This is a genomic window from Lentzea tibetensis, assembly GCF_007845675.1.
GTDB lineage: Bacteria > Actinomycetota > Actinomycetes > Mycobacteriales > Pseudonocardiaceae > Lentzea > Lentzea tibetensis.
This window is the reverse complement of record NZ_VOBR01000009.1, coordinates 222,822-280,492: the sequence shown is the minus strand read 5'-3', so window position 1 is coordinate 280,492 and position 57,671 is coordinate 222,822. Positions and strand designations below refer to the sequence as shown.

General features: G+C 70.0%; 44 protein-coding genes, 1 tRNA gene and 1 pseudogene (2 of these 46 cut by a window edge). 21 read left to right on the top strand and 25 right to left on the bottom strand.

Annotated features, from left to right (window positions below; translation table 11 throughout):
* Nucleotides 1-229, top strand: partial view of a site-specific integrase gene (locus tag FKR81_RS17110; RefSeq protein WP_146353038.1) — the end only. Its footprint begins 986 nt before the window's first position; only the last 229 of its 1,215 coding nucleotides appear in the window; its start codon lies beyond the left edge, outside the window; its stop codon occupies nucleotides 227-229.
* Nucleotide 230: 1 nt separating this feature from the next.
* Here FKR81_RS17110 and FKR81_RS17105 read toward each other — a convergent pair.
* Both FKR81_RS17105 and FKR81_RS17100 read right to left on the bottom strand, forming a co-directional pair.
* Nucleotides 231-303: transfer RNA gene (locus FKR81_RS17105), tRNA-Arg, on the bottom strand.
* A gap of 126 nt (nucleotides 304-429) precedes the next feature.
* Entirely contained in the window at nucleotides 430-1,509 is a 1,080-nt protein-coding gene (locus FKR81_RS17100; protein WP_146353037.1) for a LacI family DNA-binding transcriptional regulator, read from the bottom strand.
* Between the two features lie 65 nt (nucleotides 1,510-1,574).
* On the opposite strand from FKR81_RS17100, the gene FKR81_RS17095 reads away from it, so the two are divergent.
* Nucleotides 1,575-2,819: an MFS transporter gene (locus tag FKR81_RS17095; RefSeq protein ID WP_146353036.1), complete on the top strand. Its 1,245-nt coding sequence runs from the start codon at nucleotides 1,575-1,577 to the stop codon at nucleotides 2,817-2,819.
* On the opposite strand, the gene FKR81_RS17090 is transcribed toward FKR81_RS17095, so the two are convergent.
* On the bottom strand, nucleotides 2,705-3,250 hold the full coding sequence (locus tag FKR81_RS17090; RefSeq protein WP_146353035.1) for a DUF3558 family protein: 546 nt from the start codon (nucleotides 3,248-3,250) through the stop codon (nucleotides 2,705-2,707). The genes FKR81_RS17095 and FKR81_RS17090 overlap by 115 nt on opposite strands.
* Before the next feature lie 35 nt (nucleotides 3,251-3,285).
* On the opposite strand from FKR81_RS17090, the gene FKR81_RS17085 reads away from it, so the two are divergent.
* On the top strand, nucleotides 3,286-5,241 hold the full coding sequence (locus FKR81_RS17085) for a cytochrome c oxidase assembly protein (RefSeq protein WP_146353034.1): 1,956 nt from the start codon (nucleotides 3,286-3,288) through the stop codon (nucleotides 5,239-5,241).
* Here FKR81_RS17085 and FKR81_RS17080 read toward each other — a convergent pair.
* Genes FKR81_RS17080 through FKR81_RS17070 form a run of 3 tightly spaced genes read right to left on the bottom strand, consistent with a single transcriptional unit; the run spans nucleotide 5,216 to nucleotide 7,549 of the window.
* Nucleotides 5,216-6,007 (bottom strand): ABC transporter permease, encoded by a 792-nt coding sequence (locus FKR81_RS17080; RefSeq protein WP_235921590.1) that lies wholly within the window; start codon nucleotides 6,005-6,007, stop codon nucleotides 5,216-5,218. The genes FKR81_RS17085 and FKR81_RS17080 overlap by 26 nt on opposite strands.
* Before the next feature lie 11 nt (nucleotides 6,008-6,018).
* Nucleotides 6,019-6,942, bottom strand: a complete 924-nt coding sequence (locus FKR81_RS17075) for an ATP-binding cassette domain-containing protein (RefSeq protein WP_146353032.1) — start codon at nucleotides 6,940-6,942, stop codon at nucleotides 6,019-6,021.
* Nucleotides 6,935-7,549, bottom strand: coding sequence for a TetR/AcrR family transcriptional regulator (locus FKR81_RS17070; RefSeq protein WP_146353031.1), 615 nt, complete (start codon nucleotides 7,547-7,549; stop codon nucleotides 6,935-6,937). Before FKR81_RS17070 ends, FKR81_RS17075 begins: the two co-directional genes overlap by 8 nt.
* A gap of 210 nt (nucleotides 7,550-7,759) precedes the next feature.
* Between FKR81_RS17070 and ssb the strand changes: the two genes are divergently transcribed.
* The 6 genes from ssb (at nucleotide 7,760) to FKR81_RS17040 (ending at nucleotide 21,015) form a co-directional block, all read left to right on the top strand.
* Complete coding sequence (gene ssb, locus FKR81_RS17065) at nucleotides 7,760-8,206, top strand: single-stranded DNA-binding protein (RefSeq protein WP_146353030.1); 447 nt, start codon at nucleotides 7,760-7,762, stop codon at nucleotides 8,204-8,206.
* Between the two features lie 335 nt (nucleotides 8,207-8,541).
* Nucleotides 8,542-10,218: an energy-dependent translational throttle protein EttA gene (ettA, locus tag FKR81_RS17060; RefSeq protein ID WP_146353029.1), complete on the top strand. Its 1,677-nt coding sequence runs from the start codon at nucleotides 8,542-8,544 to the stop codon at nucleotides 10,216-10,218.
* 19 nt (nucleotides 10,219-10,237) lie between these two features.
* Nucleotides 10,238-14,749, top strand: a complete 4,512-nt coding sequence (locus tag FKR81_RS17055) for a hypothetical protein (RefSeq protein WP_146353028.1) — start codon at nucleotides 10,238-10,240, stop codon at nucleotides 14,747-14,749.
* A gap of 205 nt (nucleotides 14,750-14,954) precedes the next feature.
* Complete coding sequence (locus tag FKR81_RS17050; RefSeq protein WP_146353027.1) at nucleotides 14,955-19,880, top strand: NAD-glutamate dehydrogenase; 4,926 nt, start codon at nucleotides 14,955-14,957, stop codon at nucleotides 19,878-19,880.
* Between the two features lie 81 nt (nucleotides 19,881-19,961).
* On the top strand, nucleotides 19,962-20,393 hold the full coding sequence (locus FKR81_RS17045) for an acyl-CoA thioesterase (protein WP_146353026.1): 432 nt from the start codon (nucleotides 19,962-19,964) through the stop codon (nucleotides 20,391-20,393).
* Complete coding sequence (locus FKR81_RS17040) at nucleotides 20,386-21,015, top strand: hypothetical protein (RefSeq protein WP_146353025.1); 630 nt, start codon at nucleotides 20,386-20,388, stop codon at nucleotides 21,013-21,015. Before FKR81_RS17045 ends, FKR81_RS17040 begins: the two co-directional genes overlap by 8 nt.
* Here FKR81_RS17040 and FKR81_RS17035 read toward each other — a convergent pair.
* The gene (locus tag FKR81_RS17035) at nucleotides 20,927-21,850 is read right to left on the bottom strand and encodes a DMT family transporter (protein WP_186763009.1); all 924 of its coding nucleotides are present in this window, start codon (nucleotides 21,848-21,850) and stop codon (nucleotides 20,927-20,929) included. The genes FKR81_RS17040 and FKR81_RS17035 overlap by 89 nt on opposite strands.
* A gap of 141 nt (nucleotides 21,851-21,991) precedes the next feature.
* Between FKR81_RS17035 and FKR81_RS17030 the strand changes: the two genes are divergently transcribed.
* Nucleotides 21,992-22,702 carry a Clp protease N-terminal domain-containing protein gene (locus tag FKR81_RS17030; protein WP_146353023.1) on the top strand — a complete coding sequence of 237 codons (711 nt, stop codon included), beginning with the start codon at nucleotides 21,992-21,994 and terminating at the stop codon, nucleotides 22,700-22,702.
* Nucleotides 22,703-22,745: 43 nt separating this feature from the next.
* Here FKR81_RS17030 and FKR81_RS45820 read toward each other — a convergent pair.
* The 3 genes and pseudogenes from FKR81_RS45820 to FKR81_RS17020 all read right to left on the bottom strand — a co-directional run.
* Nucleotides 22,746-23,105, bottom strand: a pseudogene (locus FKR81_RS45820) (DUF6545 domain-containing protein); the annotation flags it as partial.
* 647 nt (nucleotides 23,106-23,752) lie between these two features.
* Nucleotides 23,753-24,181 carry a M48 family metalloprotease gene (locus tag FKR81_RS17025; RefSeq protein ID WP_146353022.1) on the bottom strand — a complete coding sequence of 143 codons (429 nt, stop codon included), beginning with the start codon at nucleotides 24,179-24,181 and terminating at the stop codon, nucleotides 23,753-23,755.
* Nucleotides 24,178-24,567, bottom strand: coding sequence for a helix-turn-helix domain-containing protein (locus FKR81_RS17020; RefSeq protein WP_186763008.1), 390 nt, complete (start codon nucleotides 24,565-24,567; stop codon nucleotides 24,178-24,180). The genes FKR81_RS17025 and FKR81_RS17020 overlap by 4 nt, the downstream gene beginning before the upstream one ends.
* A 135-nt stretch (nucleotides 24,568-24,702) precedes the next feature.
* On the opposite strand from FKR81_RS17020, the gene FKR81_RS17015 reads away from it, so the two are divergent.
* From FKR81_RS17015 to FKR81_RS16995, 5 genes are all read left to right on the top strand, one after another.
* Complete coding sequence (locus FKR81_RS17015) at nucleotides 24,703-25,857, top strand: chymotrypsin family serine protease (RefSeq protein WP_146353020.1); 1,155 nt, start codon at nucleotides 24,703-24,705, stop codon at nucleotides 25,855-25,857.
* Between the two features lie 100 nt (nucleotides 25,858-25,957).
* Entirely contained in the window at nucleotides 25,958-28,909 is a 2,952-nt protein-coding gene (locus FKR81_RS17010; RefSeq protein ID WP_146353019.1) for an AfsR/SARP family transcriptional regulator, read from the top strand.
* A gap of 50 nt (nucleotides 28,910-28,959) precedes the next feature.
* On the top strand, nucleotides 28,960-30,378 hold the full coding sequence (locus tag FKR81_RS17005; protein WP_146353018.1) for an NlpC/P60 family protein: 1,419 nt from the start codon (nucleotides 28,960-28,962) through the stop codon (nucleotides 30,376-30,378).
* Nucleotides 30,378-31,700, top strand: a complete 1,323-nt coding sequence (locus FKR81_RS17000) for an FG-GAP repeat domain-containing protein (protein WP_146353017.1) — start codon at nucleotides 30,378-30,380, stop codon at nucleotides 31,698-31,700. The genes FKR81_RS17005 and FKR81_RS17000 overlap by 1 nt, the downstream gene beginning before the upstream one ends.
* 54 nt (nucleotides 31,701-31,754) lie before the next feature.
* Nucleotides 31,755-32,870 (top strand): low temperature requirement protein A, encoded by a 1,116-nt coding sequence (locus tag FKR81_RS16995; protein WP_146353016.1) that lies wholly within the window; start codon nucleotides 31,755-31,757, stop codon nucleotides 32,868-32,870.
* 66 nt (nucleotides 32,871-32,936) lie between these two features.
* Here FKR81_RS16995 and FKR81_RS16990 read toward each other — a convergent pair whose 3' ends face one another.
* The 4 genes from FKR81_RS16990 to FKR81_RS16975 form a co-directional block, all read right to left on the bottom strand.
* The gene (locus FKR81_RS16990) at nucleotides 32,937-34,532 is read right to left on the bottom strand and encodes a glycoside hydrolase family 13 protein (protein WP_146353015.1); all 1,596 of its coding nucleotides are present in this window, start codon (nucleotides 34,530-34,532) and stop codon (nucleotides 32,937-32,939) included.
* 57 nt (nucleotides 34,533-34,589) lie between these two features.
* Entirely contained in the window at nucleotides 34,590-34,973 is a 384-nt protein-coding gene (locus FKR81_RS16985; RefSeq protein ID WP_146353014.1) for a globin, read from the bottom strand.
* 248 nt (nucleotides 34,974-35,221) lie between these two features.
* Entirely contained in the window at nucleotides 35,222-36,130 is a 909-nt protein-coding gene (locus FKR81_RS16980; RefSeq protein ID WP_407936526.1) for a mechanosensitive ion channel family protein, read from the bottom strand.
* A gap of 14 nt (nucleotides 36,131-36,144) precedes the next feature.
* Nucleotides 36,145-38,244 (bottom strand): prolyl oligopeptidase family serine peptidase, encoded by a 2,100-nt coding sequence (locus tag FKR81_RS16975; RefSeq protein WP_146353013.1) that lies wholly within the window; start codon nucleotides 38,242-38,244, stop codon nucleotides 36,145-36,147.
* Nucleotides 38,245-38,483: 239 nt separating this feature from the next.
* On the opposite strand from FKR81_RS16975, the gene FKR81_RS16970 reads away from it, so the two are divergent.
* The gene (locus tag FKR81_RS16970; protein ID WP_407936525.1) at nucleotides 38,484-39,065 is read left to right on the top strand and encodes an HNH endonuclease; all 582 of its coding nucleotides are present in this window, start codon (nucleotides 38,484-38,486) and stop codon (nucleotides 39,063-39,065) included.
* A gap of 7 nt (nucleotides 39,066-39,072) precedes the next feature.
* Here FKR81_RS16970 and FKR81_RS16965 read toward each other — a convergent pair whose 3' ends face one another.
* On the bottom strand, nucleotides 39,073-39,600 hold the full coding sequence (locus FKR81_RS16965) for a DUF2345 domain-containing protein (RefSeq protein WP_186763007.1): 528 nt from the start codon (nucleotides 39,598-39,600) through the stop codon (nucleotides 39,073-39,075).
* 445 nt (nucleotides 39,601-40,045) lie between these two features.
* On the opposite strand from FKR81_RS16965, the gene ctaJ reads away from it, so the two are divergent.
* Nucleotides 40,046-40,288: an aa3-type cytochrome oxidase subunit CtaJ gene (gene ctaJ / locus FKR81_RS16960; protein ID WP_146353010.1), complete on the top strand. Its 243-nt coding sequence runs from the start codon at nucleotides 40,046-40,048 to the stop codon at nucleotides 40,286-40,288.
* Entirely contained in the window at nucleotides 40,275-40,754 is a 480-nt protein-coding gene (locus FKR81_RS16955) for a DUF5130 family protein (RefSeq protein ID WP_146353009.1), read from the top strand. The genes ctaJ and FKR81_RS16955 overlap by 14 nt, the downstream gene beginning before the upstream one ends.
* Before the next feature lie 156 nt (nucleotides 40,755-40,910).
* Here the strand turns inward: FKR81_RS16955 and FKR81_RS16950 are convergent, their stop codons facing one another.
* From FKR81_RS16950 to FKR81_RS16925, 6 genes are all read right to left on the bottom strand, one after another.
* Nucleotides 40,911-41,594: a response regulator gene (locus FKR81_RS16950; RefSeq protein WP_146353008.1), complete on the bottom strand. Its 684-nt coding sequence runs from the start codon at nucleotides 41,592-41,594 to the stop codon at nucleotides 40,911-40,913.
* On the bottom strand, nucleotides 41,566-42,735 hold the full coding sequence (locus FKR81_RS16945; RefSeq protein WP_146353007.1) for a sensor histidine kinase: 1,170 nt from the start codon (nucleotides 42,733-42,735) through the stop codon (nucleotides 41,566-41,568). Before FKR81_RS16945 ends, FKR81_RS16950 begins: the two co-directional genes overlap by 29 nt.
* A 24-nt stretch (nucleotides 42,736-42,759) precedes the next feature.
* Nucleotides 42,760-43,296 carry a hypothetical protein gene (locus FKR81_RS16940; protein WP_146353006.1) on the bottom strand — a complete coding sequence of 179 codons (537 nt, stop codon included), beginning with the start codon at nucleotides 43,294-43,296 and terminating at the stop codon, nucleotides 42,760-42,762.
* Nucleotides 43,297-43,374: 78 nt separating this feature from the next.
* Nucleotides 43,375-44,715 carry a sensor histidine kinase gene (locus tag FKR81_RS16935; protein WP_146353005.1) on the bottom strand — a complete coding sequence of 447 codons (1,341 nt, stop codon included), beginning with the start codon at nucleotides 44,713-44,715 and terminating at the stop codon, nucleotides 43,375-43,377.
* Entirely contained in the window at nucleotides 44,705-45,394 is a 690-nt protein-coding gene (locus FKR81_RS16930; protein ID WP_146353003.1) for a response regulator transcription factor, read from the bottom strand. Before FKR81_RS16930 ends, FKR81_RS16935 begins: the two co-directional genes overlap by 11 nt.
* Nucleotides 45,391-46,782: a BTAD domain-containing putative transcriptional regulator gene (locus FKR81_RS16925; protein ID WP_186763006.1), complete on the bottom strand. Its 1,392-nt coding sequence runs from the start codon at nucleotides 46,780-46,782 to the stop codon at nucleotides 45,391-45,393. Before FKR81_RS16925 ends, FKR81_RS16930 begins: the two co-directional genes overlap by 4 nt.
* A gap of 305 nt (nucleotides 46,783-47,087) precedes the next feature.
* Here FKR81_RS16925 and FKR81_RS16920 point away from each other — a divergent pair, with 305 nt between their 5' ends.
* Genes FKR81_RS16920 through FKR81_RS16910 form a run of 3 tightly spaced genes read left to right on the top strand, consistent with a single transcriptional unit; the run spans nucleotide 47,088 to nucleotide 49,320 of the window.
* The gene (locus FKR81_RS16920) at nucleotides 47,088-48,023 is read left to right on the top strand and encodes an ABC transporter ATP-binding protein (protein ID WP_146352999.1); all 936 of its coding nucleotides are present in this window, start codon (nucleotides 47,088-47,090) and stop codon (nucleotides 48,021-48,023) included.
* Entirely contained in the window at nucleotides 48,020-48,823 is an 804-nt protein-coding gene (locus FKR81_RS16915; protein WP_146352997.1) for an ABC transporter permease, read from the top strand. Before FKR81_RS16920 ends, FKR81_RS16915 begins: the two co-directional genes overlap by 4 nt.
* Nucleotides 48,820-49,320, top strand: a complete 501-nt coding sequence (locus tag FKR81_RS16910; protein WP_146352995.1) for a hypothetical protein — start codon at nucleotides 48,820-48,822, stop codon at nucleotides 49,318-49,320. Before FKR81_RS16915 ends, FKR81_RS16910 begins: the two co-directional genes overlap by 4 nt.
* Nucleotides 49,321-49,388: 68 nt before the next feature.
* Here the strand turns inward: FKR81_RS16910 and FKR81_RS16905 are convergent, their stop codons facing one another.
* From FKR81_RS16905 to pepN, 4 genes are all read right to left on the bottom strand, one after another.
* Nucleotides 49,389-52,553: an efflux RND transporter permease subunit gene (locus FKR81_RS16905; protein WP_146352993.1), complete on the bottom strand. Its 3,165-nt coding sequence runs from the start codon at nucleotides 52,551-52,553 to the stop codon at nucleotides 49,389-49,391.
* A 6-nt stretch (nucleotides 52,554-52,559) separates the two neighbouring features.
* Entirely contained in the window at nucleotides 52,560-53,015 is a 456-nt protein-coding gene (locus FKR81_RS16900; protein WP_235921588.1) for a hypothetical protein, read from the bottom strand.
* The gene (locus tag FKR81_RS16895) at nucleotides 52,996-56,115 is read right to left on the bottom strand and encodes an efflux RND transporter permease subunit (protein WP_146352991.1); all 3,120 of its coding nucleotides are present in this window, start codon (nucleotides 56,113-56,115) and stop codon (nucleotides 52,996-52,998) included. The genes FKR81_RS16900 and FKR81_RS16895 overlap by 20 nt, the downstream gene beginning before the upstream one ends.
* Before the next feature lie 153 nt (nucleotides 56,116-56,268).
* Nucleotides 56,269-57,671, bottom strand: partial view of an aminopeptidase N gene (gene pepN, locus FKR81_RS16890; protein ID WP_146352989.1) — the 3' portion only. It continues 1,159 nt past the right edge of the window; 1,403 of the gene's 2,562 nt are visible here — the last part of the coding sequence; its start codon lies beyond the right edge, outside the window; its stop codon occupies nucleotides 56,269-56,271.

Sequence of the window (57,671 nt, the reverse complement as noted above, 5' to 3'; positions counted from 1 at the left end):
CCGGCACCTCGTCGCGACCCAGCTCGATGCGGCGGGGCTCACGGCACGGGAGATCGCCGACTACCTCGGTCACGCCCAGGTCAGCATGACCCAGGACGTGTACATGAACCGCGGAACTGTCGGCGAGACGGCCGCGCGACCGCTGGAAGGCCTGCTGACTGAAACAACTGGACAAGCACTGGGCCGATCTTGTGGAAGATCGGCCCATGACGTGCTGAACAGGCGCTGAGCGCCCCCGGCAGGATTCGAACCTGCGACCTCGGGATTAGAAGTCCCTCGCTCTCTCCACTGAGCTACGGAGGCTTGCGGAGCAGGCCGCCACCCGCCGTAGCGGTGGTGCCTCCCCAACGGACACATCGTCCGGAGTCGATCGACCGTTTCCGGCCTGCGCCCAAAAGAGTGATCAAATCGGTCTAAACGTGACGCGGATCACTTCGATGGGGCGCAGGAGGCTCTCGAAATGAGGGAAACGTCGAGCCGCGTCGCCCGTGGCGGTCTGGCGCCTGCCAGTAACTTCAGGGCCAGTTGGCCCGCCAGGCGCCCCTTCTCGGCCAGGGGTTGACGCACAGTAGTCAACGGTGGGTCGGACACCGAGGCTTCCGGCACGTCGTCGAAGCCGACCACCGACACGTCACCCGGCACGGAGAGGCCGAGGTCGCGGGCGGCTTGGAGTGCGCCGAACGCCAGTTGGTCCGAGGCGCACAGCAGCGCGCTCGGGCGAGGGGTGCGCGTCAACATCCACCGCGCCCCTTCACGACCGAGCTCGCGACCGCTGCCGCTCGCTTCCCACACCGGAACATTCTCCGCCGCGACCCCGCCATTCTCCAAAGCGTCGAGGTAACCCGTGAGGCGGTCGCGGCTCACCCGGAACGGGATCGAGGCGCGCCGCGAACACGAGACCGGGCCGCGGTAACCGTCCGGGTGCAGGGCGAATGTCAGGATGCCGAACCGGCTGTGCCCCAACGCGAGCAGATGTGAAGCGGCCAAACGGGCGCCGCCGGAATCGTCCACTTCGACACGAGCTGTGCCGGAGATTACTGGCTGGTCGATCACGACAAGCGGCAGTCCGCGGGCGGAAACGGCGGACAAGGCGGGTGCGGAGTCGGGCAGGGAGTAGGCGACGACGACGTCGGCCTGGGCGCGGGACACCGTTTCGGGGCGCGGGCCGCCGGTGTCGTTGCCCGGCATCAGCACGAGGCAGTGGTCGTGGCCGTCGACGGTGGACGCGAGGCCGTCGAGCACGATCGACAGCGACGGATCGGTGAACGCGACGGACAGGCCCTGCGGCAGCATCAGGCCGACGGCGGCGTTGCGGCGGGTCGCGAGGCTGCGGGCGACCGGGTCCGGGCCGGCGTAGCCCAGCGACCGGGCGGTCTCGAGGATGCGCGTGCGCAGCGACGCCGACAGCTGGTCGGGCCGGTTGTACGCGTTCGACACCGTCGCGCGGGACACCCCGACCGCAGAGGCGACGGTGTCCAGCGTCGGCCTGCGAGGTCGATCCGAGTCCACGCTCACACCCTAGAAGAAGCCCATACGGCTGGATCTACTGAAGCGCTTCAGTCATGCTGGAGGACATGGCCCGCCTCGCTGTGTTCGTCGTGTTCGTGCTGAACGGAGTCGTTTTCGGCACGTGGGCGGCACGCGTGCCCGCGCTGGCCACGCAGATCGGCGCGAACGAGGCGACGCTCGGGCTCGCACTGCTCGGCGCCAGCATCGGGCTCGCCGTCACGGCACCGATCGCGGCACGGCTGTGCGCGGCTTACGGTTCACGGCCGTTCATGCTCGGCAGCAGCTTCCTCAGCGTGCTCGTCCTGCCGCTGCTCGCGGTCGCGACGACACCGCTGCAGCTCGGGCTCGCGCTCGTTCTGCTCGGTTCGACGGTCGCGACGGTCGACGTGTCGATGAACGTCGGCGCGGTCGCGGTGATCCGCGCGTTGAAGCGTCCGCTGATGCCGCAGTTCCACGCCGGCTGGAGCTTCGGCGGGCTGCTCGGCTCGCTCGGTGCCGCGGCCGCCGCGCAGGCGCAGTGGAACCCGATGCGGCACTTCGTCACGGCCGGGGCGATCGGACTGGTCATGCTGCTCGCGGTCGCCAAGCACGCGCCCGGCGGCGTCGGTGAGAAGCACCGCGACGAGCCCGTCGCGCAGAAGTCCGTGCTGAAGAGCCCGGTGCTCTGGCTGCTCGCGAGCATCGCGCTCTGCTCGGCCATCGCGGAAGGCGCGTCAGCGGACTGGAGCGCGCTCTTCCTGGTGCGCGAACGCGGTCTGGGCGAAGCGGCGGCGGCGTACGCGTACGCCGGGTTCTCGATCGCGATGGCCGTCGCCCGCCTGTTCGGCGAACCCATCCAGCGCAAGGTGGGTCCGCACCGCCTGCTCGCGGCCGGCGGGGGAGTGGCGGCGACGGGTCTCGCGCTCGCCGTGCTCGTGCCGTTCCCCGCGGCCGGCTACCTCGGCTTCGGGCTCACCGGGCTCGGGCTCGCCTTCTCGTTCCCGGTCGTCATGGACCTCGCGAGCGACGTCGGCAGGCGCGCGGACGGCACCGGTGGCGAGCGCGAGCTGGGCCTGGTCACGACGATCGCCTACACCGGCTTCCTCGTCGGACCGCCGATCGTCGGCGGGCTGGCGCACGCCAGCACGCTCACCATCGCGCTCGGCTTCGTCGGCCTCGTCACCGCGTTGATCATTCCGGCGACGCTGCTCGCCCGTCAGGCGGGCAGGCGCTTCAACGCCGCGGAAGCCAGCGGGGTCAACGTGGCCGCGACCTTGTCCTCGGTCGCGCCGTGCAACGCGAGCGCGACGAGCAACGACCGCTCGGGGTGAACGGCGACGACCGCCGTGCACACCATGTCCGGACCCTGCTGCGTGCAGGTCAGCCACGTCGAGTGCTTCTCGACGAACACCTCGCGCCCGAGCCGCTGCTTCGCCTTCGCGTCCTGGTACGGCAGGTAGGCCGCCGTCACCACGGTGATCCCGGCGTCGCTGCCGTCGTTCAGCACGAACTGGCACGACTGCTGGATCCGGTCGTCCTGTCTCCTCGGCTCCCTCTTGTACGGCCCGAGCGGCTTGAGGTCGTCCTGCGTGAGGAACGTGCACGGATCGGCGCTCGCCACGGTGAACGTGGTCGGGATCTTGGGCCCTTCCGACGACGACGAAGGCAGCGCGCCGGGGGCGGGTGACCCCTGCACCGAGTAGGCGCAACCGGTCAGCACGAGTGCCATGAGCAGGAGGAGAACGGGACGAGAACGGCTCACGCCGATCAACAGTAGAGGTTGCGTACGCTCCAGACGTGGCAACCAAGCGCACCGGACTCGTCCCCCTCCTCGCCTGCGGTTTCGCCATCGCCGCGCTCGTCGCCGTCGGGCTGAGCACGCTCTCGGGCAACCAGCAGTTCGGCCTGCTCGTCGTGCGGGTGCTGACCGAGACGGGCGCGACCGTCTGCATCGGATCGCTGCTGCTCGCCGCGTTCCTGGTGCCACCGCGCGACTCCGGCACGCTCGCGCCCAGCGGGTACGCGGGGCTGCGCATGGCCGGCTGGTCCGCGCTCCTCTGGTTGCTGGGTGCCGTGCTGTCCGTGCCGTACACGACCGCGGACGCCGTCGGTCAGCCCGTCACCGAGCTGTTCGACCTCGGTGAGCTGATCACGACGGCCAGCCTGATCGAGCAGTCGAAGGCGTGGGCGATCACCGCGGTGATCGTGAGCCTCATCGCTCTCGGCTGCCGCCTGGTGCTGTCGTGGGGGTGGACGACCGCGCTGTTCTTCCTCGCGGTGTTCGCGCTCGTCCCGGTCGCGGTGACCGGCCACTCGTCCAGCGGCGGCGCGCACGACCTGGCCACGAACAGCCTGCTGTTCCACCTCGTCGCGGCCGCGTTGTGGGTGGGCGGGCTGATCGCGTTGCTGGCGCACGGCAAACGCGGGGGAGACCACCTCGCGCTCGCCACGACCCGGTTCTCCAAGGTGGCGCTGGTCTGCTGGATCGTCATGGCCGTGTCGGGCGTCGTGAACGCGTTCGTGCGCGTCTCGGTCGGCGACCTCTTCACCTCCACGTACGGCTGGCTGCTCGTCGGCAAGATCGCCTGCCTGCTGCTGCTCGGTGTCGTCGGCTACTTCCAGCGCGAGAAGAGCGTCAAGCAGGTCGTCGAAGGCTCGTCGAACGCGCTGCTGCGGCTCGCCGGCGTCGAGGTTCTGCTGATGATGCTGACGATCGGCCTCGCGACCGCGCTGAGCCGCACGCCTCCGCCCGCCGACTCCCGGCCGTTGCCGAGCTCGGTCGAGCTGAAGATCGGCTACGACCTGGCCGGGCCGCCCACGTTCGGCCGCATCCTGTTCGACTGGCGCTTCGACCTGATCTTCGGCACGGTCGCGCTCGTCCTCGGCGCGCTGTACCTGGCCGGTGTGCGCAGGCTGCGCAAGCGCGGCGACGCGTGGCCGGTCGGCCGGACGATCGCGTGGCTGGCCGGGTGCCTCGCGGTGCTGATCGGCACGTCGTCGGGCATGGGCCGGTACGCGCCCGCGATGTTCAGCGTGCACATGGAAGCGCACATGATCCTGTCCATGCTGGCGCCGATCCTGCTGGTGCTCGGCGGCCCGGTGACGCTGGCGCTGCGCGCGCTTCCCGTGGCGGGCAAGGAGAACCCGCCGGGGCCGCGCGAGTGGATCCTCGCGTTCGTGCAGTCGCCGGTGGCGAAGTTCCTGACGAACCCCATCGTCGCGCTGCTGCTGTTCGTCGGCTCGTTCTACGGCCTGTACTTCTCCGGGCTGTTCGACTCGGCGCTGCCGTACCACTGGGCGCACCTCGCGATGAACGCCCACTTCATCCTCGTCGGCTACGTCTTCTACTGGCCGGTGATCGGCATCGACCCCGCGCCGAACCGCCTGCCACCACTGGGAAGGCTCGGCCTGCTGTTCGCGTCCATCCCGTTCCACGCGTTCTTCGGCGTCGTGCTGATGAGCTCGCAGAACGTGATCGGCGAGGACTTCTACAACTCGCTGACGCTGCCGTGGGTCGCGAACCTGCTGGAGGAGCAGCGGCTCGGTGGCGGCATCGCGTGGGCGGCGGGTGAGATCCCGCTGCTGATCGTGATGGTCGCGCTGCTCGTGCAGTGGGCGCGGTCCGACGACCGCGACGCCCGCCGGATGGACCGCAAGGCCGACGCCGATGACGACGCCGACCTCGCGGCCTACAACCGCATGTTGCAGAAACTGGCTGAGCGCGAATCTAAAGCGGGCGGCGGAAACCCCTGATCGCGAACGCCGCGCCGATCACCGCGATCGTCAGGCTCGTGACGAGCGCGCCGACCACGCCGGTCACCGGCTGGGCGAGCGCGAGGCTGCGCGACGCGTCGACCGCGTAGGTGAGCGGGTTGACGTTCGCGACCGCCTGCAGCCAGCTGGGCAGCGCGGCCGTCGGCACGAACGCGCTGGACGCGAACATCAGCGGGAACATCGCCAGGAAGCCGATGCTCTGCATCAGCTCGGCGTTGCGCACCCACGCGCCGATCGCCAGGAACACCCAGCTGAGCGCCCAGCCGACCGCGAGCGCGAGTCCCATCGCCGCCAGCGTGCCGAGCACGCCGCCCGCCGGGGCGAACCCGAAGACGAGCACGCCGAACACGATCATCAGGAGCAGCTGGCCGCCCGTGCGCACGGAGTCGGACAGGTTGCGGGCCAGCAGGACCGTGCTGAGCCTGATGGGCAGCGAGCGGAAGCGTGCGATCACGCCGTCCTTCATGTCCGTCACGAGCCCGACGCCGGACTGCAGTGACGACTGCATCGCCGTGTTCACCAGGATCGCGGGCAGCAGGTAGTTCACGTACGTCATGCCCGGCGCGAAGTTCGCCGTCGACGTGATGCTGCTGAAGATCTGGCTGAACAGGGTCAGCATGATCAGCGGCTGCAGGATGCTGAAGAAGATCAGCGCGGGCGTGTTGAAGAACTTCCGCAGTGATCGGCCGGTCAGCACCATCAGCTGCGTGCCGTAGTTGGTGCCCTGCCAGGTCATCGTCGCCATTGGTTTCCCCCTCATGCCGCGGCGAGTGCCAGGTAGACGTCGTCCAGGGTCGGCTCGCCGAGCGCGATGTCGTGCACTTCCAAGCCGTTGTCGTCCAGCGCGCGGACGATCGTCGCGAGATCACGCGTCGCCGCGACGGGCGTGGTGATCGTGAGTCCTTCGGAGACCGGGTGCATGCCGATCTTCGTGAGCGCGTCGCACGCTGCGTGCACCTCGGACGCGGACTCGAGCGTCACGGTCACGGTGCGCTGGCCGACCTGCGCCTTGAGCTCGGCGCTGGTGCCGGACGCCACGACCTTGCCCTGCGAGAGCACGGTGATCGAGTCGGCCAGGCGGTCCGCCTCGTCGAGGTACTGCGTCGTCAGCAGCACGGTCGTGCCGTCGGACACGAGCTTCTCGACGATCTCCCACATGCCGAGCCTGCTCGACGGGTCGAGACCGGTGGTCGGCTCGTCCAGGAACAGCACCTCGGGCCTGCCGACGAGGCTCGCGGCCAGGTCGAGCCTGCGCCGCATGCCGCCCGAGTACGTCTTCGCCTTGCGCTTGGCGGCGTCGGTGAGGTCGAACATCTCCATCAGCTCGTCCGACCGCGCCTGCGCCTGGCGCTTGCTCGCGCCCAGGAGCCTGGCGATCAGCACCAGGTTGTCGAACCCGCTCAGCGCCTCGTCGACCGCGGCGAACTGCCCGGTCAGCCCGATGCGGCTGCGCACCTGGTGCGCCTGGTGCACGACGTCGAACCCGGCGACCTTCGCCTCGCCGTCCGTCGGCGGCAGCATCGTGGTCAGCAGGTTGACGAGCGTCGTCTTCCCCGCGCCGTTGTGGCCGAGCAGACCGAGCACGCTGCCCTTCGGCACCGTGATGCTCACGCCGTCGAGCGCGCGCACGTCGCCGAACGTCTTGCTCACGTTCGAAGCCTCGATCATGAGCTCACTCATCTTGTCCCCCTCTGGTCAGTGCTCCGTGCAGGAAGAGCTCGACGAGCACCGCCGGTTCCGCGGCCGTCTCACCCATCCCCTTGCCCTGCATGCGGTTCGTGAACACGAGTCCGAGCAGCAGCCGTGCCGCGTGCTCCGGGTCGACGCGGACCTGCTCGCCGTCGAACAGCTCCGCGACCGCCTGCGAGATGCGCCGCATCTCCAGCGGCGGGCCCTTGTGCTCGCCCGGCTTGTGGGCCGGTGGCTGGTAGCCCGTGTCGCGCAGGGCGCTCATCACGCCCCACATCCGGTCGAGGTAGCCCGTCACCGCGTCGATCGACTCGGTCAGCCGGTCGACCAGGCAGAGCTCGCGGGAGATCGCCGCGATGCGCTCGACCTCCTCGTCGGACTTCAACGCCTCGGTGATGCAGCTCGCGAGCAACTCGCTCTTGTCCTTGAAGACGCGGAACACCGTGCCCTCCGCGATCCCCGCAGCCGTGGCGATCTGGCTGGTGGTCACGTTGGCTCCGTCCTTGATCACCAAGGGGAGTGCGGCGTGGACGATCGCCTTGCGGCGGTCGTCTGCGCTCATGGCCGGCGCGCGGCGGCGGCGAGGTTCCTCGGACACCGCACCAGCTTATGAGTGAGTGCTCACTCATGTCAATGAGTGAGCACTCACTCAGTCGCGCTACCACACGGGTACGACAGTCCCGCGTCTGTCGGGGGCTGAAGATCGCGACTTGTCCACAGTCGTCGAGTTGTCCACATCTGCGCAGGTCAGGCCGCCGCCCGGCGATCCAGCGGTGCACGCTGGACCCAGCAACCCGAGGAGGACACCATGGCTTGGAACGAAACCCCGATCACCGTTGTTGGTTACGTCGTCGCGGACGTCACGCATCGCCAGACGAGCGAGGGTGTGAGCGTGTCGAACTTCCGCATCGCCTCGACCGAGCGCCGCTACAACAAGCAGACCCAGGACTGGGAGGACGGCGACCGGCTGTTCCTGGGCGTCGTCTGCTGGCGCAGGCTCGCGGACAACGCCAGTGCGACGCTCGCCAAGGGCGATCCGGTGCTCGTGCACGGCCGGCTGCGGAACAGGTTCCAGGAAGTGGACGGGCAGCGCCGTCAGTTCTACGAGATCGAGGCCGTCTCGCTCGGCGTCGACCTCGGCCGCTGCCACACCCTGCTCAACGCGCCCGATGCCTCCGCGCTCGTGGTTCCGCGCACCGAGGACGAGTCGGTGACGGTCGCGTGTCAGGCCGAGTCCGAGACGATCCCGTTCTGATGGAACCGATCTTCGAGCGCGTGAGTCGAGGTTCATGCCACATGCGAGTCGGCGATGGTGTGGTTCCGGCGTTGCGCCGATCGGGCAATCCGCGGCCCGGTGTGGCGGAACGCACCCGATCCGGCGGGCGTCCGGAGATGATGTGCACGTACAGCTATTCACGAAGGAGGGAAGGTCGAAGATCGGTGCCGGTGAGCACCGGTCGGCGAGAGTCGTTCACGTTCGAACGGAAACGGGCTGGTCACGCGACAAGGTGACGCCTGATCCGGGGGCCGGGAGCGCGATCACGCCGACCGAGGTCAGGAGCTTCCGGACGCCGCTCTACGATCGCGGCCATGGCCGAGTTCATCTACACCATGAAGAAGGTGCGCAAGGCGCACGGGGACAAGGTCATCCTTGATGACGTCACGATCATGTTCTACCCCGGCGCGAAGATCGGCGTCGTCGGTCCCAACGGCGCCGGCAAGTCGAGCGTGCTCAAGATCATGGCGGGGCTGGACACGCCGGGCAACGGCGAGGCCTACCTGTCCCCCGGTTACACCGTGGGCATCCTGCAGCAGGAGCCGCCGCTCAACGAGGAGAAGACCGTCCTGGGCAACGTCGAGGAGGGCCTTGGCGAGATCAAGGTCAAGCTCGACCGGTACAACGAGATCCTCGAGTTGCTGGGGACCGACTACTCCGACGAGCTGATGGAGGAGATGGGCAAGCTCCAGGAGGACCTGGACCACGCGAACGCGTGGGACATCGACTCGCAGCTCGACCAGGCGATGGACGCGCTGCGCTGTCCGCCGCCGGACGCGGACGTCACGAAGCTCTCCGGTGGTGAGCGTCGTCGCGTGGCGTTGTGCAAGTTGCTGCTCAGCAAGCCGGACCTGCTGCTGCTCGACGAGCCCACCAACCACCTGGACGCGGAGAGCGTCCTGTGGCTGGAGCAGCACCTCGCCCAGTACGCCGGTGCCGTCCTCGCCGTCACCCACGACCGGTACTTCCTCGACAACCTGGCCGAGTGGATCCTCGAGATCGACCGCGGTCAGACCCACCCGTACGAAGGCAACTACTCGACCTACCTGGAGAAGAAGGCCGAGCGTCTGGCCGTCCAGGGCAAGAAGGACCAGAAGCTGCAGAAGCGGCTCAGGGACGAGCTCGACTGGGTGCGGTCCGGTGCGAAGGCGCGCCAGGCCAAGTCCAAGGCCCGCCTCGACCGCTACGAGGAGATGGCCACCGAGGCGGAGAAGACCCGCAAGCTCGACTTCGAGGAGATCCAGATCCCGCCGGGCCCGCGTCTGGGCAACGTCGTGGTCGAGGTCGACAAGCTCAAGAAGGGCTTCGGCGACCGGGTCCTCATCGACGGGCTGTCGTTCACCCTGCCGCGCAACGGCATCGTGGGCGTCATCGGTCCGAACGGTGTCGGCAAGACGACCCTGTTCAAGACCATCGTCGGTCTCGAGCAGCCGGACGACGGCAACGTGAAGATCGGCGAGACGGTCAAGCTGTCCTACGTCGACCAGAACCGCTCGGGCATCGACCCCAAGAAGAACGTGTGGGAGGTCGTGTCCGGCGGACTCGACTACATCCACGTCGGCAACGTCGAGATGCCGTCGCGCGCGTACGTCAGCGCGTTCGGCTTCAAGGGGCCGGACCAGCAGAAGCCGGCGGGCGTGCTCTCCGGTGGTGAGCGCAACCGGCTGAACCTGGCGATGACCCTCCAGCAGGGTGGAAACCTGATCCTGCTGGACGAGCCGACCAACGACCTCGACGTCGAGACCCTCGGCTCCATGGAGAACGCGCTCGAGCAGTTCCCCGGCTGCGCCGTGGTCATCTCGCACGACCGGTGGTTCCTCGACCGCGTCGCCACCCACATCCTCGCGTGGGAGGGCACGGACGAGAACCCGTCCGCCTGGTACTGGTTCGAAGGCAACTTCGAGGGCTACGAGAAGAACAAGATCGAACGCATGGGTGCTGAAGCCGCTCGGCCGCACCGTGTCACTTACCGCAAGCTGACACGCGACTGAGGGGCAGGACAGCTACGTCGTGGCGGCCAGGGGCGAGACGCAGGTGGACGTCGAGGTGAGCGCGCTGGTCGTGCCCGCCTGGCGGCTGCGTTGGCAGGCACCGGAACTCGCTCTGGTGCTCGGCGAGCGCGCTCTCGCGCTCGCCGCTTCCCGCCGCGACGAAGCTGACCGGCTCAAGGCTGAAGCGCTGGTGGTGTTCGCCAGCAACCGGATCGGCCGCGGTGTCCGCATCGCCGACCGGGCGCTGGACGCGCTGAAGGCCGCCGAGACGGCGGCCGAGCACCAGACGGCGTGGCTGTTGCGCATCGAGCTCGCCGGGTGCGCCCGGTCGGTGGGAGCACCGCTGACCGGGTTCGCCGCGGTGCGGCCCGTGCTGGAGGCGCAGGGCGTGCCGTACGCCCTGCGCGCCGCGGCACTGGTCGAGGCGAGCGAGTGCATCGTGACCGTCGGCCGCGGCGACGAGCCCGCGTACGCGCTCAACGAGGCGGACCGGCTGTACGCGGCCGACACGATCCTCGACTCGGATACGAAGCTGCTGCTGCGCGGACTGCTCCGCGCGGTGTCAGCCGCCCAGCTCCGCCGGTGGGGCGACATCCCCGCCGCGATCGGTGCCGCCCGCGAGGGCCTGGACCTGCTCAACCAGGCCGACCCCGCGGCGGACAGCGGCCAGGCGCGCGGACGCCTGACCCTGGAACTGGTGTGCGCGTTGATGGACGCGAACAAGCTGTCCGACGCCAGCCAGGCGGGCGGCCCGCTGCTGGAACGCCCGGTGCGCGCACCGTCGGCGTCGACCGCGGGCTGGCTGCGGCTGGCGCTGGCGACCCGCGTGCACCTGCCCGCGGGCCGCATCAACGTCGCGCGCGAAATGCTGCGCGAGGCGGCCTCGAGCGCCGAACGCCACCAGCTGGACACCCTGCTCGCCGAGAGCCTGCTGGCGCTCGCGCACGTGCACGAGGTGTCCGGCGAACTGACCGACGCCCTCACGAACCTGCGCGCGGCACACGCCGCGGAACGCCGCCGCGCCCGCGCCGTGTACTCGGTCAGGGCCCGGCTCGCGGCCGAGTTCTCCGGCGTGCACCGCCAGCCGTCGAGCCTGCACCAGCAGCTGGCTGACCTGCTGCGTTCCGACGGCGGCCCACCTCGCCCGCCGGCGGCCGACGAGGCGCTGCCCGCCGACCTGAAGCAGCAGCTGCGCCAGTGGCGCCCGGTCCAGGTGCGCAAAGGCGAGGGCCTGAAGGTCAAGCGAGTGCGCCGAGCTGCCGAAGACATGACCGTGGAAGGATTGTCAGCGGCACGTGCGCACGCAGCCGACCGCTGGCGCATGGTGCAGCCATTCGGCGAACCAGAGGACAAGGCATCCGACTCGGTGGATCAGCAACCGTCCGACCGCACCGTCCCCGCAGCGGGCCTCATCGCGTCGGCAGGCGCGATGATCAGCGGCCGCCGCCGCGCGGCCAGAGTCGCCGCGGGCGACGTCGACGACGACAGCGCGCAGACACCTGAGCTCGAGCCGCCCGCCGCGCCCCAGTCGGAGAGCGTCATGGACATGCTCAAAGCCGCCGGCCTGCGCCAGGGCGGCAGACGCCGCGCGAAAGAACCCGACGAGGACTCCGCTGAGCCCCAGCAGTGGCGCGTCGAGGCCCCCGCCCACCTCCGCTCCGCTGAACCCGACGAGCCGGCGACCCCGGACCCGCTGACCCCGGACCCGTTGCCGCACAACTACTTCGAGCCGACGACGGCCGTCCAGCCGGTGGTGGGCCCGGACGGCCTGCCGTCCCGCCCGCCGCGCTCGTCCTACACGACGCCCTACGGCCAGGAACCGGCCGAGCCGCACATCGACCCACCCGCCTCGGCCCGCCCGTCCGGCCTGGCAGCGGCGTTCGCGCACGGGCCGTCCGACGACTCCGACGCGTCACCCGCCGACACTCCGACCTTCGGGTCGCCGTCGGGTTTCTCTGGCCTGGGCGCCGCTTTCGGCCAGAGCGACTCGGGAGCCCGGTCGGACACCCCGGCCTTCGACTTCGGTCGAACGCCTGACACAGAGGATTCGCGCACCGCCGGGCCGACGCCCGACTTCGGACCGCCGCAACCGAGCACGACCCCTGACGAACAGGGCTACGACTTCGGGCGCGCGCGGCCGGACCCGAGCCCCGACGCACAGGGCCCCGGCTCGAGCTTCGACTTCGGCCGCGAGCAAGCGAGCCTGAATCCAGACGCACAGGTGCCCGACTTCGGCCGCCGAGCAGAGGAAAATCGTTCCGCCGGGCCGGGCGTCGACTTCGGTCGCGTGTCGGAGGACTCGCGTTCTGATGGGTCGGGCTTTGATTTCGGTGGTGCGTCGGAGGACTCACGTTCCGACGGCCCGAGTGTCGGCTTCGGCCGTGCGTCGGACGAGTCGCGTTCCGATGGGTCGGGTGTTGGCTTCAGTCGTGCGTCGGACGATCCGCGTGCCGATGGCCCGAGTGTCGGCTTCGGCCGTGCGTCGGAGGACCCGCGTTCCGGCTGGCCCGGCGCCGACTTCGGCCGACCATCGACGGACTCGTCCGCCGGCGGTTCGGAGTTCGAGGCGCCGGCTTCTGACGTGCCGAGCTTCGAGGCTCCGGGCTCGGATCCGTTCGGCACGCGGGCGCGTTTCGAGGCGTTGGCGTTCGAGGCACCTTCCGACGAGCAGCCCAGTGGGTTCGAGGCACCGCCGGTGGGGCGTGCCGGTCGTCGTTCGTCCGGGTTGGCGGCGGCGTTCGGTCGTCAGCCGGGCGAGCAGGAATCGGCATTCGGCGAGCCTGCGAGCCGCATCCCCGCCCCGCAGCCGGAACGCGAGACCGAACCAGAACCCGAGCCCGTCAAGCGCCCGGTGCCGGAGCCGGTCCCGGAGCCACCCGCACCCGAGCAGCCGCCCGTGCCGGACCCGGTGCCGTCGGTGCCGGTCCCGGACGAGGTCCCGACGCCTCCGGAGCCCGACCTGCTGTCGAGCTCGTTCCTGAGCTCCGCGGACATCGAGGACGAGCCCCCGGCCACCTGGCAGCCCTTCGGCCGCGACTCGGACACGCCCCAGTCGGACTGGGTGCAGGTCGCGCAGCCAGAAGCCTCTGCCTCCTCGGCGTCCAGTGGCTTCGGGACACCGGAGTCGGCGTACTCGCAGCCGGGAGGGGACCAGCTGGGATACACCGAGCTGGGTTATGCCCAGTCGGGATACGCCCAGCCCGGAGTAGACCAGCCTCAGCAGCCGTGGCAGGTGTCGGCGCCGCCCGGAGCCCAGGCGGCACAGGCACGACCGGATGCGTTTCAGCCCGAGCAGGCGCGGCCGGATCTGGCTCAGCCAGGACAGTCGCCGCAGCCGGGGCAGTACCAGAGCGGTGCCTCGTTCGGCCTGACCTCGCCGACCCGGTCGGATCCGGGGCAGCCGGGACCGGCTCAGCTGCCGGACGCGGCCCAGGCCGGACAGACCCCAGGCCAGTTCGGGCAGCCCTACTCGGCCCAGGCCGCGCAGGCTCAGCCAACCTTCGGTCAGCCCGCAGAGGCTCAGCCCACTTTCGGGCAGCCCACGCTGGCTCAGCCGACCTTCGGCGAGGCCGAACAGCCTGAGCCGACCTTCGGTCAGGGTGTGCAGGCTCAGCCCACGTTCGGTCAGGGTGTGCAGGGTCAGTCCACGTTCGGTCAGGGCGTGCAGAGTCATCCGACCTTCGGTCAGGCCGCGCAGCCGGAGCCGACCTTTGGTCAGGCCGCAGAGGCCCAGCCCACGTTCGGTCAGGGTGTGCAGGGGCAGTCGACCTTCGGTCAAGCCGCCGAGGCTCCGCCCGCTTTCGGTCAGGCCCCGCAAGGTCAGCCGACCTTTGGTCAGGCCGCAGAGGCTCAGCCACCCTTTGGTCAGGCCGCGCAGCCAGAGCCGACCTTCGGTCAGGGCCCGGAGGGTCAGCCCACCTTCGGCCAGACCACGCAGCCTCAGTACGACCCGGCCGCCCAGCCCCAGTTCGGCACGAGCCAGGCGCAGCCGGCCCCAACGACGCCCGCCCAGTTCGACGCGGGCCATGGCGCGCAGACGCCGGACCCAGCTCAGCCCACGCCTTTCCTGCTCAGCGCACCCCAGAGCGGGCACAACACCCCGGACACCGCACAGGGCACACCCGGCCAGCCCGTCACGAGTCCCGGCGCGCCCCAGCCCGCCCCGGCCGAAGCGGTGGCGAAGGACCCCAGCCTGCCCAGCTCACGACGCAGGTCGAGCGACATGGGCCTCGCCGAACTGCTGGCCGAGGCACTGGTGGCCTACGAGACGGGCAAGAGGGACGAAGAGCAAGAGGAGCGGGACCCGGAGTCGACGGGCCCGATCACACCGGTGGGACAGCCGACCGACCAGCCCGCCGAGCTGCCCGTCGACCAGCGCTTCGACCAGCGCGCCGACCGGCCGGCCGAGCTGCCCACCGACCGGCCCGCCGCGAATCCGGTCGAACCAGCGATTCCGGACACCGAGACAACGGGCCCCATCCGGCGTGTCGAGGAGTCCCCGTTCGGTGGATGGACACTGCCCGGCTCGTGATCGCTTCCCCAGCGCAACCCGCAGCGCAAACTCCAGCGCTTCCGAGCGCTTCCACCATGCGGATCGCGCGCGGTGTGACACGATTCAGCCCACGATTCAGAGGTTAAGAACAGCTCAACCTGTTGCCGGTGAATGGCATCTCCCCCTCTAGGGTGGAGCCGGACCCGGCACACAGAGGTGCCGGATAGCGTGGAGTCGCCTGAAGATGACCTCGACTGGAGCCCCGATCCGATCCGACGCCCCCGAGGGGGAGAGTCGACCGGCCAGTCCCGAGCAGGTCCGTGACGAGCTGATCGAACGGGCCGCCGCCAATGCCCCTGAACTCACCGACCTCATCCGCCTCTACTACCGCCACGTGCCCGCCGAGGAAGTCAACGACGACGACCCGGTGGACCTGGTCGGTGCGGTGCGGTCGAACTACCAGCTCGCCGAGAGCCGGGTTCCTGGTCGCGCCGGTGTGCGCATCCTCAACCCGACGCGGGCGCACGACGGGTGGAGTTGTCCCGTCACGGTGGTGCAGGTCGTCACGGACGACATGCCGTACCTCGTCGACTCGGTCGCCAGTGAGCTGACCCGCGGCGGGGTGCAGGTGCAGCGGGTCGTGCACCCGATCGTCGTGGTGCGCCGCGACCCGGTGACGGGGCAGCTGCAGGAGGTCCTGCCGCAGGCCGACCCCGCGGCGCCTCCGGTGGACGCGCTGGCCGAGTCGTGGATGTACATCGAGGTCGACCTCATCACCGACCCCGATCGGGCTCGTGAGCTCGAGACGCGGCTGCACACCGTGCTGACGGACGTGCGCGAGGTCGTCGAGGACACCGACAAGATGGCGGGCACCGCGCTGCAGCTCGCGGACGAGCTGGAGAAGCGCGACTCCGAGGAGACCACCGACGGCGCGAACCTGCTGCGGTGGCTCGCGAACGGGCACTTCACGTTCATGGGGTACCGGCAGTACGAGCTGGTGCGCGAGGACGGCGACGCCGCGCTGCGGGCCGTGCTCGCGAGCGGGCTCGGTGTGCTGCGGCAGGACAGCCTCGCGGCGCGCAGCCTCACCGCCGGGCCGGACGCGGGCGCGCAGGCGCTCAGCCCCGAGCTGCTCGTCCTCACCCAGGCGAGCGCGCAGAGCAGCGTGCACCGCAGCGTCTACCCGTACTACGTCGGCGTGAAGACGTTCGACGACGAGGGCAACGTGACCGGTGAGCACCGGTTCCTCGGCGTCTTCAGCACGACGGCGCTGCACGAGGACGTGCTCGACATCCCGGTGATCGAGCGCCGCGTGCGCGACGTCATCCACCGCGCGGGCTTCCCGCTGCAGTCGTACTCGGGCCAGCGGATGCTCGAGGTCATCCAGAACTACCCGCGCACCGAGCTGTTCTCGGTCGACGCGGACACGCTGTACCAGACGACGACGGGCGTCATCGCGCTCGCCGAGCGCCGCCGGCTCCGCCTGTTCCTGCGGCGCGACCCGTACGGCCGGTTCTTCTCGTGCCTGGTCTACCTGCCGCGCGACCGCTACACGACCACCAGCCGCCTCGCGATGCAGGAGGTGCTGCTCGCCGAGCTCGGCGGCGTGAACCTCGAGTACAGCGCGCGGATCGGTGAGTCGGCGCTGGCTCGGGTGCACTTCATGGTGCACACGGACCCGAACCGCGCGACCGAGCCGGACACGCAGCACATCCAGAACCTGCTGGCCGAGGCCGTCCGCAGCTGGGACGACCGCATGGTCGAGGCCGTGCTGGGCGACACGGGCGAGCTGGGCACCGAGTCCGCCAACGAGCAGGGCCAGCGGTTCGCCGCGGTCTTCCCCGAGGCGTACAAGGAGGACTTCCCGGCCAGCGACGGCCTCGAGGACTTCCGGCGCATCGAGTCGCTCGCCGAGAGCGACCTCGACATGGTGTTCTACGTCCCGGAGGACGCCGAGCCGGGCGAGCGGCGGTTCAAGCTCTTCCTCGCGGGCTCGGGCATCACGCTGTCGGACGTGCTGCCGATGCTGCAGCGCATGGGCGTGATCGTCGTCGACGAACGGCCGTACGAGATCACCCGCGACGACGGCGTGCAGTGCTGGATCTACGACTTCGGGCTGCGCATCGACCAGTCGACGCTGGACCAGATCGCCGAGGGCGACCTGGAGAGCGTCCGGCAGCGGTTCCAGGACGCGTTCGCGGCCGTCTGGCGCGGCGAGGCCGAGGTCGACCGGTTCAACACGCTGGTGCTGCAGGCCGGGCTCACCTGGCAGCAGGCCGCGATGCTCCGCGCGTACGCGAAGTACCTGCGCCAGGCGGGCACGCCGTACTCGCAGGACTACATCGAGGACGCCGTACTCGGTCACACGAACGTCGCGAACGCACTGGTCGACCTGTTCGAGGCCAGGTTCGACCCCGCGCTGGACGAGAGCACGCGGGTGAGCCGCACCGAGGCGCTCAGCACGGACATCGGCAAGCTGATCGACGACGTCACGAGCCTGGACGCGGACCGCATCCTGCGCAGCCTGCTGACGCTGATCAACGCCACGCTGCGGACGAACTACTTCTACCGCGACGCGGACGGCAACCGCCGCCCGTACCTCGCGGTGAAGCTGAACCCGCAGGCCATCGGTGACCTGCCGCAGCCGCGGCCGCGGTTCGAGATCTTCGTCTACTCGCCGCGGGTCGAGGGCGTGCACCTGCGCTTCGGCTCCGTCGCACGCGGTGGCCTGCGCTGGTCGGACCGCCGCGAGGACTTCCGCACCGAGATCCTCGGCCTGGTCAAGGCGCAGGCGGTCAAGAACGCGGTGATCGTGCCGGTCGGCGCGAAGGGCGGCTTCGTCGTGAAGCGCCCGGCGCCGGTGACGGGCGACCCCGGCATCGACCGCGAGGCCTTCATGACCGAGGGCATCGCCTGCTACAAGATGTTCATCTCCGGCCTGCTCGACCTGACCGACAACCTCATCACCGGTGAGGTCGTCCCGGCACCGCAGGTCGTGCGCTACGACGGCGACGACACCTACCTCGTCGTCGCGGCGGACAAGGGCACCGCGGCGTTCTCGGACATCGCGAACGGCGTGTCGGAGAGCTACGGCTTCTGGCTCGGCGACGCGTTCGCCTCCGGTGGCTCGGTCGGCTACGACCACAAGGGCATGGGCATCACCGCCAAGGGCGCGTGGGAGAGCGTGAAGCGCCACTTCCGCGAGCTGGGCGTCGACACCCAGACCGAGGAGTTCACCGTCGTCGGCGTCGGCGACATGTCCGGTGACGTGTTCGGCAACGGCATGATGCTGTCCGAGCACATCCGGCTCGTGGCCGCGTTCGACCACCGGCACATCTTCATCGACCCGAACCCGGTCGCCGCGCCGTCGTTCACCGAGCGCGTCCGGCTGTTCAACCTCGGCCGCTCGTCGTGGGACGACTACAACCGCGAGTTGATCAGCGAGGGCGGCGGGATCTTCCCGCTGACCCTGAAGGCGATCCCGATCAGCGAGCAGGCGCGGACGGCGCTGGGCCTCCCGGCAGGCGTCGAGAAGCTGTCGCCGCCGGAGCTGAAGAAGGCCATCCTGGCCGCGCCGGTCGACCTGCTGTGGAACGGCGGCATCGGCACCTACGTCAAGGCGGCGTCCGAGACGCACGCCGAGGTCGGCGACAAGGCCAACGACTCGGTCCGCGTCAACGGCGCCGACCTGCGGGTCAAGGTCATCGGCGAGGGCGGCAACCTGGGCCTGACCCAGCGCGGCCGCATCGAGTTCGCGCGCACCGGCGGCAAGGTCAACACCGACGCGCTGGACAACTCGGCCGGTGTCGACTGCTCCGACCACGAGGTCAACATCAAGATCCTGCTCGACCAGCTCGTTCGCGAGGGCAAGCTGGACCAGCAGCAGCGCAACGAGGTCCTCGCCGAGATGACCGACGAGGTCGGCGAGCTCGTGCTGGCGGACAACTACTCGCAGAACGAGGTGCTCGGCGTCAGCCGGGCGCACGCGGCGCCGATGCTGTCGGTGCACGCGCGCCTCGTCGCGGACCTCGAGGAGCGCACGGACCTCAACCGCGAGCTCGAGGCGTTGCCGAGCTCCGTCGAGTTCAAGTCGATGGAGAAGAACAACGAGGGCCTGACGTCGCCCGAGCTGGCGACGCTCCTCGCGCACACCAAGCTCGACCTCAAGGAGCAGGTGCTCGCGAGCGACCTGCCGACGATCGACACGTTCACCCGCATGCTGCCCGACTACTTCCCGAGCCTGCTGCGGGAACGCTTCGGCGACGCGATCCCGAACCACCCGCTGGCCAGGGAGATCATCACGACCGTCATGGTCAACGAGGTCGTGGACGGCGGCGGCATCTCCTACGCCTTCCGGCTGGCTGAGGAGATGAGCGCGTCGGCGACGGACGCGGTGCGCGCGTACGCCGTGACCACCGCGGTGTACGACCTGCAGAACATCTGGCGGGAGATCCAGGCGCTCGACAACGTCGTGCCGACCGGGATCCAGGACGAGCTGGTGCTGGAGACCCGGCGCCTGCTCGACCGCACGTCCCGCTGGCTGCTGTCGAACCGGCCGCAGCCGCTGCCGGTCGGCTCCACCATCAACCGGTTCTCCGGCGTGGTCGGCGAGCTGTCGCCGGAGGCGTTCGACCTGCTGGCCGGCCGGGAGTACGAGGTCGTCGCGGACAAGGCCGAGCGCTTCATGGCGGCGGGCGTGCCCGCCGAGCTGGCGCGCAAGGTGTCCGCCCTGCTCTACATGTACGGCCTGCTGGACGTCACCGAGATCGCCGAACTCGCCGAGCGCGAGGTCGGTGCGGGCTCGGGGTTCGGGCCGGAGCGGACGCACCGGGAGACCGCGGAGCTGTACTTCGCGCTCTCGGACCACCTGGAGATCGACCACATGCTCGACTCGGTGACGACGCTGGAGCGCGGCAACCGCTGGCACGCGCTGGCGCGGCTCGCGTTGCGCGACGACTTCTACTCGTCGCTGCGCGCGATCACGCTGGACGTGCTGCGGCAGAGCGACCCCGGTGACACGGCGGCCGAGAAGATCGCCAAGTGGGAGCAGGTGAACGCCTCGCGGCTCAGCCGGTCGCGGTCGGCGCTCGACGAGATCAACCGGGTCAACACGCTGGACCTGGCGACGCTGTCGGTGGCGGCCCGCCAGATGCGGAGCATGGTTCGCTGATGTGCCTGGGGGCGGCCGGGTGACCGGCCGCCCCCGAGGACTCAGTCATTTTCCGAGTCGGGCACTCGATAAGGTCCCATCATGGGTGTCTTCGTCACAGCAGTGCGTCCGCGGTGGTCCGACATGGACGCGTACCGGCACATCAACAACGCCAAGACCGTGACGCTGCTCGAAGAGGCCAGGATCGCCCTGCTGTTCAACGAGGCGGAACGGCACGGCGTCAAGGACATGATCAACGGTATGGTCGTGGCGAAGCTGGCCGTCGACTACCTGAAGCCGCTGGTGTTCACCGGCGAGGACATCCGGGTCGAGCTGTCCGTCGGACGGATGCGGGCGTCGTCGTTCACGCTGGACTACGTGGTGCGGAGCGGGCCGAGCCCGGAGCACCCGGTGACGACGAAGGCTGAGACCCTGATGGTTCCGTACAACGTCGACGCGGGGTATCCGCGAGCGTTGACGGAGCCCGAGCGGGATTTCCTCGCGGGCTGGAGAGCCGGAGGTAACGGTGCCTGAACTGGTGTTGGCCGACGCGGCCGAGCGGGATGACCTGGGTGCGTTCGTCGCACGCGCGGTCCGGCTCGACGGGCAGGCGGTGGTGCGGCTGCGGGAACGCGCCGGAACCGACCTCCTCGACGCGTGGGTCGCGACGCCGTTCGACACGCTCGCGACGCGCACCGTGCAGGGGAAGGTTCAGCCGGGCGACGTCACGGTCGCCGGCAACGACCTGCTGACCGGTCTCGCCGTGATGCGCGGCGAGGTCATCGATCCCGGCCCCGCCAAGGACCTGATGTGGCGCTCAGCGCTGCCGCCGGTCGACGGCTGGCTGATGGTCGACCGGCTGCCGGTGGAGATCGTGTCGAAGCTCGCCGACGAAGGTGTCGCCGTGGCGCGGGAGAACACCGGCCCGCAGGGCACGCCGCCCGCGTCGCTGCTCGACCAGACCGTGCTCACGGTCTCCGGTTCCGGGCTGGACGTGAAGATCCCGCTGCGGTGCCTGTTCGCCTTGTCCGGCATGGGTTTCCTCGGCGAGGACGGCGAGGTCCGGGTCATCGCGACGGACTCGTGGGTGCGGATCGACGCCAAGTACGGCGCGGTCGTCCGCCGTCGCCACTCGATGCTCCCGCTGCTGGTCTGAGCGCCAGCAGGCTGAGCCCGCCGAGCACGAGCAGCGCGCCGATCACGGTGTTGGCCGCGATCGGCTCACCCAGCACCAGCACGCCGAGCGCGGTCGCGACGACCGGCTCGGCGAGCGTCAGCGTGGCCACCGTCGCGGCGGGCAGCACCTTCAAACCGGCGCCGAACAGCAGGTAGGCGAGCACGGTCGGCACGAGCGCGAGGTAGAGGGCGACGGTCAGGCCGCCCGTGCTGTCCAGCCCGCCCGGCCAGCGGACGAGCAGCACCGGCACCAGCAGCACCGCGCCCGCACCGAACATCAGGCCCATCGCGCCGTACGACCGCTGGCCCTGCTCGATCAAACGCGACCCGGTGACCGTGTAGAGGCCGTAGCCGAGCCCGGCGAGCAGCGACGCGCCGATGCCGAGCAACGACGTGCGCCCGCCGCCGGTGAGCACCGCGACGCCGGCGATGGCGAGCGCGGTCGCGGCCAGCCACTGCGGCGACGGACGACGCCGGGTGGCGACCCACTCGACGATGCCCGCCCACACGGGACCGGAGCCGAGCGCCACCACGGTGCCGACGGCCACGCCGCCGAGCCGCACGCCGGTGAAGAAGCCGAGCTGGTAGAGCACCACGCCGATCGCGCCGACGAGCACGAGCGGCAGCGACGGCCGCGTACCGCGGTAAGCACCGAGCAGCCACGCCAGCGCGGCCAGCACGGTGCCCGCGATGACGACGCGGATCGCGCCGACGGCCAGCGGGTCCAGCCCGCCCGGCCCCAGCTCCTGCGCGGTGCCGGTCGTGCCGAACAGGACCGCGGCGGCGAGAACCGCGAACACACCTCGAGTACTCATCGCGGCCATCATGACGACCTGGTCGGCGCGGGGCGACCGAGTTGTTCGACCAGCTGCGATCGATGGGCGGCGGCGAGTCGTTGACTATGACCCCAGGTAGGGTTATATATGGGGTTACAGTCGATTCGAGGGGGAGTCGTGATGCCGAAGATCAACGTGTACCTGCCGGACGAGCTGGCCGAGGGTGTGAAGACGGCCAACCTGCCGGTGTCCGCGATCTGCCAGCGCGCACTGGAGCAGTCGGTGCGCCGGGTGACCGCGATCCGCGCGACCGTGCTGGGCGAACTGGATGATCCAACGGCCCAGCTGTCCCAGTTCACCGACCGCGCGCGCACCGCGGTGAAGCTCGCGATCACCAAGGCGCGCGAGGACGGCGCGGCCGCGGTCGGCACGGAACACCTGCTGCACGGCGTGCTCGCGGAGGGCGCGAACCTGGCGCTGAAGGTGTTGCGCGCGATCGAGGTCGAACCAGCTCAGGTGGAACGGGCACTGAGCAAGGTCATGAGCGGGGGAGGGGGTGAGGCGACCCGGTTCAGCGGCCCGGCGGCCAACGCGCTGGAGCTGACGGTCACCGACGCGATCGCGTTGGGGCACAACTACGTGGGCTGCGAGCACCTGTTGATCGGGCTGGCCACCGAGCCGGACGGCACGGCGGGCGGAGTCCTCAGGGAACTGGGTGCCGACGGGCGGGCGGTGCGCCGGACCGTGGTGGCCGCGCTCAGCGGGTACGCCCATCTGCGTGCGCAGAGTCCGGCTCCGGAGGCGGTGATCGCCTCGGTCGTCCAGCAGCAGTTGCGTCCGGTGCTGGAGCGGCTCGATCGGCTCGAGTCAGAGCCGCGTACGCGGAACTGACGCGAGCCAGCCAGGCCGCCTCCGCGTCCGCGGTCGGAGCGAAGAACCGCGGTGACGTGCCGGAGGGTTCGTCACCGCGCAGCGCGGCCAGGATGCACGCGGCCTCGGCGCGGGCCCGTGCGTCCTCTTCGGACAGACCTTCGTCGAGTGCGCGGGCCAGTGCCGCGTCGTGGACCGCGGAGTCCAGGCGGGAGTGCAGCGGGCCGACGAGCGCGTCGCGGATGCCGATCACCTGGCTGAGCAGCCTTCCCCGCAGGCCGCGCACTCCGAGATCGGGAACGCCGACCGCGGACGCCAGCGGTTTCAGCTCGCGGTGCAGGCGCCGCCTGGTCAGCCACGTGCCGAACGACGGCAGCACGAGGCCGGCCAGCAGGCAGATCCCGGCCGGGAAGATGATGTACATCTGGACGCCGGACGGGCCGCTCTCGGTCCAGGACGGCGGGAAGCCCAGCCACACCGCCCACAGGTAGTAGAGCTTGTGCGCCGCCTGCACGAGCTGCAGCACGCAGCCGATCGCCAGCAGCGCCAGGCTCTTGCGCATCAGGTCGCGTTCCGGCGTCCGCATCGACCAGCCGAGCCGGAGCAGGTCCGCGTAGGCGAACACGCAGTAGAGCTGCCACGCCGACACGTACGCCACGACGCCGGGATCGGTGTGCCCCCTGGACCCCGGGATCGCCATGCCGAGCCGGAACGGGCCGAGCAGGTAGCAGCCGACCACCACGACAGCGCTCGCCGCGAGCACCTGGGTCCGCCAGCGCACCGACTTGTCCGGGGCGACGACGGTCAGGACGAACACCGAGGCGCAGTACACCATCGCCATGGTCGCGAGCTTCTGCACCAGGTGCAGGAAGCTGGGTATCTCGCCGGTCAGCCCGTGCAGGAACCAGTAGGTGCCGGGATGGCCCAGCAGGAACGAGATCTCCATGAACAGCAGGGCGAAGAACACGGCGCGGACGGCCCGGTCGCCGGGGTTGCGGCGCCACGCGAAGTACCGCAGCACCGCGCAGACGAACACGATGGCGGTGAGCAGCAGGTGCGCGACGTCGATCATCAGTCCGCCAGCACCCTGCGGAAGCCGTCGCCCCGGCTCGCCCGCGCGAGAACGGCGTAGGCGAACTGCTCGGCCTCACGTTCGTGTCGCTGTGAGAAGGCGTCGTGCTGACGCGCGAGCATGATCCGCAGCGTCGCGTCGCTCAGGTTCGGGAAGAGGTCCTGCAGTGTCTCGGCCCCGGTGTGCTCGTGGAGGATGTGCCCGAGCTCGTGCAGGATGATGTGTTCCTGGTGCAGCGCGGACGTGTTCTGCTCGAAGCAGATGACGTCGGCGTGCTCTCCGGCCAGCCACAGCCCGCACGGTCCGAGCGCCGCCATCGGCAGCGGAGTCAGCACGACCTGTCTTCGCCTTCGAACGGACACTCGGCGGCACAGCTCGGCCACGTCGAACGGGCTCGGCAGGTCGAGTCCACGCGCGATCCGGCTCACTCCAGACCTTCCAGCTTCCGCAGCTGCTCGGTCAGCGCGCGCACCGCGTCGACGCTGCCCGCCGACAATCCGACCATGCGCGCCGCGGCACTGGCAACGCCCGCGTCTCGCATCGCGCCCGCCAGCCCGATCTGCGCGGCGATCTGCTCGGTCGTCTGGTCGTCGAAGAAGAACGCCACCGGTACGCCGAAGAACCCGGCGAGTCGCTCGAGGGTGTCCTTGGTCGGGTTGGTGTTCTTGCCCGACCGCAGGGCGGACAGCAGGCCGGTCGACAGGCCGGTCGCGGTGGCCACTTCGGGATGGGTGAAGGGTTTGCGGTCTTTGGGACGCACCTCGCGGAAGAGGTACTCCACCTTCTCGGCCAGCGTCCGAGGGCTGTCGTTCACCGGTCGGCCTCCCCGTTGACGGACCTCGTCGCGAGAGTCTACGGTAAGCCTGCGTGTCATTTTAATGACACAGGCTGACCTGGGGGTCAGTCTGTTGACTATCTGGGGGATAGGTTGAGATCACGCAATCGCTTGGTGCTGCTCGCGGTCGGTTCGTTGATGGTGAGTCTCGCCGGAAATGCGAGCGCATCCGAACCCGGCAAGCAGGTGTCCGCCGCGCCGGCGGGCGCACCCGTGGTGTCGTCGCTCGACACGGCGGCTTCCGCGATCACCGATCGCGCCCAGCGCGCCGGGGTCGGGTACGCGGGCCTCGTGGTGGACGAGAAGAACGACGCGATCACCCTCTTCGCGAAGGAACAGGCGGCCGCGCAGTCCCTGGTCGCGGTGACACCTGCCGCCGCCGGGGCGAAGGTCGACGTGCGTCGTGCCGAGCACAGCCAGGCCGAGCTGCGGGATGCCGCCGAGAAGCTGTGGAAGTCCGCGCCGGAGTGGAAGAAGTCCGGCGTCGAGGTGTACGGGATCTCGGTCCGTCCGGACGGCGGTGGACTCACCGTGCGGGCGAGCGACGTCGCCGCGGTGGCGGCTGTCGCGACCGGTGCGGCACAGGTTCCGCTCACCTTCGAGAAGGGGGCGGAGGTCGTGCCGACGAGCCGGTACGACGACGCGCCGCCGCACGCCGGAGGCATCCACCTCGCCCGTGGCGGTGGGTCGCACTGCAGCAGCGCGTTCGCGGTGCGGCAGTGGAACAACACCTATCTCATGACCGCGGCGCACTGCTACCAGAACGGCGTGGGTGACGGGCCGGTGACGACCGGCGGCGGTGGCCACTACATCGGCCGCGTGAGCGGCTGGGACGCGAGCCGTGACGCCGCATCCGTGCAGACCAACGCGTGGAGCGGGGTGTGGGTCAACGACAGCAGCTGGACCCACTACCGCGACGCCGCCTGGTCGTACAACGGGAACGAGGTGTGCCAGAGCGGTGTCGCGACGAGCCAGACCTGCGGCATCTACGTGGTCAACCAGAACGACAGCTGGAACTTCGGCATGGGCACCGTGTGGGGCGTGACGGCGTGTGCGCCGAGCGGCTTCACCGCCGTGCGTCCCGGCGACAGCGGTGGACCGGTCTACGACTGGTACGCCGACGGCAAGGTGCGCAGCCGGGGCGTCATCAGCGCGGGATCCCAGCCCACCGGCGCCGGCTACCGCTGCGTCCACTTCGCGGAGACCTTGTCGATCCTCAACAAGTGGAGCGCGGGCACGGCCCCGGTCACCCTGGTGACCAGTCCCTGACGCCGGGTTCTCAGAACGGTTGAAGCACGCGTCCGCGGTGCGGTTCTCCCTGTCGGGGAACCGAGCCGCGGACGTTGCTCTGTTCATCTCTGGGGGAGACATGCGTTTTCACGTGCTGGGACCGGTGGAGGTCGAAGCGGGCGGCAGACCCGTGCCGCTCGGCGGGCCCAAGCCGCGCACGCTGGTCGCGTTGCTGGCGGTGCACGCGGGGCGCGTCGTCTCGCAGGACCAGGTGGTGGACGCGATCTGGGGTGAGCGTCCGCCGGAGCAGACGCGGGCGGCCGTGTACACCTACGTCTCGACGTTGCGGCGCGCACTCGGCGACGTGATCGTCCGGCATCCCGCCGGGTACGTGCTGGAGGTCGATCCGGAGCAGGTCGATCTCCACGCGTTCACCAGATCCACCGAGGAGGCGCGGGAGCTGCCGCCCGAGGAGGCGATCCGGCGGTTCGGGGCCGCGCTCGCGCTGTGGCGGGGTGGGCCTCTCGGTGGCACGCAAGGGGAGTGGGCCGAGGGGGAACGGGCGAGGCTGGAGGAGCTCCGGCTCCTCGCTCTGCAGGACTGCGGCGCGGCGCACCTCGCGGCGGGCAAGGGCGAGCTCGTGGTCGCCGAGCTGACCGCGACGGTCGCGGAGCACCCGTTCCGGGAACGGGTGCGGGCCCAGCTCATGCGCGCGCTGCACCAGGCGGGGCGGCAGGCGGACGCACTCGCCTGCTACCAGGAGGGCCGCGCGGCGTTGCTCGGGGAACTCGGTGTGGAACCGGGGCCCGAGCTGAGTGCCGCGCACCAGCAGGTGCTGCGCGATCCGGCCGAGGCACCGCACAGGCTCCCGGAACAGCCGAACCAGCTCCCGTTCGACATCGACGACTTCACCGGTCGCACAGCCGAGGCGAGTGCGCTCGAACGCCAGCTCCGCGACGGCGCCCGGCTGTGCGTGATCTCCGGCAAGCCGGGTGTCGGCAAGTCGAGCCTCGCCACGCACGTCGCGCACGAGGTGCGCGACCACTTCCCCGAGGGACAGCTGTTCGCCGCACTGCGCGGGGTGCACCAGACCCGCGCCGATCCGGCCGAGGTGCTCGCCGGGTTCCTGCGCGCGCTCGGCGTCGCCGACGCGGCGGTCCCGGCGGAGCTGGAGGAACGCGCACAGCTCTACCGCACGTTGCTCGCGGACCGGAGGGTGCTCGTCGTGCTGGACGACGCCGGGTGCGAGGAGCAGATCCGGCCACTGCTGCCAGGCGGGCGCCGGTGCGCGGTGCTCGTGACGGGACGCAGGCGCCTCGGCGCGCTCGGTGGTGCTGTCCACCTCCACCTCGGGGTGCTGAACGACGTCGAGGCGCTCGCACTGCTCGGCCGGGTCGAGGGTGGTCACCGGGTCGACGCCGAGCCCGAGCAGGCGCGGCGGGTGGTGCGGTTGTGCGGGCACCTGCCGCTGGCGATCCGGATCATCGCCGCCCGGCTCGCGGCACGTCCGCTGTGGCCGTTGGGCAAGCTCGCCGAGCGGCTCGCGGTGCGCCGCGGAATCCTGCACGAGCTGACGCTCGGCGACCTGGAGGTGCGCGGCAGTCTGTCGCTCAGCTACGACGGCCTGCCTCGGCGGGAACGGGTGGCGTTGCGCAGGCTCGCCCTGCTCGACGTGTCGGGCTTCGGCGGCTGGCTCGTCGCGCCGCTGCTCGACTGCCCGGTGCCCGAGGCGGAGGACGTCGTCGAACGGCTCGTGGACGCACAGCTCGTCGACGTGACCTCGTGCGGCGGCGTGGTTCGGTACCAGCTGCACGACCTCGTCCGGGCGTTCGCACGGGAACGGGGTGAGGACGAGGAGTCCGAGGGGGACATCCGGGCGTGCGTCGCGCGTGCGTCGCGGAGCTGGCTCGCGCTGGTGCGGATCGCGGGCAGCCGGATGCCGCACGCGATGTGGGGCGACGACCACGCGAAGACCGTGCCGCACCTCGAAGACGGTGTCGTGGAAGAACTTCTCGCCGACCCTGAGCAGTGGTTCGCGGCCGAGCAGACGGGGCTCGTCGCGGCCGTCGAACGGATCAGCGAGCTCGACCTCACCGACGTGGCGACGCGGCTCGCCGCGGCGCTCTGCTCGTCGCGGTTCGCGGTGCGCAACATGTTCACGCAGTGGTGGCGCACCCACAACGCCGCACTCGGCGCCGCGAAGCGGACAGGTGACCACGCGGGGGAGGCGCGGCTGCTGGCCGGGCTGGGCGGTCTGCGCTACGAGCAGGACCGGTTCGACGAGGCGGAGGTCTACTACCTGCAGGCACTCGCCGCGCACGAGCTCAGCGGCGACCGGCAGGGCCAGGCGGCGGTCCGGCTGTCGCTCAGCGCCGTGCACCGGGACCACGGCAGGCTCGACGAGGCCCGCGCGGCACTCGAACAGGCCCTGCCGGACCTGACCGAGCCCGGCGAGGTCGCGCGTGCGATGCACGGCCTCGGCCGGGTGCTGACCGAGCAGGGTGATCTCGACGGCGGGCTCGACGCCTGCGTGCGCGCCCATCTCGCGTACCGGCGGCTCGGGGACCGCAGGGGTGAGGCCATCGCGCTGCGTTCGATCGGGATCGTGCACCGCGCGGCAGGCAGGCTCGACGAGGCGGCGGAGCACTGCGAACGCGCGATCGACGTGCTGCGCGGTCTCGGTGACCGGCTCATGTCGGCCTACGCGGTGCAGGCGCTGGCCAAGGTTCGGATCCGTCAGGGACGCGGCACCGAGGTGCGTGCCGACCTGGAGGAGTGCCTGGCGACGTGCAACGACATGGACGACAACTTCGGGCAGGCACTGGTGTTGCGGACGTCGGGTGAGCTGGAGCTGGCCGAGGGCGACGTGGAACGGGCGCGTCAGCACCTCGACCGTTCACTGCAGTGGTGGGAGGCGCTCGCCCTGCCGGTCTGGCGCGCGCGGACCCTGCGCGACCTGGCGGCACTCGGGCGGCGGGACGCGTGGCCGGAAGCGCTCGCGATCTTCGAACGGCACGGTGCCCGCGAGGCCCGCGAGGGCAGGCCTCAAGAACTGTCTTCAGATCTCTTGAAGGTCGCCGAAGCACAGTGATCCCAGCACCGCGGACGACCGGTTCGCGGGGAGGGTTTCTGGGGGAACTGATGAAGACGAGGAGATGGGTCGGCCTCGGCATCGCGTTCGCGCTCGCCGCAGTGACGGTGGGCACGGCGCAGGCCGCGGAAGACAAGCAGGGCCAAGGAGAACCCACACCGGTGGCCGCTGTCGCGGCGAGCTCCGCGGTGGACCAGCCGATCAGCCGCAGCGAGGTCATCACCCGCGCGCACCACTGGCTCACGGCGTGGAACGGCGGACCGGTGCCGTACGACCAGGGCAGGTCCTTCGAGGGCTACCGGCAGGACTGCTCGGGGTTCGTGTCGATGGCGTGGCGGACCGGCATCGCCCACAACACCGTGTCACTGCCCAACGTCTCGCACCGGATCGCGAAGGGCGACCTGAAGCCCGGTGACGTCATCGGGACGCTGGGGCCGGGCACGGGTGGCGACAACGGGCACGTGGTCATCTTCGAGAACTGGGCGAACGACGCCCAGACCAGCTACATCGGGATCGAACAGGCCGGGAGCCCAGGGCACACCGTGCGGCGCGCGATCCCGTACCCGTACTTCGGTGGTGACACCCGCTACCTCCCCTGGCGCTACAACAAGATCGTCGACAGCCCACCGGCGGACCGGGTGAGCGACGTCAACAGCGACGGTTTCGGTGACCTCGTCGCGGTGGACGCGAACGGGGAGCTGTTCGGGTACAACAACGCTTCTCTGGTGAGTGAGAACCGGGTTCCGTTCACGTCGGAGACGTGGCGGGTGCGCGGGTCCAACTGGTCCGATGTGAAGCACCTGGCGTCGGGTGACGTGACGGGTGACGGCTTCGCGGATCTGGTTGGTGTGCAAGGCAGTTCGCTCGTCGTGTACGCGAACGGCTCGCTGGTGAATCCGGGTGGCATGCCGTTCGGCGGTGTGACGTGGACCTATCAGGGCGACTGGTCAGGTGTGCGTCAGCTGACGGTCTCCGACGTGACCGGTGATGGTTTCGGTGATCTGGTTCTCGTGGACGCTGGTGGTGCGTTGGTGGTGTACGCCAACGGCAGCAAGGTGAATCCGCAGGGTCGTCCGTTCTCGTCGGAGACGTGGCGGATCGGCGGGAACTGGTCCGGTGTGCAGCACCTGGGTTCCGCGGACATCAATCGCGACGGTTTCGGTGACCTCGTCGCGGTGGACGCGAACGGCGAGTTGTTCGGCTACAACAACGCTTCGCTCGTGAGCGGCGACCGCAAGCCGTTCACCTCGGAGACGTGGCGCATCCGCGGCGGCAACTGGTCCGGTGTGCGGCACTTCACGGTGATGGACGCTTCCGGTGACGGCTACGCCGACGTCGTCGCGGTCGAGGCGGACGGTTCGTTGTCCGTGTACTCCAACGGTTCGCTGGTGAACCCCGGCGGCGTCCCGTTCGGTGGCGTCACGTGGAAGATCAAGGGCAACTGGTCCGGCGTCAGGACGGTGGCGTGATGTCACTGCTGCGACGACTCACGATCGGCGTGCTCACCGCCGCCGCGGTCGCCTCCGCACCCGCCACCGCGTTCGCGGACGACGTGCGGGTGGTGTGCGCCCTTCCGCCCGACCGCGACCTGAACGTCACGAAGATCGTCTACCAGGTCGGCCGCAACCTCAGCGTCTCGGACCGCGTGCTGCTCGCGGGTTTCGAGACCGGCTGGGTCGAGTCGCACATGAACAACCTGAACTGCGGCGACCGCGACTCGCTCGGTGTCTTCCAGCAGCGGCCGTCGCAGGGCTGGGGCACGCCCGAGCAGATCATGAACGTGGCCCACGCCTCGAACAGCTTCTTCACCAGGGCCGTCAACAGCGAGCGAGCGCATCCCGGCTGGACCTCCGGGCAGATCGCCCAGGACGTGCAGCGGTCGGCTTTCCCCGACCGGTACGACCAGGTCGAGGGCAAGGCGAAGAACCTGCTCGCGGAGGTCGCCGTCCGGGTGGACCGGGTGAGCGACGTCAACAGCGACGGTTTCGGTGACCTCGTCGCGGTGGACGCGAACGGGGAGTTGTTCGGGTACAACAACGCTTCTCTGGTGAGTGAGAACCGGGTTCCGTTCACGTCGGAGACGTGGCGGGTGCGCGGGTCCGACTGGTCCGGTGTCACGAAGCTGGCGTCGGGTGACGTGACCGGTGACGGTTTCGCGGATCTCGTCGCCGTCGAAGGCAACGCGCTGATCGTGTACGCCAACGGTGCGCGGGTCAACCCCGGCGGCATGCCGTTCGCCGGTGTGACGTGGCGGTACGAGGGCGACTGGTCAGGTGTGCGTCAGCTGGCGGTCTCGGACGTGACCGGTGATGGTTTCGGTGATCTGGTTCTCGTGGACGCTGGTGGTGCGTTGGTGGTGTACGCCAACGGCAGCAAGGTGAATCCGCAGGGTCGTCCGTTCTCGTCGGAGACGTGGCGGATCGGCGGGAACTGGTCCGGTGTGCGGCACCTGGGTGTCGCGGACCTCAATCGCGACGGTTTCGGAGATCTGGTCGCGGTGGACGCGAACGGGGAGTTGTTCGGGTACAACAACGCTTCGCTGGTGAGTGAGAACCGGGTTCCGTTCACCTCGGAGACGTGGCGCATCCGCGGCGGCGACTGGTCTGGCACCCGGCAGCTCACCGTGATGGACGCCAGCGGTGACGGATACGCCGACGTCGTCGCGGTCGAGGCGGACGGTTCGTTGTCCGTCTACGCCAACGGTTCGCTGGTGAACCCCGGCGGCGTCCCGTTCGCCGGCGTGACGTGGAAGATCAAGGGCAACTGGAGCGGTGTCCGCACCATCGCCTGATCGAGCGAGCGGGCCGCCTTCGTGGACATCGGGTCCCCGCTCTACAGTTGCGGCGTGTCCGAGACCACCGAGCCCGAGTACCGGGTCACCACGCTGGAGCTGTTCTTCGACCTGGTCTTCGTCTTCACGCTGACCCAGCTGACGGAGCTGCTCGCCGCGGACACGTCCGTGCGCGGGTTCGCCAGGGTCGTGCTGATGCTGTGCGTGATCCTCTGGATGTACGGCGGCTACGCCTGGCTGACCAACGCCGTCGCGCCCGACAACCCGGTGCGCCGCACGCTGCTGATGATCGGCATGGGCGGCTTCCTGCTGATCGCACTGGCCATCCCGGACGCGTTCGGCGCCTCAGGGATCGCGTTCGGCATCGGCTACCTGATCGTGAACCTGGTCCACTCCGGACTGTTCATCGCGTCCGGTGGCCGCTCGGCGGAGGCGATGGCGCGCATCGCGCTGTTCAACCTCACGTCGGCGGTCGTCGTCGTGGTGGGCGGGTTCCTGCCGGGTGCCTACCGGTACGGCGCCTACGCGCTGGCGCTCGCGGTCATGGTGATCACGCCGTACGTCACGCCGCAGCGCCGCGTGCGGATCCGGCCAGCGCACTTCGTGGAACGGCACAACCTCGTCGTGATCGTGGCGCTGGGCGAGTCGATCGTCGCGATCGGCGTCGGCGCGGCCGGGCTGCCGGTGGACATGCAGCTCGTGCTCGCGGTCGTCTTCGGCCTGGTGCTGGCGTACCAGTTCTGGTGGAGCTACTTCGGCGGCGGCCAGGACGAGGTCGCGGTGGAACGGCTCGCGGCGCTGCCCGACGAGAAGCAGTCCCGCAAGGCGCTCGCCGCGTACGGGTGGGCGCACGTGCCGATCCTGCTCGGCATCGTGGTGCTCGCCGTGGGCGTGAAGAAGACCATCGGCCACGCCACCGACCACCTGTACTTCAGCCACGCACTCGCACTCGCCGGCGGCGTCGCGCTGTTCCTGCTGGGCGAGGTCGCGTTCCGCAAGGTGCTGGACATCGGGCCCGTGTGGCGGCGGACCGCGGGTGCGGTGGCGGCGCTCGCCACCGTGCCGCTGGGCCTCTGGGTGGCGCTGGCGCAGGTCGCGGCGCTCACCGTCGTCTTCGGGATCGTGCTCATCCCCGAGGTTCGCCGCAACGCGCAGGCGGAACGGGTCTAGACAGAGAAGCCGTCAGGGGCACGCTCGCGACGTTTTGCGGCGCAAGCGTGCCCCTGACGGCACTTCTCAGACCAGCCAGACCGCGGTGTCGGGCGGCAGCTGGTCGCCGTCCATCGGACCGGACGACAGCAGCACCCGGCCGGGCGGCAACGGCACCGACGCACCGGACGTGTTCAGCGCGCAGATCAGGCCACCGCCCTTGCGGCGGAACGCGAAGCAGCCGGGAGGGGCGCCGTACCACTCGAGCTCGTCGCCGCCGAACCCCGGATTGCTCTTCCGGTGCTCCAGCGCCTCGCGGTAGAGCGACAGCATCGAGCCGGGGTCCTCCAGCTGCGCCTCCGCGGTGAGGCCGTCCCACTCGTTCGGGACGGGCAGCCACGTGTTGGCGGTCGTGGAGAAGCCGAACGGCGGGACGCCGCCCTCCCACGGGATCGGCACGCGGCAGCCGTCGCGGCCGCGCTCGGTGCGGCCCGAGCGCTCCCACGTCGGGTCCTGCAGCGCCCAGTCCGGCAGCTCGACGTTCGGGAGACCCAGCTCCTCGCCGTTGTACAGGTAGATCACACCGGGCAGCGCCAGCTCGACCAGCGCCATCGCGCGGGCCCGCTGCACGCCGATCGCGCCGTCGCCGTAGCGGGTGACGTGCCGGACGACGTCGTGGTTCGACAGCGTCCAGGTGGCGGGCGTGCCGGTCGAGGCCACCGCGGCCATCGAGTGCTCGATCGCGGAACGCACGCCGTCCGCGTCGAAACCAGCCTCGACGAGCCGGAAGTTGAAGCCCAGGTGCAGCTCGTCGGGACGGACGTACGCGGCGAAGCGCTCGTCGTCCTTCACCCAGATCTCCCCGACGGCCATCGTGCCGGGGTACTGGTCCATGACCTTGCGGATCATCCGGTGGATCTCGTGCACGCCGTCGTTGTCGAACCGCGGGTCCTCCGCGTCGTCGCTGAGCACGCCGGGCGCGTGCACGCCGCGCAGCTCCATGTCCGGCAGGCCCTCGGGCTTGGCCATGCCGTGCGCCACGTCGATGCGGAACCCGTCGACACCGCGGTCGAGCCAGAACTTCAGCGTGTGCTCGAGGTCCGCGCGGACCTCCGGGTTCTCCCAGTTCAGGTCCGGCTGCTGCGGTGCGAACAGGTGCAGGTACCACTGGCCGTCGCCGACCTGGGTCCACGCTGGTCCGCCGAACACGGACGTCCAGTTGTTCGGCGGCTGCGAGCCGTCGTAGCCGCGGCCCTCGCGGAAGATGTAGCGGGCGCGCTCGGGGCTGCCGGGCGGCGACGCGAGTGCCTGCTGGAACCAGACGTGCTGGTTGCTGCTGTGGTTCGGCACCAGGTCGACGGTCACCCGGATGTTGTGCTCGTGCGCGTCCGCGACCAGCCGGTCGAACGCGGCCAGGTCGCCGAACAGCGGGTCCACGTCGCGCGGGTCGGACACGTCGTAGCCGTGGTCGGCCATCGGCGAGCGGTAGAACGGCGTGAGCCAGAGAGCGTCGACGCCGAGCAGTTCGAGGTAGCCGAGGCGGGACCGGATGCCGTCCAGGTCACCGACGCCGTCACCGTTGGAGTCGGCGAACGAACGCACGTAGACCTGGTAGAACACGGCGTGTTGCCACCAGGCGGACTCTTCGGCGATCTCAGGGCTGAGGTCGGAGGATCGTCGCACGGGGGGTCATCCTGCCATTCGTCTCGTGTCGTTATTACCCGAACGGGTGATGATCGATCAGGACCACGAGTTCATCAGGCTGTTCGCGGCCATCTCCAGGTAGTCCCAGAGCTGCTTGCGATGCGCCTCGGACAGGCCGGCCTCGTCGACGGCGATCCGCATGCACCGCAGCCAGGCGTCCCGCTCGATGGGACCGACCTTGAACGGCGCGTGCCGCATCCGCAGCCGCGGGTGGCCGCGGTTCTCGGAGTACGTGTGCGGGCCACCCCAGTACTGCATGAGGAACAGCCGCAGCCGCTCCTCGGCGGGACCGAGATCCTCGTCCGGGTACAGCGGCAGGAGCACCTCATCGGCCTTCACCTCTTTGTAGAAGCGCGCCACGATGCGGTGAAAGGTCTCCTCGCCGCCTACCTGTTCGAAGAAGTTCTCCGGGTTGCCCACCCACCCATCCTGACTGACGCGGGGGCCGCCGCGCAGGCCGCCCCCGCGATTGGCTGTCTTAGTTGGGCCCCGCTCGACGGGAAGGCGGAAGCCGGCCCGGCACCCAGGTGATTGTCGCCACAACGAAATGCGTGGCAGACGGTCCGCGGGCCGCCAGCACGCGACGAGCCACGAGCCAGGCGGCCGCTCGGCGGGAGGGCATGTGCGAGTGCCGCCCGCGCGAGATGGCCGGGCGGCACCGCTGGGCGCTACTTGCTCCCGTTGCTCGCGGTGGGGCGGAAACCGGCCTCTTCCAGTGCGGGCATGAGCTGGGCGCGAAGCGCGCGCTGGACGGCCCACTGACGGCCGGGGCGGGTCTTGACGGTGACCCGCATGGTGATGCCCTCGGGCGTGACCTTCTCCACGCCCAGCACCTCGGGCTTGGCGGTCACGTCGTTGGACAGCGGCTCCTTGTCGGTGACCGTGCGCGCCACCCGCTCGAGGACCTGGGACACCTCGGCCAGGTTCGCGCCGTAGCCGAGCGGCAGGTCGACGACGGCGACCGCGAAGCCCTGGCTCGAGTTGCCGACGCGCAGGATCTCGCCGTTGCGGACGTACCAGACGGTGCCGTTGGTGTCGCGGATCGTCGTGGTGCGCAGCGCGACGGCCTCGACGGTGCCGATGGCCGGGCCCAGGTCGACGACGTCGCCCACGCCGTACTGGTCCTCCAGCATCATGAACATGCCGGACAGGAAGTCCTTGACCAGGTTCTGCGCGCCGAAACCGATGGCGACGCCGAGGATGCCCGCCGAGGTCAGGATCGGTGCCACGTTCATGCCCAGCTCGGTGAGGATCTGGATGAACGCGATGCCGAACACCAGGATCGTGACGATCGACTTCAGCACCGAGCCGATCGTCTTCGCGCGCTGTTCGCGCCGTTCGGACACGAGTGTGCCCAGCGCCTGCGGTGCCCGTTCTCGCAGCGGCTTGAGCAGGCCGGGCTTCTTGCCCTCCCGGCTGCCGCTGGTGAGCCCGTCGATGATCTTGCGCAGCACCGCGCGCAGTACCAGTGCGATCAGCACGATCAGCGCGATCCGGATGGCGCCCTCGAGGATCTTGGGGCCGTTCGTCTCGAACCAGGTCAATGCTTCTACCGACTGCTGCTGCAAGTCGCTCACGCGGTCGTGCCCTCCTACAACTCCATGCCCGTGGCATTGGCCAGAAACGTCAGCTGGTCCACGGCGAGAGCGACCGTCCGGCTCACCGAACGGCCGGCGTGACCGACCTCGGTCTCGCGCCTGATGAGCACGGGGTGCTTGGTCGGATCACTCGTGCTCGCGTGTTGCAACGCGGCGCACATCTTCCGGGCGTGGTTGGGGTCCACGCGGGAATCCGACTCGAACACCGTGAACAGGACCGAAGGGTACTCAACATCGGGCCGGACGCGATGGTACGGAGAGTAGGAGAGCAGCCAGCCGAGCTCGTCGGAAACGCTTGCGCTGCCGTATTCCTCCGCCCACAACCGTCCGAGCAGGAACTTCTCGTAGCGCACCATGTCGAGCAGTGGGGCTGAACACACCACGGCCGCGTACAGCTCCGGGCGCTGCGTCAGCGCCGCGCCGACGAGCAGGCCGCCGTTGGAGCCGCCCATGATCGCGAGCTGCTGCGGCGTGGTCCAGCCGTCGCGCACCAGGCGTTCGGCGGCGGCGTGGAAGTCGTCGAACACGTTCTGCTTGCGCTCGCGCATGCCCGCGTGGTGCCACTCCTCGCCCTCCTCGTCACCACCGCGCAGCGACACGTGCACCCACACGCCGCCCGCTTCGACCCAGGCCAGCGTCGTGGCGCTGTAACCGGGGCCGCGGCCGATCGCGAAACCGCCGTAGCCGGTCAGCAGCGTGGGACGCGGCAGGTCGGGCCTCTGCTCGCCGCTCACGACGAACATGCGCACGGTCGTGCCGTCCAGCGAGGCGTAGGAGATCTGCTGGGTCGTCACCGCGGGCAGCTCGATGCGGCCCGGCGCGGCCTCGGCCAGCGTCGTCTCACCGGAGGACAGCGAGAAGCGGTACACCGACAGCGGCGTGACGAAGTCCGTCCAGCCGACCCACAGCGCGTCGCGGTCGTGCGGGGTCGCCGCGTCCACAACGGACATGCCGTGCACGGACCCGGTGCCGGGCAACGGGATCTGGCCGAGGTGCTCGCCGTCGGTCGCGTGCAGGTGCAGTTCGGACACCGCGTGCCTGGTGCGCAGCACCACGAGGGTGCCGTTCAGCCAGCGCAGACCGTCCAGGACCGAGTCCGGTTCCTCGCCGACGAGCTCGACCCAGTGCTCCGGCGTCGGCCGCTCCGGGTCCGCGACGCAGATGCGGAAGCGCGAGGCGTTCAGCGACGTGTGGACGTACAGCATCCCGTCGCGCGCGACGAACGCCGAGCACTGCGCGCCCGCCTCCGCGTCGATGACGGGCTTCAGCTCACCGGTGCCGTGCAGGTCCGCGATCCACACCGAGTCGCGGCGCACGGTGCCGGGCGCGCCGTTGACGACCAGCCAGCGGCCGTCCTGCGACACGCTGAGCCCGTAGTAGTAGGTGTGGTCGAGGCCGTCGCCGTGCACGTTGACGTCCGTCACGGGGTCCGCGCCGACGCGGTGCCGCCACACCCGGCGGTGGAACAGCTGCTCGTCCTCCGGCAGACCGGCCGGGTCGAGCTGCCGCACGTAGAAGAACTCCTCGCCGCCCGGCAGCCAGCCGATGGGGGAGTAGCGGCAGCGGTCGATCGGGCCCTCGATCAGCTCACCGCTGTCGACGTCGACCACGTGCAGCAGCGAGTGCTCGTTGCCGCCGACCGAGACCTGGTACGCCAGCCGCGTGCCCTCCAGCGACGGCGACCACCCGTCCAGCGTCGTGCGGCCCGACGGGTCCAGCTCGCTCACGTCCAGCAGCACGCGCTCCGTGCCGTCCTGCTCGCGCAGGTAGACGACCGGGTGGTCCTGCTCGGGCCCGCGCCGGGTGAAGAACGCGCGGCCCGCGCGCCACGTCGGGGTGGACACCGAACCGGTGCGCATCAGCTCGCGCAACCGGGTGCCGAGGCGCTCGCGGCCGGGCATCGCGTCCAGCCAGGACCGCGTGAGCACGTCCTGCTCGCCCGACCACGTCTCGGTCCGCTGGTCGTTCGCGTCCTCGAGCCAGCGGTACGGATCGGCCACCGCGCGCCCGTGCAGGTGCTCGATGAGGTTTAGCCGCTCCGCGAGCGGGTACGTGATCGTCGCGGGCGGAGATGTGGAGGGAGCCTCGGTCACCTTGTCAAGGGTAGCGGGCGATGAAAACCATCCCCGTTTAGGGAGCTCGTTCACCTGAGTTTCGATCACACATCCATGACGCGTCGCTTATCACACGTGATTTTTGAGGGTGATCTGTGGTCTGCTATGCCTGAACCGGTGGAGGTGGTCGCGTGCCAGACCGACAACCGACCCCCAACGGCGCCCCCATATCGGGTGAGGTAGCGCCGGTGATCCCCGCATGCCGAAATAAGTCATCCGTGCACGCCGTGCCCGATGGGGATCGCGATGGGGGAGGTGCCGGACATACCCCGGTCATGTTCCCCTGGGGAAGACGCAAGGTACTTCTGCTCAACGCCACGTTCGAACCGCTGACCGCGCTGTCACTGCGACGCGCGGTCGTCCTCGTCGTGTGCGGAAAGGCCGAGGTCGTGCACGGTGATCCCGCGGGTCTCGTGCTGCACTCCTCGACGTCCGAGGTGCTCGTGCCGTCCGTCATCCGGCTGAGCACCTACGTTCGCGTTCCCTATCGCGGCCGGGTGCCGCTGACCCGTGCCGGGTTGATGCACCGCGATCGCTACCGCTGCGCGTACTGCGGTGGCCGAGCCGAGACCATCGACCACGTCGTGCCGCGCAGCAGGGGCGGGCCCCACACCTGGACCAACTGCGTCGCGTGCTGCGCGAAGTGCAACCACCGCAAGGCGGACAAGCTGCTGTCCGAGCTGGGGTGGAGGCTGCGCGTGGTACCCGCCGCTCCGCGCGGGCCGCACTGGCGGCTGCTCGCCGGGGTGGCCGAAGCCGACCCGCAGTGGCTGCCGTACCTGGGTGAGCCCGCGGCCTGAGCCGGTGTCAGGCCGCCAGGGCCAGCTCGTCCTTGCGCGCCGTGATGCGCACCGAGTCGCCCATGGTGATGCGAACCGAGTCCTCCGCGGTGATCCGGACCGAGTCCTCGCACGTGATGCGCACGGAGTCGTCGTTCATCGTGATGCGCACCGAGTCTTCTGCCGTGATGCGGACCGAGTCTTCGCAGGTGATGCGGACCGAGTCGTCCATCGTGATGCGGACCGAGTCCTGAGCCGTGATGCGGACCGAGTCTTCGCAGGTGATGCGCACCGAGTCGCCCGCCGTGATGCGCACGGAGTCGTCCATGGTGATCCGGACCGAGTCGCCCATGGTGATGCGCACCGAGTCGCCCATCGTGATCCGAACCGAGTCGCCAGCGGTGATCCTGACCGAATCGCTCGCGGTGATGCGAACGGAGTCGCCGCAGGTGATGCGGACCGAGTCGCCGGCCGTGATGCGGACCGAATCGCCAGCAGTGATCCGAACGGAGTCACCCGCTGTGATGCGAACGGAGTCACTGGCCGTGATACGCACTGAATCGTCCTTGTAGCTCGGAAGGGTGAGGAGGCGTGCCTGGGGGCGGCTCGTCGTGAACATAATGTGTCCTCCAGGACTGTCGGGCGGGTGCGCAAGACCCGTATAGGTGAAAAGCTAGAAGCCGGTTGTTCCAGGGACAAGACCCCAAACCGGCACCCGTTCGCCGCCGTCCGGGTGAAGGCCTACCGGGTGTAACCGCTGCGCCGCACGAGAGCGCTCACTGCCTCTACTGGCCGGTATGGACACGATGCGTAGCGTCCGAATCGGTGGAACGTGATGTTCGTCACGACAGGTTCGGCGGCTCAGGCGTGCGCAGTCCTCAGTTCCGGTTGCTTCATCATCGCGGCTGCCTGTGTGGGGAAACTCCCGGACATCGCACCGGGACGCGCGATCACGCTGGCCCGGCCGCTCGCGCACGGGTGAAGTCGGTTACCGTACCGCCGTGACCATCGTGGAGACCGTGCTCGTCTTCGCGCTGATCCCGCTGGCCATCTACGGCGTGATCACGCTTCTGACGATTAGGCCCAAGGCCACCCGGATTCCCCGGTACCGGCCGGGGCAGGAGTGGGGCTACGCCCCCGTGTGGTGGAGTGCCAACCCCGCCGGCCTGAGCCGCGCCCCCGAGGCCGAGGCTGCTGTCGTGGGTGGACGGACGGCAAGGGGAGGTGCCCGTGGCAACTGGTGAGATTCAGCGCGTCGACCCGGACCGCGAGCTCGGGATCGGCGAGGCGATCACGAACAGCGGCAGGCTGTCCGTCGCCAAGATGTACGAGCCGCACGCCCCGTCGCTGCCGTTCACGCCCGCGCAGCTGTCCTCTTTGGACGAGGCGCTGACGTTGTCCAGCCGCAGCACCGGGCTCGACTTCAGCGTGTACCTCGGCGAGCTCGGCAAGGAGAGCCGCGCGCGTGCCGAGGAGCTGCACGCGCAGACGGCCAGGCCCGCGCACGCGGTGCTCGTCGCCGTGTCGCCGGGTGAGCGCGTCGTCGAGATCGTCACCGGTGAGGAGTCGCACCGCAGGCTGCCCGATCGAGGCGCCAAGCTCGCGGTGATGAGCATGGTCGCGTCCTTCAAGGAAGGCGACCTCGCGGGTGGTCTCGTCAGCGGCCTGCGCATGCTGACCGACCAGGCCGGTCACGCTCCCCGCTCGTAAGGAACCCCAGAGGCGGACGAGGTCAGCGTCGAACCCCCTCGACCCGACGCTGACCCCTGTTCCCCCCTGCATCCCCCGCACGTTCCATGGTCCGCTCCGGACCCGCGCGGCGCGTCAGCCCTCAATCGGATCTTTCGCATCACCCTCTGGGTGTACTCAGTCGAGTCCGGTGACCCTGACCAGTCCGTTCTGGTACGCGACGGCGACGGCCTGCGCCCGGTCGCGCAGATCGAGCTTCATCAGGATCCGGCTCACGTGCGTCTTGACCGTCGCCTCGCCGAGCACCAGCCGTTCCGCGATCTCCGCGTTCGACATGCCACGCGCGACGTACGTCAGCACCTCGGACTCGCGCGGCGTCAGCTGGCTGAGCCGGTCGCGCGCCGCGAACGTCGACTCCGGCACCGCGCGCAGCTCCGCGATCAGATCCAGGGTGACCGCCGGATCGAGCCACGCCTCACCGCGCGCGATGACCTTCACCGCGGCCACGAGGTCGGTGCTGGCCCGGTCCTTGAGCAGGAACCCGGACGCCCCCTTGCGCAACGCGTCCCGCACCGCCGCACCGACGTTGTAGGTCGTCAGCACCAGCACCTTGACCGGCCGGTTCGGGTCGGCGGCGAAGTCGTCGGCGGTGATCAGGCTGGTCGCCGCGACCCCGTCCAGCTCGGGCATGCGGACGTCCATCAGCACGATGTCGGGCTGCAGCTCGCGGGCCAGCTCGACGGCCTCGCGTCCGTTGCGGGCGTCGCCGACGACGTCGATGCCGTCCTCGCGCTGCAACAGCATCCCGATGCCTTCGCCCACGAGGTCCTGGTCATCGGCCAGCAGGACCCGAATCGCCATCCGTCTCGTCCCCCCGTTGCGTGGGCAGGGTGGCCGCCACCAGGAAACCGCCCCCCTCGGCGGGGCCCGCGGTGAGCTTCCCGCACGCCGACTGCACGCGTTCGCGCAGCTTGCTCAGGCCGTGCCCCGTCGACAACGCGGCCGAAGTGGGCGCGCGCTGCTCACGTCCATTGTCCCGCACCTCGATCACGAGCTGCTGAAGTTCCCAGCGCATCGTGACCACGGCGTGCGCGTGCGCACCGGCGTGCTTCGCGACGTTCGTGAGCGCCTCCTGCACGACCCGGTACGCGGCGAGGTCGACGCTCGGCGCCAGCTCGCCGGGCGTGCCCTGCTCGAGCAGCTCGACGGACGGGCCCGCCGACCTGATCACCTCGACCAGTCCGGCCACCTGCCGCACACCGGGCGGCGGCTGGAAGTGGTGCTGTTCCCCGCCGTCCTGCACGAGCTTGAGCAACCTGCGCAGCTCGACCATCGCCTGCTGCCCGGCGGACTCGATGTTGGCGAGCGCCCGCTCGACGTCCTGGCTGACGTCCGACCGCCGCGCCCCTGCCGCCTGCAGCACCATCACCGTCACCGAGTGCGCCACGATGTCGTGCAGCTCGGCGGCGATCCGGTTCCGCTCCGCCGCGACCGCGAGGTAGGCCTCCGCCTCCTCGCGCCGCTGCGACTCGAGCACGAACCTCCGGTGCGACTCCCTCCACCGCCCCACGGCCCACGCGCTGACGTAGACGATCAGGTAGAAGGGGCCGCTGGTGATCACCCAGGTGAGCTCCTTGCCCGGCGGCGCGATCTGGTACTCGCGCCACAGGTAGCCGGCGATCGGCGCCACGGACACCGCGAGCGCGACCACGGACCACTTCCGGCCGCCGTACACCGCGACCGTGTAGAGCGCGAGCAGCATGACGAACGTCGGACGCGGTCCCGGTGCGGGCATGAGACCCAGCAGCGCGACGGTGTGCGCCCACACGACCCAGAACACCGCGACCGGATGCTCCCTGCGCCACGCCAGCGCGATCGGCGCGACGGCGCCGATCGCGACCCACACCGTCGGCGCCGACGTGACGTTGAGCGCCCAGAACCCGAGGACGTCGAGGACGAACAGGGCGGTGGCCAGTGCCAGGTCCTTGAGGCGGACGCTCATTCCCAACCTTTCCGCTCAGGCGGGCTAACGACAGTTCTCTCCGCACCCCATGGCGCAGTTCGCGCCGATCTCCTCGGCGGTCGGCTCGCCGAGGAACCGGAGCTCGCGTGCGCTGTACTCCTCCTCCGCGGCGCGGGCGTTCTCCAGCGCCTTGGTGATCTCGACGTCGGACAGCCGGTCGCCGAGGTCGCCGAGCTTCTGCCCGGCTCGCCAGACGTCCTTCTCGGCGGCCAGTTCCAGCACGAGGGCGTCGCGGGTCGTCGGGCAGCCGCGTCCGTGCCGGGACGGGTGCGCGAGCCGGATGCCTGCCATGGTCTCGCTGGTGCCGTTCAGCTTCCCGACCATGGCGGCCGCGGGTTTGATCCGTTCGACCACGTCGCCGTCCGCCAGCGGAACCGGCGTGATCAGCACCTCGAGCTCGGCGAGGCTGCCCAGCTCGGCCTTCTCGTCGAGCACGACCAGCGCCACGTTCTCGTTGATCAGCCCGCCTACCCCCAGTGGCCGGTCCAGTGCTGTGTCCCCGGCTTTTATGAGCACCGCCAACACTTTCCGATCGCTCATCTCTTCTCCCCCTTGAGACGTGAACGAGCACGGCGACCGTAGCGATTCCAACGGAACCACAACGCCGTTTCGGTGTAGTCAGACCGAGAGCTGACTTCCGCCGTCCGCCGTGAGGGGGAGCCGCACGTGGAAGCAGGCGCCTTCAGCGGACTCGGCGAGCCACACGAGTCCGCCGTGCCGCTCGGTCACCTCGCGCACGATCGCCAGCCCGAGCCCCGCACCGCCGGAGTCGCGTTCACGGGCCCGTTGCGACCGGAAGAACCGCTCGAACACCAGCTCCCGGTCGGGCGCCGGGATCCCCGGACCGTCATCGGCCACGACGAGCTCCGCGAACCGCTCCTCCGCGCGCAGCCCGACGGTGATCCGGTGCCGCGCGTGGCGTTCGGCGTTGTCCAGCAGGTTGCGGACGACCCGGCCCAGCTCGCCCGTCCGGCCGCGCAGCCGCGCCGCCGAGAACGGCGACAGCTCGACGTCCACCACGCCTCGGGCGCGGACGGCGTCGATCTCGGTCAGCACCACCTCGTCCAGGTCGACCCACTCGACGGGCTCCGAGACGCCGTCGGTCAGTGCCAGCACGATCAGCTCGTCGGTGAGGCCGCCGAGCCGGACGGCCTCGCGGTGCACCTCGCCCGCCAGCCGGACCCAGTCGGTGCCGGCCGGGTGCGCGAGGCCGACCTCGAGGCGGGTGCGCAGGCTGGCCAGCGGGCTGCGCAGCTCGTGCGCGGCGTCGGCGGCGAAGCGGCGCTGGCGCTCGTGCGTCTGCTCCAGCCTCGTCAGCATCTCGTTCATCGTGCGGGCGAGCCTGCCGATCTCGTCGTCGGACGCCGGTTCGGGCACGCGCCGGTCGAGCTGGCTGCCGGTGATCTCGGTGACCCGCTCGCGGATCGCCTCGACCGGGCGCAGCGCCCTGCCGACCACCAGCCACGCGGTCCCGCCGACGGCGACGAGCAGCAGCGGCACGATGATCACGAGCGCGGACGCCGCCGCCTCCACGCCCTCGTCGGCGTGCTCCAGCGACGCCGCCGCGTACACCGCGACCGGCCGTCCGTTCACGGCGCCGACGACGCCCGCGACGGCGTGGTGCTCGCCGTCCGGCAGCCGGGACGTGCCGGTGACCGGGCCGTCGTCGGGCCACAGCGCGAGCAGCCGGGTGTGCGCCAGCTCGGAGCCCGCGGCGGCGACGGTGCCGTCGCGTTCGACTATCTGCACGAGCGACGGCAACGCGGGCGGCAGGCCGTTCACGATCATCGGCACGACCGCGTCGGCCTGCCGGTGCGCCTCGTCCTCGGCGTTGCTCGTCAGCCGGTCCCGCACGAGCGTCAGCGCGACCCAGCCGCCCGCGACGAGCCCCAGCCCCACGACCAGCACCGCCAGCGCGGTCAGCCGGACGCGGACACCGGCGCGACGGCTACCCGCCATCCGGTGCCAGCCGGTAGCCGGACCCCCGGACGGTCTCGATGGCGTGCCTGCCGAACGGCAGGTCGATCTTGCGGCGCAGGTACGCGACGTAGACCTCGAGCACGTTCGAGTGGGTCGGGATGGCCGAGTCCCACACCTCGTCCAGCGCGAACCGCTTGGACACCACCTGACCCGGCCGCGACATGAGCAGCTCCAGCAGCGCGAACTCCCGAGGCGTCAGCTTGATGGTCGTCTCGCCGCGCCGGCAGCGCCTGGTCACCCGGTCCAGCGCGAGGTCGCCCGCCGTCAGCACGTCCGCCCGGTCCAACCCGGTGCGCCGCAGCAGCACGTGCAGCCGGGCCAGCAGCACCCGGTAGGAGAACGGCTTGGTCAGGAAGTCGTCCGCGCCGATGCGCAACGCGCGCAGCTGGTCCATCTCGCCGGTGCGCGCGGTCAGTACCAGCACCGGCACCCGCACGCCCGCGCGGCGCAGCTGGGCGCACACGTCCAGGCCGGGCAGGCTCGGCAGCATCAGGTCGAGCACGATCGCGTCGAACGGGCGGCTGAGGCTCGCGTCGAGCCCGAGCAGGCCGTCGTTGGTGGTCTCGACCTCGAAGCCGTCCTGGCGCAGGCCTTCGGCGAGCGCGTCGGCGAACGACGCCTCGTCCTCGATCACCAGCACCCGTCCGACCGGGGTCACGTCATCACCTGGCTCGAGATCAGCCTGCCCTGGTCCAGTATCAGCACCCCGGTGCAGATCCGCTCGACCTCGGGCACGGCGTGCGTCGAGAGCAGGACGGTCGTGCCGCGCGTCTCGGCGATCGTGCGCACGAGCGTGAGGATCTCCAGCTGCCCGGTGGGATCCAGCCCGGTCGTCGGCTCGTCGAGCAGCACCACCGCCGGGTCGTTCACGAGCGCGCGGGCGAGGCCCAGCCGTTGCCGCATGCCGCGGCTGTAGGTCGCGACGCGGGCCCGTGCAGCGTCGGCGAGCCCGACCTGGCCGAGCAGCTTCACCGCGGTCCGGACGGCCTCCTCGCGGGACAGCCCGAACAGCCTGCCGTGGTAGGTCAGGTACTCGACTCCCGTGTGGTGGCCGGGAAATCCGGGGTTCTCCGGCAGCACGCCGATGAGCGGCCGGATGTCCGCGGGACGGCTGCTCGGCACCCCGGCAACGGAGAAGTCGCCGCCGGTCGGTGCCAGCAGAGTCGACAGCATGCGGATGGTCGTGGTCTTGCCCGCGCCGTTCGGGCCGAGCAGGCCGATCACCTCGCCCTTGCGCGCGGTGAAGCTGACCGAGTCGACGGCGGTGCGGGCGCCGAACCACTTCGTCAGCTCGTGCGCCTCGACGGCGATCTCCTCGGACCGCGCGTCGGACCGGACGAACGACCAGATCTCGTGCGGCAGCTGGGTTCTCGCCGGCGTGTGCGCGCGAGGCGGTTCGAGTGCCGGGTCGGCGCGCAGGATCGACCGCTGCAGGTCGCTGAGCCGCGACTCGGGTTCCAGCGCCAGCTCGTCGGCGAGCCGGGCGCGGGCGGTGCGGTAGGCGTCCAGCGCGTCGGTGACCCGGCCGCACCGGTAGAGCGCGAGCATGAGCTGCGCCTGCAGCCGCTGCCGGTACGGGTGCAGCGCGACGAGGTCGGTGAGCTCGCCGACGACGGCCGCGTGCCTGCCCAGCCGCAGCTCGGCGTCGAGGCACTCCTCCAACGCGGAGAGCCGTGCCTCCTCGAGGCCGTGGCACAGGACGGCGGCGGCGTCCGGTGTCGTCACGTCGGCCAGCGGCGGCCCGTGCCACATGGCGAGCGCGTGGCGCAGCAGCGACACCTTCACCGCGTCGTCGTTCTCCTGGCGCGCGCCCGCGACGACGGCGCGGAACCGGTGCACGTCGATCGACAGCGGGTTGACCTTCAGCATGTACGCCGAGCCGCGCGTGATGATGTCCGCGTCGTTGTTCCCCGAGCGGCACTGCCTGATCGCCTGGCGCAGGCGCGACACCCGGACGTGGATGGCGTGGTGGGCCGTGCGCGGCGGCTGCGACGGCCACGTCAGGTCGACCAGCCGTTCGACCGGCACGAGCTGGTTGACGTTCAAAGCGAGTATGGCGAACGTGAATCGTTGTTTCCGCGGCCCGAGATCAAGTTGAAGTTTTTGCTCCCAGGCCTCCACGGCGCCCAGTAGTTGAAACTCCACGGCGCCCCCCTCCCGGCGGCTTCCCCTGTCCGTGAATCGGTCGAACCGCCCATTCCGTTTCGCGCCATTGGTGTGAGTCACTGCCCGTGTGCGGGTCATCGCTGCAGGTTGATGAGCTACGCGCGTTATTCGTATTTCGTGTTCTCATCGTTCTCTAATCTCCATCCGTTCCACTTATGGCATTGCTCCGACTGAGGAGGGATGCCATGCCAGGTGTGACTCTCGAAGCTCGTGAGTTGTCGAAGTGGTTCGGTTCCCGGACGGCCGTGGACTCGGTGAGCTTCACCGCCCGCGAAGGCGAGGTGATCGGGCTGCTCGGGCCCAACGGCGCGGGCAAGACCACGACCATCCGCATGCTGTCGACCGTGCTCGCGCCGACCGGGGGCGAGTTCTCCGTCGCGGGCGTGCCGAGCAGCCGGCCCGCGGACATCCGGGCGCGGATCGGGGTGCTGCCGGAGAGCGCGGGCTACCCGGCGCACCAGACGGGACTGGAGTACCTGATCTACCACGGCAGGCTGTTCGGCCTGTCCCGCGACGAGGCGCGCAACACCGCCGTGAAGCTGCTCGGCCAGGTCGGTCTCTCCGAACGGGCGCAGTCGCGGATCTCCACCTACAGCAGGGGAATGCGGCAACGGCTCGGCATCGCGCGGGCACTGGTGAACGACCCGGACGTCGTGTTCCTCGACGAGCCGACGCTGGGGCTCGACCCCGCCGGGCAGCGGGAGATCCTGACGCTGGTGCGCACGATCGCCGAGGCGCGCGGCACGACCGTGGTGCTGTCCACGCACACGCTGCCCGAGGTCGAGCAGGTCTGCTCGACCGTGCTGATCCTGGACAAGGGCAAGGTGCTCGCCGCGGGCACGGTCGCGGACGTGACCAGCACCGACGCGAACCGGCAGTCCGGTCACCTGCGCGTGCCACCCGCCCAGGTCGCGCGGGCCAAGGAGGTGCTCGGCGGCGTCGCCGGGGTGTCGGTGCTGTCCGACGAACGCCGGGACGTAATCGCGATCACCGCGACGGACGGGATGAACGCCGCGCTGTCGGCCGTCGTCGACGCGGGGATTCCCGTGCTGTCGTTCCAGATCGACGGTGCGCGGCTCAGCGACGCGTTCCTCGCGATGACCCGCGGGAGCACGTCGTGACCGCGGCGGCGGGTGAGCGCACCCGCGCGCACGGCTGGCGGATCATCGCCGCGCAGGAGTGCCGGGACCTGTGGCTGAGCGGGCGCGGGCCGTTGCTGCTGTTCGCCTACGCCGTGCTGCTGAGCGCGGTGACGTACCTGGCGGCCACCAACCAGATCCTCAACTTCCTGGAGCAGCGCGAGTCCGTGAACCTGGTGCTGCAGATCGCGGTCGCGGTGGGCGTGCTGCTGACGCTGGTGGTGGCCGCGGACGCGATCAGCGGTGAACGCGAGCGCGGCACGTTCGAGAGCCTGCTGCTGACGCCGGTGTCGCGCGGCGCGATCGTGCTGGGCAAGCTGGTGGCCGCGATGTCGTTGTGGGGCGCGGCTTTCCTCGTCTCCGTGCCGTACCTGTGGGTGCTGGGCAAGGGGGTCGCGGTGGTGGGGGAGGCGGTGGCGCTCGGCCTGGTGATCGGGACCGTGCTCGCGCTGTCGATGGCCGCGATCGGCCTGGTGATCAGCGCCGTGTCGAGCTCGAACAAGGTGAGCCTCGCGGTGGCGCTGTTCCTGATGCTCGCGTTGTTCGCGCCCACGCAGCTGCCCGCGATGCCGACGTCGTCGGTGGGCGACCTGCTCGTGCGGATCAACCCGGTGACGGCCGGGATGCACTACATCCAGCTGGTGCTCCTCAAAGGACACGGCTGGACGCAGGACCTGACGTACCTGATCTCACCGGTGGTGGCCGTGGTGGCCGCCGTCGTGGCGCTGGCCGTGGCGGGGCCGCGCATCGTCCGGCTAGCGGGAGGGGTTGGATCGGGATGAGACTGCTGATCGCCGCGTTGCTGCTGGCACTGCTGCCTGCCACGGCGTCCGCGACCGTCGAGGTGGCGGTGGCCGAGACCCGCATCGACAGCACCGTCGGCGCCTACCTCAACATCAGGACGACGGTCACGAACACGGGTGCGGAGCCGACGGGCAAGCTCATCGCGCACCTCAACGTGGCTTCGTTGAACGACGTCTACGTCGACCTGGAGGACTGGACCGCCGCGCCGACCCAGTCGGTGGAACCGTTGGCACCGGGGGAAAGCGCTCAGGTGTCGTGGGACGTCCAGGCGGTGAACGCCGGTGTGTTCAACGTCTACGCCGTCGTGCTGCCGAACGGGTCGTCGGCGCTGGCCGTGAGCCCTCCGATCCACGTCGAGGTCGCGGGCCGCCGCATCCTCAGCGCGGGCGGCGCACTCCCGATCGCCCTGATCGTCCCCCTGCTGCTGGGCTTGGCCGTCTACGCGGTGCGCCGCAGACTCCGCGCCACCGCCTGACCGGGTACGACGTCATGGCCACCTCGACCAACGCGAGGTTGGTCGAGGTGGCCACGACGACACTCGGACTAGGCGGGAGCGGGGGAGGGTTCGGGTTCGGCGTGCTCGGGCTTGCGGCGGGGGCCGCCGAAGCGCAGGTAGAGCGACGGGGTGACGAAGAGGTTCAGCAGGGTCGAGGTGAACAGGCCACCGATGATGACGATCGCCATCGGGTGCTCGATCTCGTGACCCGGCAGGTCGCCCGCGATCGCCAGCGGCACCAGGGCGAGCCCGGCGGCCAGTGACGTCATCAGGATCGGCGCGAGGCGTTCCTTGGCGCCGCGCAGCACCAGTTCGTGGCCGAACGCCTCGCCTTCCTCGCGTTCCAGGTGCTGGAAGTGGTTGATCATCAGGATGCCGTTGCGCGCGGCGATGCCCAGCACGGTGAAGAACCCGACGAGCGAGCCGAGCGACAGGATCCCGCCCGTCATCCAGGCGCCCAGCACGCCGCCGACGAGCGCCATCGGCAACGTCAGCAGCACCAGGATCGCGAGCCGCCAGCTGTTGAACGCGGTGACCAGGAGGATCAGGATGCCGAGCAGCGCGGCGCCCGCGAACAGCAGCAACCGGTTCTGCGCCGACGTCGCCTCCTTGTACTCGCCGAGCAGCTCGGCGTGGTAGCCGGCGGGGAACTCGACCGTCGCCAGCCGTCGTTCGACCTCCTGCGCGACCTCGACGAGCGCCTTGCCCTCGCCCACGTTCGCGCCGACGTCGATGCGGCGCGACCCGTCCTCGCGCAGGATCTGGTTGGGCGTCGAGACGATCTTCACCGTCGCCAGGTCACCGATCGGCACCTTGCGGCCGTCCGCGGCGTCCATCAGCAGGTTGCGGACGCTCTCCACGCTGAACCTGGCCTTCGGCTGGCTCCACACGTGGACCTCGGTGTTCTTGCCGTTGCGCCAGATGTCGCCCGCTTCCTCGCTGGAGATGAACGACGCGGCGGTGCGGCGCACCTCGCCCGGCGAGATCCCGTACTGGCTCGCCTTGCCCAGATCGACCTCGACGGCGACCTGCGGGATGTTCGTCTGCAGGGTGACGTGCTCCTCGATGATGCCGTCGATGCCCGCGATGAGCTCCTTGACCTGGTTGGCCTTGTCGCGGATGAGGTTCAGGTCGTCGCCGTAGATCCGCACGGTGATGGCGTCGCTCGACCCGGTCAGCACCTCCTTGGTGCGTTCTTTGAGATATGTCTGCACATCGCGTTGCAGGCCGGGATAGCCGTCCACGACCTTCTGCACCGCGGCGAGCGTCTTGTCGTAGTCGACGTCGGGGGCGATGCTGATCCAGTTCTCGGTGAAGTTCATGCCGACGATCTCGTCGGCGAGCGTGCCCTGCCCGATGTGCGCGCCGAAGTTGCGCACACCCGGAATCGCCCGGAGTTCCTTGCTGGCCTGCATGGTGATGCGGACCATCTCGGTGCGGGAAGTGCCGGGCTGCGCGACCCAGTGCATCAGGAAGTCGCGTTCCTTGAAGGCGGGGAACAGGTTCTGCCCCAGCAGCGGCACGATCCCGATGCCGGCGACCATGACGAGTCCCACGACGCAGTAGGCGACCACCGGACGCAGCACGATCCGCCCGAGCAGCGAGACGTAGCCGCCCTGCAGCACCCGCACCAGCGGCGACTCGCGCCGCTCGATCGGTGCGTTGCGCAGCAGGATCAGCGCGAGCGCCGGGATCACCGTCAACGCCACCAGCAGGGACGCCAGGATCGACAACCCGTAGCTGAACGCGAGCGGCCGGAAGAACGACCCCGTCAGGCCGCCGAGCAGGAACACCGGCACGGTCGACACCAGGATGATCAGCGTGGCGTGCACGATCGGCCCGCGCACCTCGATCGAGGCTTCGAGGATGATCGACGCGGTCGACTGCTCGCTGCCCTCCCTGCGGGCCTGGCGTATTCGCCGCACGATGTTCTCGATGTCGATGATCGCGTCGTCCACCAGGACGCCCAAGGCGATCACCAGCCCGGCCAGGATCATCACGTTGATCGTCGAGCCGGTCGCGTTGAGCACGAGCCCCGCGGCGACCAGCGAGAGCGGGATGGTGACCGCGCTGATCAGCGCGACCCGCCACTCGAACAGGAAGAAGATCAGGATCAGCACGACGAGACCGAAGCCGATCAGCATCGCGCGGCCCAGGTTGTTCACCGAGGTCTCGATGAACGTGGCAGGCCGGAAGATCTCGGTGTCGACCTGCAGGCCCTGCATGCCCGGCTGGAAGTCCCTGATCGCCTCTTCGACGCCGCGCGTGACGTCCAAGGTGTTGGCCCACGGCAGCTTCTCGACGATGACCATGATGCCGGGGCCGTCGTTGATGACCGCGTCACCGGTGAGCAGCGACGGCGGCATGATGTCGTCGCGGATCTCGGCCACGTCCTTGAGGAACACCTTCGGCGCGTCGGGCGCGGTCTCGATCGGGATCTCGGCCAGCTGCTGCCCGGTCAGCGCGGGCAGCTGGTGCTGCACGGGGAACCGGTTGTTGGCCGTGTCGACGTAGCCGCCGGTGCCGATCTCGAAGCCGCCCTTGAACTTCAGCTGCCCCACGTCGACCGCGTTGCCCGCGGACTCCAGCACCTGCGACATCGTGACGTTGAACTTCTTCATCAGGTCCGGGTCGACCAGCGCCTGCTTGACGTGCCAGCGGTCGCCCCAGATCGCCGCGTTCGCGACGCCGGGCACGCGCATCAGCCTCGGCCGCAACGACCAGTAGGTCAGCAGCGCCATGTCGACGTGGGCCTGGTCGGACTTGTCGGCCTGGGAAATGCCGATCTTCATGGCACGGCTGGTCGACGACAGCGGCTGGATCATGAACGGCGAGTTGGCCCACCTCGGCAGCCGCTGGCTGATCGAGTTGAGGCGTTCCTGGATCAGCAGCCGCGCCTTCATCAGGTCGGTGTCCGGCGTGAAGATCATGACGATCGACGACAGCTGCGACACCGACTTGGACCGCATGGCCGTGAGGCCCTCGATCCCGTTGAGGCCCTGCTCCATCGGAACGGAGACCAGTTCCTCGACGTCCTTCGCGGACAGTCCGATGCAGATGGTCTGGATCTCGACCCGAGGCGGGGCGAACTCGGGGAACGCGTCGATGGACATGTCCTTGACCTGCATGATGCCGAAGAACATCAGCATCGACGCCCCGACGACGACGAGGAACTTCAGCTTCAGGCTCGTAGCGATGATCCAGCGCATCATGGTGGGCTACTTCCCGACGCCGAGTTCGGCTCCGTACAGCTCGATGACACCCGTTTTGACGACCGTCGTGCCCGCGGCGGGGCCACCGGACAGCACGGCGATCTCGCCGACCGAGCCGGTCACGTTCGCGACCACGACCTGCTCCCGCACGTACTTGCGCGGCCCGGCGACGGCGTAGACCCACGTCCCGCCGTCCGGCGTGTAGAGCACCGCGGCGTACGGCACGTTCAGCGCGCCGGACACGAGCGTCACGGTGGTCGTCTCGACGCCCACCCGCTTCTCGGCCTGCTCGGTGAGCGTCACGCTCTTGACGTTCTTGCCCTGGATCGCCTCGACCTTGGCCGGCTTCTCCGGCGCGGTGCCGTCCGTGGCGGACGTCGCGACGGAGCACCCCGCCGCGCCCAGGCTCAGCGCGACCAGTGCCGCGCCCACCCATCGCCGGCTAGACAGTTTGCTGGGCATCTGCCTTCTCCTTCGCGACGAACTGCAGGTAGAGACCGGGCAGGACGAGCAGGTTCACCAGTGCGGTGGTGACCAGGCCGCCCAGGACGATCAGTGCGAGCGGGGCGATGACCTCGAGGCCCGTGACCACGCCGTAGAACGCGACCGGTGCGAGGGCCGCGGCCGCGGCCAGCAGTCCCGTCACAGCGGGCGTGAACCGCTCCCGCGCCCCGAGCGCGACGGACTCGCGGTCCCGCGCACCCAGGTGCTCGTAGTGCGCGACCTGGAGCATCGCGCCCCGCACGGCCACGGCGAGCACGGCGAGCAGCCCGAGCAGCGCGGCGACCGACACGGAGTCGCGTTCCAGCACGGCCACCAGCACGCCGCCGGACAGCGCCGCCGGCAGCAGCAGGAACGTCAGCGTCGCCATCCGCCAGCTGCGCATCCCGGCCTGGAGCAGGAAGTAGAGGAGGATCGCCGCGCCGATGACGTAGGTCCAGTTGCGGAAGTCCGTCGCCGCGCGCTCCTGGCTGTCGCCGAGCACCTCGAGGTGGTGCTCACGCGGGAAGCTGACGCCCTTGACCCGGTCGGAGACCGCGGCGGTGACCTCGTCGAGCCCGCGTCCGCGCACGTTCGCGACGACGTCGACGGCGCGCGACACCCGGTCGTGCGTGATCATGGCCGGCTTCGGCGAGATGCGGACGTCCGCGACCTCGCTGAGCTTCACCTGGGTCGGGCCGCCCTCCGGACCGCCGGTCGGTGCGTCGATCAGCAGGTCCCTGATGGCCGTGGGGTTCTGCCGCAGCTCCGGCTTGCCCCAGACGACGACCTCGAACACCTTCTGGTTGTCGAACAGGTTGCCCGCCACGGTCGCCGCGACCAGCGTCGCGGACTGCCTGCGGACGTCACCCGGCTTGAGGCCGTACTTGGCCGCCCGGTCGACGAAGACCTCGATCTCCATGGTCGGCTGGATGTCGTTGCTGTTGATCCGCGGGTCGGTGATGCCGTCGACGCCCTTGATGATGTTGAGGACCTCGTTGGCCTTGTCGTTCAGCACGCCGTAGTCCTGGCCGTAGACGCGCACGACGACGTCCGACGTGGATCCCTTGCTGATCACGTCCTGGACCTGCCTGCCCGAGTACGTGAGGACGTCGCTGCGGATGCCGGGGTAGCCGTCCACGACCTGCCGCACGGAGTTCAGCGTGGCCTCGTAGCCTGCGTCGGGGTGCATGCTGAGCCACACCTCACCCGAGTTGATGTTGACGATCTGGTCCGACGCCAGCGCGCGTCCGGTGTGGGCACCCGCGTTGCGCACGCCCGGCGTCGACCGCAGCTCGGTGGTGAGCGCGGCGGTGATCCGGTTCATCTCCGGCCTGGACGCGCCGGGCGCGGCCTCCCACTTGATCAGCAGGTCGCGTTCCTGCAGCGTCGGCGCGAGCGGGCGGCCGCCGAGCAGCGGCAGCACGGCCAGTCCCGCGATCAGCAGCACGCCGGCGAGCGCGAAGCACACCACGCGGAGGCGCAGCAGTCCGCCGAGCACCGCTGCGTACCCGCGTTCCAGCCAGGCCGCGAACGGCGACTGGCGGTGGCGCAGCGAGTCCTTCGCCATCAGCACGGTCGCGAGCACCGGTGCGACGGTGAGCGCGACGAGCATCGACGCGCCGACCGCGATCAGGAACGCCACGGCGACGGGGGAGAGCAGCGCGCCGCGCACGGCGTCGAGCACGAGCACCGGCACCACCGAGACGACGATGATCACCGTCGAGACGAACAGCGGTCCGCGCACCTCGAGCAGCGCGTCGCCGATCACGTCGTGAACGGGCAGCTCGCCCTTGTCCCGCAACCGGTGCCGGACGTTCTCGACACCCGCGACGGCGTCGTCCACCACGACCGCGAGCGCCATCACCAGGCCCGCCGTGGTCATCATGTTGAGCGGTATCCCGAACCAGGACAGCACGAGCACCGTGATCGACACCGAGCTCGCGACGGTCAGCAGGCCGACCAGCCCGGCGCGCCAGTCGAACAGCAGCGCGGCGATCACGAGCAGCAGCAGGAGCGCGCCGACGAGCAGCGTCGTCGTCAGGTTGTCCCGCATCTTGTCGATGAACGACGCGGGCCGGTAGATCGTGGTGTCCATCTGCACGCCGGGCAGGCCGGGGCGCAGGTCGTTCAGCGCGGCCTCGACGTTCTTGGTGACCTCGCCGACGCTGCTGCCGGGGTAGCGCTCGACGACGAGCATCAGGCTGGGCGTGTCGTTGACGACCGCGTCACCGATGAGGATCTGGTGATCCTCGACGATCGTCGCCACGTCACCCAGCTTCAGCCCGCGGTCCTCGGCGCCCTGCACCGTCACCTTGGCGAGCTCGGCCGGTGTCTTGATCGGCTGGTTGTGCTGGATCTCGATGCGCTGGTTCTGGGTGTCGATGAACCCGCCGAGCCCCGGCGTGGACGCCTCGACGAACGTCAGCGGCGACACCCACAGCGCATTGGCCGACGTGCGCAGCACCTGGTCCAGCGTGACCGCGTTCTGCGCCAGCTTCGACGGGTCGACCTGCACCTGCAGCTGCCGGTCCCGGAAGCCCCAGATGGACACGTTCGCGACGCCGGGCACGCCGAGCAGCCGCGGCACGACCGTCCAGCGCGACAGCAGGGACATGTCGATCAGCGACTTGTCCTTCGCCGACATCCCGATCATCATCAGCCGCCCGGTGCTGCTCAGCGGCTGGATGACCAGCGGCGGCTTGGACGACGCCGCGGGCAGCGCGGGCACCATGGTGAGCCGCTCCTGCACCACCTGACGCGCCTTGATGGGGTCGGTGCCCGGCTCGAACGTCATCTCCATCGAGCTGAGGCCGGGGATGTTGCGCGACTCCAGCTTCTGCAGCCACGGGATCCCGTTGAAGAACTCGTTCTCCATCGGGTTGGTGATCAGGTTCTCGACCTCCTCGGCCGACAACCCGAGCGCCTCCACCTGGACGTCCACCCGCACCGGACCGAACTCCGGCAGCGCCTCCACGCTCGTGTTCCGCAGCTGCACGAACCCGAAGGCCATCAGCGCGACCGCGACCGCCAGGACGAGACGGCGGTATCTCTGGCTCGACCCGACGATCCATCGCATCATTGCCGAGGCCCCTTCACTCCGATGACCTTCATGGCATGGAGCGAACGATGAGGTGCCCTGGTCACAGACCGCTCATAGCGGCCTCATAGCCCCCTCACACGCGCGAAAAGGGCGCTGTCCCGGTGGAACAGCGCCCTTTCCGTGATCGGGTGACTACGAGCGGTCGAACTCCTGCGCGGCGAGCGCGCGCACGATGCCCGCGCGCCCCTCGGAGACGAGGCGGCGCAGCGCGGGCGGGTGGTCACCGGCGAGCCACTTGTCGGCGGCCGCCACGGTGGACTTCGCGATCGACCACGCCGGGAACAGCCCGACGACCATCGACTGCGCCCGCTCGGACGAGCGTCGCTCCCACACGCCGGACACGTCGGCGAAGTAGCGGTCGACGTAGGACGCCAGCAGCTCCTTCTGACCGGGGTGCGGGATGCCCGCGATGATCGCCTCGCTGACCGCGTTGGGCAGCTCGTCGTCGTTCACCGCGCGGTCCCACGCGAGGTCCTTCGCCTCGGCCGTCGGACGCAGCGCGCGGCCCTGCTCGGAGCGCCGCTTGCCGGTCGACGTCGGGTCGAGCGACTCCTCGGCCTCGATCTCGGCCAGTTCCGCCCTGCCGTGCGCGGCGAGCGCGTGCAGCAGGCGCCAGCGCAGGTCCGTGTCGACCGTGAGGCCGTCGAGCACCGACGTGCCGTCGTACCAGCCGCGGAGCACGTCCAGCGTCTCCCCGTCCAGCACGGACGACGTCAGCGCGTTCACGAACGCCAGCTGGTGGTCCGAGCCCGCCTCGGCGGCGCGGGCCAGCTCGAGGGTCGTCGAGACGAACCGGCGCCAGCCCTCGTCGCGCCACGACGAGTCGCTGTACGACGAGAGCGCGGTCTGCGCCTGGAGCAGCAGCCGCTGCACGACGCTGACCTCGCTCTCCGCGTGCAGGCCGTTCAGCACGAGGTTCACGAAGTCGCGCGCCTTCAGCTCGGCCTCGCGGGTCATCTCCCACGCCGCCGACCAGCACAGCGTGCGGGGGAGCGGCTCGGCGATGTCCGAGATGTGGTCGATCAGCCCGGCCAGCGAGTCCGGGTCGAGGCGCATCGTGCAGTACGTCAGGTCGTCGTCGTTGACCAGGACGATCTTGCCGCGGTGCACGCCGACCAGCTCCGGCACCTCGGTGCGCTCGCCGGTGACGTCCAGCTCGTGGCGGTGCGTGCGGACCAGCTTGCCGGACGCGTCGGCGTCGTACACACCGATCGCGATGCGGTGCGTGCGCAGCTCACCGGCACCCGGCCGGGCGCCGCCCTGCAGCACGGCGAACTCGGTGAACCGGCCGGCCGAGTCGACGGAGAACTTGGGGCGCAACAGGTTCAGGCCGGTCGTCTCCAGCCATTGCGCGCTCCACCACGACAGGTCGCGGCCTGACGCCTCTTCGAGCGCGCTCAGCAGGTCCGACAGCGTCGCGTTGCCCCACGCGTGCTTGGCGAAGTACACCCGCAGCGAGGCCAGGAAGTTGTCCAGGCCCACGTACGCGACGAGCTGCTTCAGCACGGAAGCGCCCTTGGCGTACGTGATGCCGT

Coding starts and splice junctions, on each gene's coding strand:
- FKR81_RS17095 (WP_146353036.1), top strand. CDS start 1,575: ATGGCCCGCCTCGCTGTGTTCGTCGTGTTCGTGCTGAACGGAGTCGTT.
- FKR81_RS17080 (WP_235921590.1), bottom strand. CDS start 6,007: ATGGCGACGATGACCTGGCAGGGCACCAACTACGGCACGCAGCTGATG.
- FKR81_RS17075 (WP_146353032.1), bottom strand. CDS start 6,942: ATGAGTGAGCTCATGATCGAGGCTTCGAACGTGAGCAAGACGTTCGGC.
- ssb (WP_146353030.1), top strand. CDS start 7,760: ATGGCTTGGAACGAAACCCCGATCACCGTTGTTGGTTACGTCGTCGCG.
- ettA (WP_146353029.1), top strand. CDS start 8,542: ATGGCCGAGTTCATCTACACCATGAAGAAGGTGCGCAAGGCGCACGGG.
- FKR81_RS17050 (WP_146353027.1), top strand. CDS start 14,955: ATGACCTCGACTGGAGCCCCGATCCGATCCGACGCCCCCGAGGGGGAG.
- FKR81_RS17045 (WP_146353026.1), top strand. CDS start 19,962: ATGGGTGTCTTCGTCACAGCAGTGCGTCCGCGGTGGTCCGACATGGAC.
- FKR81_RS17035 (WP_186763009.1), bottom strand. CDS start 21,850: ATGAGTACTCGAGGTGTGTTCGCGGTTCTCGCCGCCGCGGTCCTGTTC.
- FKR81_RS17030 (WP_146353023.1), top strand. CDS start 21,992: ATGCCGAAGATCAACGTGTACCTGCCGGACGAGCTGGCCGAGGGTGTG.
- FKR81_RS17010 (WP_146353019.1), top strand. CDS start 25,958: ATGCGTTTTCACGTGCTGGGACCGGTGGAGGTCGAAGCGGGCGGCAGA.
- FKR81_RS17005 (WP_146353018.1), top strand. CDS start 28,960: ATGAAGACGAGGAGATGGGTCGGCCTCGGCATCGCGTTCGCGCTCGCC.
- FKR81_RS17000 (WP_146353017.1), top strand. CDS start 30,378: ATGTCACTGCTGCGACGACTCACGATCGGCGTGCTCACCGCCGCCGCG.
- FKR81_RS16950 (WP_146353008.1), bottom strand. CDS start 41,594: ATGGCGATTCGGGTCCTGCTGGCCGATGACCAGGACCTCGTGGGCGAA.
- FKR81_RS16945 (WP_146353007.1), bottom strand. CDS start 42,735: ATGAGCGTCCGCCTCAAGGACCTGGCACTGGCCACCGCCCTGTTCGTC.
- FKR81_RS16940 (WP_146353006.1), bottom strand. CDS start 43,296: ATGAGCGATCGGAAAGTGTTGGCGGTGCTCATAAAAGCCGGGGACACA.
- FKR81_RS16935 (WP_146353005.1), bottom strand. CDS start 44,715: ATGGCGGGTAGCCGTCGCGCCGGTGTCCGCGTCCGGCTGACCGCGCTG.
- FKR81_RS16920 (WP_146352999.1), top strand. CDS start 47,088: ATGCCAGGTGTGACTCTCGAAGCTCGTGAGTTGTCGAAGTGGTTCGGT.
- FKR81_RS16910 (WP_146352995.1), top strand. CDS start 48,820: ATGAGACTGCTGATCGCCGCGTTGCTGCTGGCACTGCTGCCTGCCACG.
- FKR81_RS16905 (WP_146352993.1), bottom strand. CDS start 52,553: ATGATGCGCTGGATCATCGCTACGAGCCTGAAGCTGAAGTTCCTCGTC.
- FKR81_RS16900 (WP_235921588.1), bottom strand. CDS start 53,015: ATGCCCAGCAAACTGTCTAGCCGGCGATGGGTGGGCGCGGCACTGGTC.
- FKR81_RS16895 (WP_146352991.1), bottom strand. CDS start 56,115: ATGATGCGATGGATCGTCGGGTCGAGCCAGAGATACCGCCGTCTCGTC.